Source organism: Blautia sp. TF10-30 (genome assembly GCF_003481245.1).
Classification (GTDB): domain Bacteria; phylum Bacillota; class Clostridia; order Lachnospirales; family Lachnospiraceae; genus Fusicatenibacter; species Fusicatenibacter saccharivorans.
Window position 1 is genome coordinate 1 of record NZ_QUKM01000017.1, and the last position, 51283, is coordinate 51283.

At 50.1% G+C, this 51283-nt stretch carries 45 protein-coding genes, 2 tRNA genes and 2 other annotated features; of the genes, 33 read left to right on the top strand and 14 right to left on the bottom strand.

Annotated features, from left to right (window positions below; all coding sequences use genetic code 11):
* Positions 1-59: 59 nt before the first annotated feature.
* The 5 genes from DXD02_RS13165 (at position 60) to DXD02_RS13185 (ending at position 5316) form a co-directional block, all read left to right on the top strand.
* Positions 60-130: transfer RNA gene (locus tag DXD02_RS13165), tRNA-Trp, on the top strand.
* 203 nt (positions 131-333) lie between these two features.
* Positions 334-933 (top strand): DUF4230 domain-containing protein, encoded by a 600-nt coding sequence (locus tag DXD02_RS13170; protein ID WP_118666963.1) that lies wholly within the window; start codon positions 334-336, stop codon positions 931-933.
* A gap of 390 nt (positions 934-1323) precedes the next feature.
* On the top strand, positions 1324-2085 hold the full coding sequence (locus DXD02_RS13175) for a threonine/serine exporter family protein (RefSeq protein ID WP_055221312.1): 762 nt from the start codon (positions 1324-1326) through the stop codon (positions 2083-2085).
* A 41-nt stretch (positions 2086-2126) separates the two neighbouring features.
* Entirely contained in the window at positions 2127-2573 is a 447-nt protein-coding gene (locus DXD02_RS13180; protein WP_022463061.1) for a threonine/serine exporter family protein, read from the top strand.
* A gap of 358 nt (positions 2574-2931) precedes the next feature.
* A complete protein-coding gene (locus DXD02_RS13185; protein ID WP_118666964.1) occupies positions 2932-5316 on the top strand; it encodes a L,D-transpeptidase family protein in 2385 nt (794 codons plus the stop codon).
* 86 nt (positions 5317-5402) lie between these two features.
* Here the strand turns inward: DXD02_RS13185 and DXD02_RS13190 are convergent, their stop codons facing one another.
* A complete protein-coding gene (locus DXD02_RS13190) occupies positions 5403-6035 on the bottom strand; it encodes an HAD family hydrolase (RefSeq protein ID WP_243108251.1) in 633 nt (210 codons plus the stop codon).
* Between the two features lie 148 nt (positions 6036-6183).
* On the opposite strand from DXD02_RS13190, the gene mutY reads away from it, so the two are divergent.
* From mutY to DXD02_RS13270, 14 genes are all read left to right on the top strand, one after another.
* On the top strand, positions 6184-7251 hold the full coding sequence (gene mutY, locus DXD02_RS13195; RefSeq protein ID WP_055227140.1) for an A/G-specific adenine glycosylase: 1068 nt from the start codon (positions 6184-6186) through the stop codon (positions 7249-7251).
* 37 nt (positions 7252-7288) lie between these two features.
* Entirely contained in the window at positions 7289-8305 is a 1017-nt protein-coding gene (locus DXD02_RS13200; RefSeq protein WP_055227139.1) for a glycosyltransferase family 2 protein, read from the top strand.
* Between the two features lie 26 nt (positions 8306-8331).
* Positions 8332-8880 (top strand): 2-C-methyl-D-erythritol 2,4-cyclodiphosphate synthase, encoded by a 549-nt coding sequence (gene ispF, locus DXD02_RS13205; RefSeq protein ID WP_022463066.1) that lies wholly within the window; start codon positions 8332-8334, stop codon positions 8878-8880.
* Positions 8881-9142: 262 nt separating this feature from the next.
* Positions 9143-11770, top strand: a complete 2628-nt coding sequence (locus DXD02_RS13210; RefSeq protein ID WP_118666980.1) for a cation-translocating P-type ATPase — start codon at positions 9143-9145, stop codon at positions 11768-11770.
* Between the two features lie 42 nt (positions 11771-11812).
* Positions 11813-12047, top strand: a binding site (T-box leader).
* A 100-nt stretch (positions 12048-12147) separates the two neighbouring features.
* Positions 12148-12831, top strand: a complete 684-nt coding sequence (gene epsC / locus DXD02_RS13220; RefSeq protein ID WP_055227154.1) for a serine O-acetyltransferase EpsC — start codon at positions 12148-12150, stop codon at positions 12829-12831.
* A gap of 107 nt (positions 12832-12938) precedes the next feature.
* A complete protein-coding gene (locus tag DXD02_RS13225; RefSeq protein WP_055221333.1) occupies positions 12939-13298 on the top strand; it encodes a Mini-ribonuclease 3 in 360 nt (119 codons plus the stop codon).
* 243 nt (positions 13299-13541) lie between these two features.
* The gene (rlmB, locus tag DXD02_RS13230) at positions 13542-14264 is read left to right on the top strand and encodes a 23S rRNA (guanosine(2251)-2'-O)-methyltransferase RlmB (protein ID WP_055221331.1); all 723 of its coding nucleotides are present in this window, start codon (positions 13542-13544) and stop codon (positions 14262-14264) included.
* 39 nt (positions 14265-14303) lie between these two features.
* Entirely contained in the window at positions 14304-14909 is a 606-nt protein-coding gene (sigH, locus tag DXD02_RS13235) for an RNA polymerase sporulation sigma factor SigH (protein ID WP_226906387.1), read from the top strand.
* 169 nt (positions 14910-15078) lie between these two features.
* Positions 15079-15151: transfer RNA gene (locus DXD02_RS13240), tRNA-Thr, on the top strand.
* A gap of 85 nt (positions 15152-15236) precedes the next feature.
* Positions 15237-15803 carry a chromate transporter gene (locus DXD02_RS13245; protein ID WP_118666965.1) on the top strand — a complete coding sequence of 189 codons (567 nt, stop codon included), beginning with the start codon at positions 15237-15239 and terminating at the stop codon, positions 15801-15803.
* A complete protein-coding gene (locus DXD02_RS13250) occupies positions 15800-16396 on the top strand; it encodes a chromate transporter (protein WP_118666966.1) in 597 nt (198 codons plus the stop codon). Before DXD02_RS13245 ends, DXD02_RS13250 begins: the two co-directional genes overlap by 4 nt.
* Positions 16375-16668: an AAA family ATPase gene (locus tag DXD02_RS13255; RefSeq protein ID WP_117804327.1), complete on the top strand. Its 294-nt coding sequence runs from the start codon at positions 16375-16377 to the stop codon at positions 16666-16668. The genes DXD02_RS13250 and DXD02_RS13255 overlap by 22 nt, the downstream gene beginning before the upstream one ends.
* A gap of 347 nt (positions 16669-17015) precedes the next feature.
* Positions 17016-18404: an MATE family efflux transporter gene (locus DXD02_RS13265; protein WP_118666967.1), complete on the top strand. Its 1389-nt coding sequence runs from the start codon at positions 17016-17018 to the stop codon at positions 18402-18404.
* Positions 18405-18751: 347 nt separating this feature from the next.
* Complete coding sequence (locus tag DXD02_RS13270) at positions 18752-19924, top strand: NAD(P)-dependent malic enzyme (RefSeq protein WP_055267479.1); 1173 nt, start codon at positions 18752-18754, stop codon at positions 19922-19924.
* A gap of 113 nt (positions 19925-20037) precedes the next feature.
* Here the strand turns inward: DXD02_RS13270 and DXD02_RS13275 are convergent, their stop codons facing one another.
* Positions 20038-21450 carry an aspartate ammonia-lyase gene (locus DXD02_RS13275; RefSeq protein ID WP_118659415.1) on the bottom strand — a complete coding sequence of 471 codons (1413 nt, stop codon included), beginning with the start codon at positions 21448-21450 and terminating at the stop codon, positions 20038-20040.
* A gap of 289 nt (positions 21451-21739) precedes the next feature.
* Between DXD02_RS13275 and DXD02_RS13280 the strand changes: the two genes are divergently transcribed.
* The 3 genes from DXD02_RS13280 (at position 21740) to pdxR (ending at position 25547) form a co-directional block, all read left to right on the top strand.
* On the top strand, positions 21740-22228 hold the full coding sequence (locus DXD02_RS13280; RefSeq protein WP_022463079.1) for an Lrp/AsnC family transcriptional regulator: 489 nt from the start codon (positions 21740-21742) through the stop codon (positions 22226-22228).
* Positions 22229-22379: 151 nt separating this feature from the next.
* Positions 22380-24053: a glutamine--tRNA ligase/YqeY domain fusion protein gene (locus DXD02_RS13285; protein WP_022463080.1), complete on the top strand. Its 1674-nt coding sequence runs from the start codon at positions 22380-22382 to the stop codon at positions 24051-24053.
* 87 nt (positions 24054-24140) lie between these two features.
* Positions 24141-25547, top strand: coding sequence for a MocR-like pyridoxine biosynthesis transcription factor PdxR (gene pdxR / locus DXD02_RS13290; RefSeq protein WP_055267548.1), 1407 nt, complete (start codon positions 24141-24143; stop codon positions 25545-25547).
* Positions 25548-25644: 97 nt separating this feature from the next.
* Here pdxR and pepF read toward each other — a convergent pair whose 3' ends face one another.
* The 3 genes from pepF to DXD02_RS13305 form a co-directional block, all read right to left on the bottom strand.
* Positions 25645-27447, bottom strand: coding sequence for an oligoendopeptidase F (gene pepF, locus DXD02_RS13295; protein ID WP_199607239.1), 1803 nt, complete (start codon positions 27445-27447; stop codon positions 25645-25647).
* A gap of 82 nt (positions 27448-27529) precedes the next feature.
* Entirely contained in the window at positions 27530-27901 is a 372-nt protein-coding gene (locus DXD02_RS13300; RefSeq protein ID WP_055267483.1) for a hypothetical protein, read from the bottom strand.
* A 143-nt stretch (positions 27902-28044) separates the two neighbouring features.
* Positions 28045-28866 carry a Cof-type HAD-IIB family hydrolase gene (locus DXD02_RS13305; RefSeq protein ID WP_055267485.1) on the bottom strand — a complete coding sequence of 274 codons (822 nt, stop codon included), beginning with the start codon at positions 28864-28866 and terminating at the stop codon, positions 28045-28047.
* 174 nt (positions 28867-29040) lie between these two features.
* Here DXD02_RS13305 and DXD02_RS13310 point away from each other — a divergent pair, with 174 nt between their 5' ends.
* Genes DXD02_RS13310 through DXD02_RS13320 form a run of 3 tightly spaced genes read left to right on the top strand, consistent with a single transcriptional unit; the run spans position 29041 to position 31415 of the window.
* Complete coding sequence (locus DXD02_RS13310; RefSeq protein ID WP_055221324.1) at positions 29041-29709, top strand: HAD family hydrolase; 669 nt, start codon at positions 29041-29043, stop codon at positions 29707-29709.
* A gap of 23 nt (positions 29710-29732) precedes the next feature.
* Positions 29733-29996 carry a hypothetical protein gene (locus DXD02_RS13315; protein WP_055221292.1) on the top strand — a complete coding sequence of 88 codons (264 nt, stop codon included), beginning with the start codon at positions 29733-29735 and terminating at the stop codon, positions 29994-29996.
* Positions 29997-30020: 24 nt separating this feature from the next.
* Positions 30021-31415, top strand: a complete 1395-nt coding sequence (locus DXD02_RS13320; protein WP_055267487.1) for an NAD(P)/FAD-dependent oxidoreductase — start codon at positions 30021-30023, stop codon at positions 31413-31415.
* Between the two features lie 79 nt (positions 31416-31494).
* Here DXD02_RS13320 and DXD02_RS13325 read toward each other — a convergent pair whose 3' ends face one another.
* Positions 31495-32316 carry an AraC family transcriptional regulator gene (locus DXD02_RS13325; protein WP_055267489.1) on the bottom strand — a complete coding sequence of 274 codons (822 nt, stop codon included), beginning with the start codon at positions 32314-32316 and terminating at the stop codon, positions 31495-31497.
* 161 nt (positions 32317-32477) lie between these two features.
* On the opposite strand from DXD02_RS13325, the gene DXD02_RS13330 reads away from it, so the two are divergent.
* On the top strand, positions 32478-34493 hold the full coding sequence (locus DXD02_RS13330) for a beta-galactosidase (RefSeq protein ID WP_118666968.1): 2016 nt from the start codon (positions 32478-32480) through the stop codon (positions 34491-34493).
* A 104-nt stretch (positions 34494-34597) separates the two neighbouring features.
* On the opposite strand, the gene DXD02_RS13335 is transcribed toward DXD02_RS13330, so the two are convergent.
* A complete protein-coding gene (locus DXD02_RS13335) occupies positions 34598-35719 on the bottom strand; it encodes a phosphotransferase enzyme family protein (protein ID WP_118666969.1) in 1122 nt (373 codons plus the stop codon).
* Positions 35720-35863: 144 nt separating this feature from the next.
* Positions 35864-36139 (top strand) — a binding site (T-box leader).
* 71 nt (positions 36140-36210) lie between these two features.
* On the opposite strand from DXD02_RS13335, the gene ilvB reads away from it, so the two are divergent.
* The 3 genes from ilvB to DXD02_RS15615 are packed head-to-tail and all read left to right on the top strand — an operon-like array spanning position 36211 to position 38673.
* A complete protein-coding gene (gene ilvB, locus DXD02_RS13340; protein WP_118666970.1) occupies positions 36211-37929 on the top strand; it encodes a biosynthetic-type acetolactate synthase large subunit in 1719 nt (572 codons plus the stop codon).
* A 12-nt stretch (positions 37930-37941) separates the two neighbouring features.
* Positions 37942-38451, top strand: a complete 510-nt coding sequence (ilvN, locus tag DXD02_RS13345) for an acetolactate synthase small subunit (protein ID WP_117509738.1) — start codon at positions 37942-37944, stop codon at positions 38449-38451.
* Positions 38452-38469: 18 nt separating this feature from the next.
* On the top strand, positions 38470-38673 hold the full coding sequence (locus tag DXD02_RS15615; RefSeq protein WP_055227113.1) for a hypothetical protein: 204 nt from the start codon (positions 38470-38472) through the stop codon (positions 38671-38673).
* Positions 38674-38798: 125 nt separating this feature from the next.
* On the opposite strand, the gene DXD02_RS13355 is transcribed toward DXD02_RS15615, so the two are convergent.
* From DXD02_RS13355 to htpG, 4 genes are all read right to left on the bottom strand, one after another.
* On the bottom strand, positions 38799-39491 hold the full coding sequence (locus DXD02_RS13355; RefSeq protein WP_117760554.1) for an LrgB family protein: 693 nt from the start codon (positions 39489-39491) through the stop codon (positions 38799-38801).
* Positions 39488-39859 carry a CidA/LrgA family protein gene (locus DXD02_RS13360; protein WP_055221279.1) on the bottom strand — a complete coding sequence of 124 codons (372 nt, stop codon included), beginning with the start codon at positions 39857-39859 and terminating at the stop codon, positions 39488-39490. Before DXD02_RS13360 ends, DXD02_RS13355 begins: the two co-directional genes overlap by 4 nt.
* A 223-nt stretch (positions 39860-40082) precedes the next feature.
* Positions 40083-41561, bottom strand: a complete 1479-nt coding sequence (locus DXD02_RS13365; RefSeq protein ID WP_330425908.1) for a Na+/H+ antiporter NhaC family protein — start codon at positions 41559-41561, stop codon at positions 40083-40085.
* A gap of 31 nt (positions 41562-41592) precedes the next feature.
* Positions 41593-43668 carry a molecular chaperone HtpG gene (htpG, locus tag DXD02_RS13370; RefSeq protein WP_118666971.1) on the bottom strand — a complete coding sequence of 692 codons (2076 nt, stop codon included), beginning with the start codon at positions 43666-43668 and terminating at the stop codon, positions 41593-41595.
* 343 nt (positions 43669-44011) lie between these two features.
* On the opposite strand from htpG, the gene DXD02_RS13375 reads away from it, so the two are divergent.
* Positions 44012-44578: a TetR-like C-terminal domain-containing protein gene (locus DXD02_RS13375; RefSeq protein ID WP_022461989.1), complete on the top strand. Its 567-nt coding sequence runs from the start codon at positions 44012-44014 to the stop codon at positions 44576-44578.
* Between the two features lie 219 nt (positions 44579-44797).
* Complete coding sequence (locus tag DXD02_RS13380) at positions 44798-46777, top strand: oleate hydratase (RefSeq protein ID WP_118666972.1); 1980 nt, start codon at positions 44798-44800, stop codon at positions 46775-46777.
* 88 nt (positions 46778-46865) lie between these two features.
* On the opposite strand, the gene DXD02_RS13385 is transcribed toward DXD02_RS13380, so the two are convergent.
* From DXD02_RS13385 to DXD02_RS13395, 3 genes are read right to left on the bottom strand one after another with little or no spacing between them, the layout of a single operon-like run.
* A complete protein-coding gene (locus DXD02_RS13385; RefSeq protein ID WP_118666973.1) occupies positions 46866-47933 on the bottom strand; it encodes an ethanolamine utilization protein EutH in 1068 nt (355 codons plus the stop codon).
* 34 nt (positions 47934-47967) lie between these two features.
* Complete coding sequence (locus DXD02_RS13390; RefSeq protein WP_055221274.1) at positions 47968-48474, bottom strand: DUF5721 family protein; 507 nt, start codon at positions 48472-48474, stop codon at positions 47968-47970.
* 6 nt (positions 48475-48480) lie between these two features.
* Positions 48481-49362 (bottom strand): magnesium transporter CorA family protein, encoded by an 882-nt coding sequence (locus DXD02_RS13395; RefSeq protein WP_022461993.1) that lies wholly within the window; start codon positions 49360-49362, stop codon positions 48481-48483.
* Positions 49363-49688: 326 nt separating this feature from the next.
* Between DXD02_RS13395 and DXD02_RS13400 the strand changes: the two genes are divergently transcribed.
* On the top strand, positions 49689-50528 hold the full coding sequence (locus DXD02_RS13400; RefSeq protein WP_118666981.1) for a DegV family protein: 840 nt from the start codon (positions 49689-49691) through the stop codon (positions 50526-50528).
* Positions 50529-50625: 97 nt separating this feature from the next.
* Complete coding sequence (locus DXD02_RS13405) at positions 50626-50997, top strand: hypothetical protein (protein WP_117509733.1); 372 nt, start codon at positions 50626-50628, stop codon at positions 50995-50997.
* Positions 50998-51283: the final 286 nt, after the last annotated feature.

The window sequence follows — 51283 nt, forward strand, 5'->3', positions numbered from 1 at the left end:
GTTCACAAGATGGAATGATAGATGTGTAGTGTATGCGGTTTTGAAGGTATATCTAGCGTAGGGGATTGGTCAAATGGTATGATAGGGGTCTCCAAAACCTTTGGTGGGAGTTCGATTCTCTCATCCCCTGTATTAGGAAAGAGTGAAGATACAAAATCTTCACTCTTTTTTCGTATTGTTTAAAAGAAAAGTCTAACAGAACAGGATTTACAGAATTTTAAGATATTTTTGTAAAGCAGGACTGTTTTTTATGGTGTAAATAAGGTACAATAGAGCCACAGAACATATTCAAAAATAATGAAAAATGAAACATGAGAAGGGAGTGGGTGTAACGTGAGCAGAGAAAAGAATGGAAGCCGCGGCACGGTAAAAGCTGTCATTTATCTTCTGATCGTAGTAATCCTTGCTGGAATGGTTGTTTATCTGACGCAGTCGCTGCGGCGGGACCGGGAGCCGGAGATTACGGGGACGTTTATTGACAGCAAGCTGGAGGCGGCGGGGGAGCTGACGTCGGCGAAGATGATTTATAACGGGCTGATTCATTACTCGGACGGGTCGATTCCGTTTCTGACGCAGAAGGCGTTTAATATGACATACCGTGCAGAGGTACGTGCGGGCGTGGATCTCGCGAAGGCGAATACGGAGGTGACGGATTCAGAAGTAACAGTTACACTTCCGGCAGTGGAGATTTTTGATATTTCCATCGACAATGATTCCATCCAGTATTACGATGAGAAGGCAGCGCTTCTGAACTGGGAGCGGAAGGAAGATGCGATGGATGCAATCGCGAGTGCGAAGGAGGATGTAGAGCAGCAGACGAAAGAAATGGATGACCTGGAAACGATGGCACAGGAACAGGCGAAAACACTGATTACCGGAATGCTGTCCGAGACGGTCGGGGACAAGACATTGGTTGTAAAATTTGAAGAATAGTACATAGACGGGATGTCGGCACTTCTTTTTGGGGGATAAAAAAAGGAGGGCCGGTATTTCTTCTGGCAGAAACACCGGCATTATGAAAAAGAAAAATCTATATAAATTGGAAAGAATATTAGGTTGGGACAACGGTTGAAAGATAGAGGAAGATGATTTGTTGTCCCTTTGTTTTGATACGTTTAGTATAGTTGTCATATGTGAGGAAAGTGTGAATGGAGTTTGAAGAAACTTTGAAAAGATTTGTGAATGGCGCGGGTGAACATCGGAACATCCCAACGCCCGGATATCGCCGAATTTGCATAGAATTAACTTGAAAGTGAACACTGCTTCATGGTACAATCGTTTGGCATGTGTGAAATATGAGTTACATTTGAGAGGACAAAAACTATGGACTATAAACTGCTGCTGGACACCGCGGTCATGGCGGGAGAAATCCTGCTGGAAAGCGGGGCGGAGACGTGGCGGGTGGAGGATACCATGCTGCGGATGCTGCGCATGTCCGGCCTGAAAACTGCGGATGTACTGGCGCTGACGACCGGCTTTGTGGTAACGCTCGACGACCCGGCGATGGATTCCATGACTGTTATGCGCAGCGTAGAGAGCCGTGCAACGGATCTGAACCGGATCCATGCGGTCAATCAGCTTTCCCGCGATTTCTGCGAAGGAAATATCGACCTGGATGCGCTGTTCCACCGGGTGCGGGATATCTATCGTGCTAAGTCGGAAATTAAAAAAAATCTGCTCGCGATGATGGCGACGACCGCAGGCTTTGCAATCATGTTCGGAGCCGGGTTCTACGAAGTGCTGGCATCTGCACTTGCAGGTTTTATATCAGGAATCGGTGTTTACGGAGGAAAAAAAGCCGGGATGCAGTCGTTTCTTGTGAACTGTATCGGGTCATTTTTGCTGGCGGTCACATCTATTCTCTGTGTTCATTACCTGCCGGGGACCATGGATCTGAACGTCATTATCATTGCATCGATCATGCCCCTCGTACCGGGTGTGGCGATCACGAATGCGGTGTATGATACCCTGCACGGCGACTACATTTCCGGTGCGGCACGGATGCTTGAGGCGTTTGTAACCGCTGCGGCCATCGCAATCGGCGTGGGACTTGGCATGCTGCTGCTCCGTCCACTGGTGCGGTAGAGAAAACCGATACAGAAAAAAGATGAGGTTAAAGCAAAAATATGAGAATAGCAGGTGAAATCATCCTGAAATCCCTTGGAGCCTGGGTTGCAATCTGGGGATTTTCAAGACTGTTGAACGCACCAAAAAAGCTGGAATGCTACACGGCCGGTGTCGGTATGATCGGCTGGGCGGTCTATCTGATCGTGGAAGTATTCAACGACGGCATTCTGATGAAGAACTTTCTTGCCGCCGTTGCCGTCGCCCTGGTTTCCCAGGCAATGGCGCGTCATTTCAAAGCGCCGGTGATCCTTTTCGTGATCCCGGGCATTCTTCCGATGGTGCCGGGAGCCGGTATGTACCGCATCGTCTACTCGATCGTTATGGGGCCGGAAAACATGGTTGGAACGTATCTTTTAGAGACAGCGACCGCGGCAGGCGCAATTGCCCTTGGAATTTTCCTCGGAGAAGCGCTGCAGAAGGTATTTTTTTACGAATTCCATAGGTGATTTACGAAAAAAGTGAGAAATTTGCCAAAACCAAATTTTTTGCTTTTTTTTGTCGAATTTTATGATATACTTAACAGTGTATGTGCCCTTGGACAAAAGAAGAAATCTATAGGGGCATTTTTAACATCAGTAGACAAGAAGTCCCCCGCTTCTAAAGTGGTGGGATGAATTGTTAAAAGAAACATAACGGTAGTGGCGGGCGGAGAGAAATCGGTATCCTCCACTGACATGAGGTAAGTCACAGTCGAACTATTTTCGACATGTCAGACTCCGTGAAAATACCGACTGTGAGTTGAAACAAGGAAAAAAGAAGAGAAGTAAGTAAAGTGCAGACACAGAACTATGAGGAGCAAAAAATATGAAGTTTGAAGATGATGATTTAAAGGACGGTAAACTTTGGGCTGCCCTGCAAAAAGAGATTGACCGTGACCTGGCGGAAAAGGAGAGCGGTGAAACATTCCAGGAAGAACTGGCAGACATCGAAGACTCCATTGAATTTGAAAGCAAAGAAACAAAAAGCGAAGATCACATCCCGGATGAGACTGCAAATTTAAGTAATCTGCGAAGTGTCCTTGAGGCAACTGAGCGTGCAAAAGACGAAGAAGCGAAGCAGAAAATGAAGCAGACCAAAGTGGAGCCTGTGACGCAGGACATCGAGATTCCGGAATTTACAGAAGAGGAAGAAGAAATCGAAGAGACGCCGGCTGAGACAAAAACAGAATCGGAACCGGAAGAAGTGATGGTGGATGATGATCTGATCATCAACGATCCATTCGCAGATGAGGATGATCTGCTGGGAGAAGAGAAGACAGAGACCAAGGGTTCGGAGAAAGAAGTGCTTGGTGATCAGGTGGAAGCCGCAATGGAGCGCCTCGTCAGCGACACGGTAGGCCATATCCCAATGCCGGAAATAGACGATGAGGATGATGACTACGACGATTATGAGGATGACGACGAAGAGTACATTCCGCATGGCGCAAAACCGCAGAAGAAAAAGGGAAAAGGCGGTGCGGTTATCGCCGTTGCAGCCGTTGCTGTTATTGCTGTGGGAGGCTTTTTCTATGGAAGCAAAATGTTCCATTACCAGAATTATTTTTTTAACGGAACAATCATCAACGGAGTAGACTGCTCGGATATGACGGCCAAAGAGGCAGAAACGAAAATCAAAGAGCAGGCTGCAAACTATACCTTAAATGTAAAATTCAAAGACAATGATACGAAGAGTGTCAGCGGAAAAGACATCGACTACACCTACGCCGGAGACGGCAGCGTGGAGAGCGTGTTAAAGAAACAGAACAGTTTCCTCTGGTTCCTGGGAAATGGCGGAAAAGAGAAAGATTCCCAGGTCACCATGCAGTACAGTCAGGAAAAACTGGATGCGGTGATTGATGGATTTGACGAATTCCAGTCCGCAGACGGTGAGAATGCACCGGCCAGCGCCTACATCACCTTCCAGAACAATGAGTTTGAGATTGTGGATGCTGTTATGGGTGAGGGAATGGATCTTACCCTTGCAAAACAGTGCATCGAAAACGCGCTGATCAATGCGGATACCGAAGTGGATCTTGAAAAAGCAGGCATTTACGACGGAACCTTGGTAACAGCAGATGACGAAACACTGAATGCACAGAAGGATCAGTTAAATGAACTGGTACGCGCAAGCATCACATACAGTATGCCGGATGGAACAACACAGGTTCTTGACGGAAATACCATGAAAGACTGGCTGGCAGTCGATGCGGATGGAAATTATTCCAAAGATGAAAACCAGTGGAATGAAAGAGTAAAAGAATATGTGGCAAATCTTGCGGCAGCGATTGATACCGATGGCAAGGATCACACCTTCCCGGCAACCGGTATCGAAGGCGGCGTGACCATCAGCCAGGAAGGCTACGGATGGAAAGTGGATCAGGAGCAGGAGATTGCAAAGATCGCAGAAGAAGTAGATGCTCACGCAGCAGATGCAAGAGAGCCGCAGTATGCGCAGAGAGAGTTTGCTGCTTCCACAGAGAACAACGGATTCGGCAAGACGTATGTTGAGGTTGATGCCAGCCGTCAGCATATCTGGCTCTACAAAGATGGAAATCTGGTTGTCGACGGTGACTGTGTAACCGGTCTGATGGAGCAGAGCAGCTACACGAAGCCGGGTATCTACACAACCGCAGCAAAAGAAAGCCAGAAAAAACTGCACGGAGAGCTTCAGGCAGACGGCAGCTATTCCTGGGAAAGAGATGTGGATTCCTGGATTCCGTTCAATGGAGAGATTGGTTTCTACGATGCTTCCTGGAGAAGTAGTTTCGGCGGAAACCTGTATCTGACTGCAGGATCGACGACAGGATCTGTTGCACTTCCGACTGCAGTGGCACAGGCATTATATGACAATGTCGATGACGGAACACCGGTTATCATTTATTATTCCGAAGCTTATGAGGTAAGTGAAGACACGCTTACTGTGACACAGGCACCGGAAGCAGATGACGAAAATGTCGATGATACGACGAATACCACGACAGTAACGCCGACGAGAACGCCATCCTACACGTACGATGATTACACGCCGTCAACTCCATCAACTCCATCGACCCCGTCTACGCCGGAACCGACCACAGCACCGACCGAGGTCCCGTCTACGCCGGAGCCGACCGTAGCACCGACCGAGACCCCGTCGACACCGGAACCGAGCGCACCGGATCAGGGAGACCATACGGGTGACGATGATTACCCAGGTAAGGGCGAGAGCTGAGAAAAGAAGAAATAGAACATAAAAAATACGCATTCCGTTATCAAAACAGGAATGCGTATTTTTTATGAGAAAGAAACTGTTAAAAATTAATTTTCCGGTACGAACAGTGTGACAAGATCCATCGGGGAAGTGATGGTGTAGTCCGGGTTTTTGGTCTGACCAAAACCGTATGCGGCATGGACAAACGGGATTCCGGCCTCGTGTGTCGCCTTGTAGTCGCCGTCGGTATCGCCGACATAGACCGCGTGCTGCAGATGGTTCTGTTCGATGATTGTACGGATGTTGTCTGCCTTTGCCTTTCCGGTATCGCCAGGACAGAGATGGCCTTTGAAATAGTGACCGAGGCCTGTGGCTTCCAGAAAAACTTCGATATAGCCCGCCTGGCAGTTGCTTACGATATAAAGCGGGTAATGTCTGGAAAGAATAGAAAGTGCATCGACAAGTCCCGGATAAACAGGAGCCGGTGTCGCAAGAAGTGCCTCATGCTCTTTGGCACAGCATGCCTCGATCAGTTCTAATTGGCGCTCCTTTGGATATTCGTGGAAAATGACGGCGGCGATATCCGGGAGCAGGCGGCCGAACAGGCCTTTTAACACGGCTCCGGTGAGGTTTGGTGTCATATCAGTTTCTTTTTCCATAATCTGATTCCATGCGTCGGCAACAACGTCTGTGGAGTCCCACAGGGTGCCGTCCACATCAAAAATAATACTGTCGATCAAGAGTTTTTCCTCCATATCTTAAGGGTTTTGGTTATTCTTTTAAAGTATTTATTAATTTTAATCAAAAACACGTGAGAGCGCAATGTTTATTTTGCATTTTGGAGGAAAATGTGGCAAAATAAGAATGATATATTAACAGGAGATTACTATGCAGGACACAATCACAAAGCCATTATTGAAATGGTATGGCGAAAATAAAAGAGTGCTGCCGTGGAGAGAAAAAAAGAACCCGTATGAAATCTGGGTTTCCGAGATTATGCTCCAGCAGACGAGGGTGGAGGCGGTCAAGCCGTTTTATGAGCGGTTTATGCGTGAACTGCCCAATGTCGCAGCACTTGCGGTCTGTCCCGAGGAAAAGCTTTTGAAGCTCTGGGAAGGCCTTGGTTACTATAACCGTGTGCGGAATATGCAGAAGGCCGCACAGAAAATTATGGAAGTGTATGACGGTGTATTTCCAGCAGATTACGAAGCCTTAAAAGGACTTCCGGGAATTGGAAATTACACAGCGGGAGCCGTTGCATCGATCGCGTTTTGCATTCCGGTGCCGGCGGTGGACGGAAATGTGCTTCGTGTGATGGCACGCCTCCGGGAGGACGGTGAGGACATTTTAAAGCAGTCCGTGAAAAACCGCGTGGAAGCGGAATTGACCGAAATCATGCCGGCAGAAGATCCAGGAGCCTTCAATCAGGCGATGATGGATCTCGGCGCAATGGTCTGTCTGCCGAACGGCGCACCAAAATGTGAAGTCTGTCCGCTTTTTGACCAGTGTCTGGCGGGACAGCATCAGACCTGGACGGAATATCCGTTTAAAAAGAGCGCAAAGCCGCGCAGAATCGAAGACAGAACCGTTCTGTTATTTCTGGACGGTGCGCACACAGCAGTGCGGAAACGGCCGAAAAAAGGACTTCTGGCGGGACTTTACGAGTTCCCGAACTTCGATGGCGTGCTCTCCGAACAGGAAGCACTTGAAGAGGCAGAAAAATTCGGCGTGACGCCGCTTCATATTCAGGCATTGCCGCCGTACAAGCACATTTTTTCCCATGTCGAGTGGCATATCACAGGATACGCCATTAAAATTGCAGGAAACGATGTGGAGCAGGAAGGGGAAGAAAAAGCCGGATTGATTTTTGCGGATGCGAAAACCGCGGCTGAAAGATATGCCATTCCGTCTGCGTTTGCGGAATACGCAAAATACACAGATCTGGAACGTGCCTGAAACGGCAAAAGAGCAAAAAAGAGCAGGGAGAAAAAAGATGAAGATTTTATCAATTGCAGTACCATGCTATAATTCAGAAGCATATATGGAGAAATGTATCGATTCGCTGCTGGTCGGCGGAGAAGAAGTAGAAATTCTGATCGTGGACGATGGTTCCAAGGACGGAACCACAGAGATTGCAGACCGCTATCAGGAAAAATATCCGACGATTGTAAAAGCGATTCATCAGGAAAACAAGGGCCACGGCGGAGCAGTCAACACGGGTGTGGAAAATGCGACGGGTCTGTACTTTAAGGTTGTGGACAGTGATGACTGGGTAAACCCAGAGGCATACCAGAAGATTTTAAATGTTCTGGCAGAAGTCGTACGCGGACCGAAAACACTCGACCTTCTGATCAGTAACTATGTGTATGAAAAAGAGGGCGCCAAGAGAAAACGTGTGATGCGCTATGCGAAATCGCTGCCGGAAGGCCGCTTTTTCGGATGGGATGAGGCGAAAGCTCTCGGCAAAACACATTATCTGCTGATGCATTCGCTGATTTACCGGACTTCTCTTTTAAGAGAGTGCGGCATGAAGCTGCCGGAGCACACCTTCTATGTGGATAATCTGGTTGCGTTTATTCCGCTTCCGTACGTCAAAACGATGTATTATCTCGATGTCAATTTCTACCGCTACTTTATCGGAAGAGCCGACCAGTCGGTTAACGAGAAAGTCATGATCGGCAGAATTGACCAGCAGATCCGTGTCAACAAGCTGATGATCGATTACCTTGGTGAACAGAAAGGGCTGTCGAAGTACCTGCGGAAATATATGATCAGCTATCTGACCATTATTATGACGGTTTCTTCCGTGATGATGATGCGCTCTGGAACGGAAGAAAATCTCGAGAAAAAGAACGATCTGTGGAGATACCTGAAGCAGGAGGATGCAGCCGATTACTTCCGCATCCGCCACGGCATTTTCGGAACTGTTATGAGCAGCAAATCAAAACCGGGACAGAAAATTGCAGTCTATGCCTACAAGGTAGCGCAGAAGCTGTATGGATTTAACTAGAAAGTAACGAAGCGGAGGAACGAACAATGCGAGTAGGAATGGGTTACGATGTGCATAAACTGGTGGAAAACCGGAAACTGATTCTGGGCGGTGTGGAAATCCCGTATGAATATGGCCTTCTGGGACATTCCGATGCAGATGTGCTGGTCCATGCCATTATGGATGCGCTTCTCGGCGCTGCAGCACTGCGGGACATCGGACGCCATTTTCCGGACAATGATCCGGCGTATGAGGGCGCAGACAGCATCGAACTGCTGAAAAAAGTGGGTGAGATGCTCGAGGAGCGGATGTATCTGATTGAAAATATCGATGCAACCGTTATTGCACAAAAGCCGAAGCTCCTGCCATACATCGACACGATGGTGAAAAATGTGGCGGAGGCGCTTCATCTCGAAGAGGATCAGGTCAATATCAAGGCAACGACCGAGGAAGGACTTGGCTTTACCGGAAAGAAAGAGGGAATTTCCGCACAGGCGATCTGCTGCATTTCCAAGGCACTCGACCTGATGCCGGACGACCGGATCGCAGGCGGATGCAGCGGCTGCCCAGGATGCGCAAAGAACGCAGAAGAATAAAAGAGAAATGCGATTGCACAAGGCCGGAAGATGTGGTAGACTGGAAGAAGAATAAGGGAGTAGTCGGCGGCATACGTGACGCTATAAGGCCAACAACCGAAGAAAAAGCATTTCTTCTGGCTTTGTATGAAATGACAAGACTTATCTGTATCAACAAATATGGTGCGGATAGGTCTTTTTCTATATAGAAAGAGACCAGTGTACCAGTGGGAACTTATCACAGGAACGCAAAAAGCGTTTTCAGAAGAAAGGACGGATGGAAATGAAAGAGTATCTGGAAAAAAGTTCGAAGATTCTTGATGAGTTACAGACAACGGAGCAGGGACTTTCCGAGGCGGAAGCTGCGCGGCGGCTTTCCGAACACGGACCTAACCGGCTGGCGGCGGGAAAAAAGAAGAGCAATCTGCAGCGGTTTTTCGAAGAGCTGAAAGACCCGATGATCCTGATCCTGCTCGCCGCAGCGCTGATTTCCGGCATCACATCGGCGTATGAAGGCGAATCGTACGCTGATGTGGTCATTATTCTCGCCGTTGTCATCATTAATGCGGTGCTCGGTGTTCTGCAGGAGAGCAAGGCAGAGAAAGCGATTGAAGCTCTGCAGGAGATCGCGGCAGCCACGTCGAAGGTGATGCGCGGCGGGAAAATGGAAGTGAAAAAGAGCGAGGAGCTCGTACCCGGTGATATTGTAATTCTCGAAGCGGGCGATGCTGTTCCGGCGGATGGCCGTATTTTAGAGAGTGCCAGCATGAAAATCGAGGAAGCAGCGCTGACCGGAGAATCTGTCCCGGTCAATAAAACAGCGGATGTTCTGAACGCCGGCGCAGCCAGCGAGGTTCCGCTCGGGGACCGGAAAAACATGGTCTATATGGGAAGCACCGTTGTCTATGGCCGCGGCCGCGCTGTTATCACCGGAACGGGTATGAAAACCGAGATGGGAAAAATCGCCCATGTTCTGACGCAGTCGGCGGATGAGAGCACACCGCTGCAGAAGCGGCTGAACCAGCTCAGCAAAATCTTAAGCGTGATGGTGCTCGCCATCTGTGCCATGATTTTCGTTGTCGGCATTTTAAAAGAGGGCGTGACGCCGCAGAACATCTTAAATACCTTTATGGTAGCCGTCAGCCTTGCCGTAGCGGCAATTCCGGAAGGACTTGCGGCAGTTGTCACAATCGTGCTTTCCATCGGTGTGACCAAAATGTCAAAGCGGAATGCGGTGATCCGGAAACTGACGGCTGTCGAGACGCTCGGCTGTACGCAGGTGATCTGCTCGGATAAGACAGGAACGCTGACACAGAATAAGATGACCGTGGTAAAACATGAGGGAAGCGATATAAAACGTCTCGTATCCGTCATGGCACTCTGCTCCGATGCGGAGCCGGACGAAAACGGCGAGGCAGTCGGAGAACCGACGGAATGTGCGTTGGTCAACGATGCGCAGAAAGAGGGATGCCCGAAGAAGAGCCTGTCCGTCCAGTATCCGCGTGTCGGGGAAGCGCCGTTTGATTCGATGCGGAAACGCATGACAACGATCCACCGCGCAAACGACGGAACGTATTTTTCCTGCACAAAAGGCGCACCGGATGAGATTCTGAAGCGGTGCACCTCCGTTTGGCGTGACGGCAGAAAACAGCCGATGACAGAAGCATTCCGGCAGGAAATCCTGTCGCAGAACAAGGCGATGGCAGACCAGGCACTCCGCGTGCTGGCGGCAGCAGGAAGAGCGTGGAACCAGATGCCGTCCTCCCAGGAGCCGGACTTTCTGGAGCAGGATCTCTGCTTTTTAGGACTTTGCGGTATGATTGATCCGGTGCGGCCGGAAGTAGTCGATGCGATCCGGGAATGCCGCGGGGCAGGCATCCGTCCGGTGATGATTACGGGTGACCACAAAGACACAGCGGTTGCTATTGCAAAAGAGCTGGGTATTCTGGAGGCGGGCTGGAAAGCGGTAACGGGAGCCGAGATTGACCAGTTAAGCGATGAGGAGCTTGACCGGAGAATCGAGGAATATGCTGTTTACGCACGCGTCCAGCCGGAGCATAAAGTGCGGATCGTCGATGCGTGGAAGCGGAAAGGCAGAATCACCGCGATGACAGGAGACGGAGTCAACGATGCGCCGTCGATCAAGCGTGCGGATATCGGCATCGGAATGGGCATCACGGGAACGGATGTGACGAAAAACGTGGCAGATATGGTGCTCGCGGACGACAACTTTGCGACGATCATCGCGGCGGTTGAGGAAGGAAGACGAATCTACGATAATATCCGCAAGGCAATTCAGTTCCTTCTGGCATCGAACCTTGCCGAGGTGCTGTCGATTTTCTGCGCGACGCTGATGGGCTTTACGATTTTAAATCCGGTGCATCTGCTCTGGATCAACCTGATTACGGACTGCTTCCCGGCGCTGGCGCTCGGTATGGAGGACGGTGAGGCAGACATCATGAAACGCCCGCCGAGAAATGCGGATGACGGTATTTTTGCGGACGGCCTCGGCTTTGATGTTGCGTTTCAGGGCATCGTGATTACGGTGCTGACGCTGGCGTCCTACTTCATCGGCCACTATCTGGAAGCCGGCCGCTGGGAAATCGTCAACAGCCCGGACGGCATGTCGATGGCGTTTCTGACACTCTCTATGGTGGAAATTTTCCATTCCTTCAATATGAGATCACGGAAAGGTTCTATTTTCCACATGAAGCATCAGAACAAGTATCTGTGGGGCGCGATGGCACTCTCATTTGTCCTCACATCCGCCGTCATTTACATCCCGGTACTGTCGAGTGCGTTCGGTTTTGAGCGGATCAGCGCGTTGGAATATGATGTGGCGATCGGCCTTGGACTGCTTGTCATTCCGGCGGTCGAAATCAGCAAGTGGATCCGGCGGAAATTTGCTTGACAAACGAGAAAAATTTGCATAAACTAGAACAAACGGAAACAGAAAAAGGCTTGGAACGGAAAAAGTAGAAAATCAGAATTGTTTCACAGAGAATGGCAGACAAATGGGGCTGGAAGCTGCCTGAAACGAGGGTTTTTGAAGTGCGTCCGGAAGCTGGCCGGGTGAAGCGGAAAAAGTGGGTAGTCCGGCACGGGTCCTGCACGTTATGCAGAAGAAAAGAAGAGGGCAGGTGTGCCCTTAAAGTAAAGTGGAACCACGGAGCTATTTCGTCTTTATCGGAGATGAAACAGCTCCGTTTTTGAATATTACTGTTATGCAGAATGATGGTAAGAAATAAAAATCCGGAAAAGTCCCAGCAGGAGGCAAGGAGAGGAAAGATGAGTTTTTTCGCGTATTTTAAAGAGGAATTTCAGGTGATTCAGGAGCGGGATCCGGCGATACATTCTCCCATGGAAGTCTTGCTGTATCCTTCATTTCGTGTTATGCTGAAGTACAGACGGGCGCACAAGCTATATCTGAAAGGCCATTACTTTCTGGCCAGATGGATTTCACAGCGGGCAGCGAGAAAAACCGGTATCGAAATCCATCCGGGTGCGACGATCGGAAAGGGATTGTTTATTGATCATGGTTCTGGTGTGATTATCGGAGAAACAGCCATTATCGGAGACAACGTGACGCTGTATCAGGGCGTGACGCTTGGCGGTAATGGTAAGGAGACCGGGAAACGTCATCCGACGCTGAAGGACAATGTTATGGTCAGCGCCGGTGCGAAGATCATCGGATCGTTTACGATCGGGGAAAACTCCAAAATCGGAGCCGGATCGGTTGTGATCGAGGAGGTTCCGCCGAACTGTACCGTCGTCGGCGTGCCGGGGCACATTGTGAAGCAGAATGATGTGCGGATTCCGAGAAAAAGCATGGATCACATTCATCTGCCGGACCCGATTTTCGAGGATATCAAAGTACTGCAGCAGGAGAATACGGAGCTTACGAACCGTGTGCTCGAGCTGGAGGGCGAGCTGCGTCAGATGAGGAAAAAAGAAAGGACAGAACAGAAGTGACGGAAGTGGGCAAAGAGACAGAAAACGAGGAGCTTTTTCCAGAGGCAGTTTTCGGGGAGAAGGATTATCTTTCGGAGGTATTCGGACTGGAACAGCATGACATCCGCATGTATTCGCCGCTTACGCTGGCCTACATCGGGGATGCTGCGTATGAGATCGTCATCCGCACGATTCTGGTGCGGAAAGCAAATATGCAGGTCAACAAGCTGCACCGCCATGCGGCAGGGCTTGTAAAGGCGGAGAAACAGTCGGCGATGATTGAAATTCTGGAGCCGCTGTTTACCGAAGAGGAAAAACAGATTTATAAAAGAGGCAGAAATGCGAAATCCTATACCAAGGCAAAAAATGCGTCCACGATCGACTACCGCCGGGCAACCGGGTTTGAGGCCGTGATGGGGTATCTGTACCTGAAAGGGGATTACAAGCGGATGATCGACCTGATCCGGGCAGGACTTGGCGAAGTGTGAGAGCAGATAAGATTCAGAAAATAAAAAAGAAGCGGCAGGGCAGTGGGGCTTTTGAAAAAGCAAAAGTTCCCACTGCTTTTGGGACCGCGGAACAGGAATGATATGAGAGAAAACAACAGAAACGACAAGAGAAACTTTGAGAGAAGAGACGGAAAAAAACGTGACTTTAAGGGGAAACGAGATTACCGTGACAGAGACAGAAAACAGGAAGTACAGCAGGCGGATGAGGAGTTTACAGGCGGCATGGTAGAGGGAAGAAATGCTGTCATCGAGGCGTTCCGCTCCGGCAAGACCGTGGACAAGCTGTTCGTCCTTGCAAGCAGCCAGGACGGCCCGATCCGCACGATCATCCGTGAGGCGAAAAAACACGATACCATCATCAATTATGTAGAAAAAGAACGTCTTGACGAGCTGTCCACCACCGGAAAGCATCAGGGTGTCATTGCACAGGTGGCTTCCTACAGTTATGCAACCGTTGAGGACATCCTCGCGCGCGCAGAGGAGAAAGGAGAGCCGCCATTTATCCTTCTGCTGGACGGCATTGAGGATCCGCATAACCTCGGTGCGATCATCCGTACCGCAAACCTGGCAGGCGCACATGGTGTCATCGTGCCGAAGCACCGCGCAGTCGGCCTGACAGCAACCGTTGCCAAAACGTCGGCAGGTGCATTAAATTACACACCGGTGGCAAAGGTGACGAATCTGGTGCAGACCATGGAAATGCTGAAGGAAAAGGGCATCTGGTTTGTCTGCGCGGACATGAACGGACAGAGAATGTATGATCTCGACCTCAAAGGACCGATCGGCCTTGTAATCGGAAATGAGGGAGAGGGTGTCAGCCGTCTGGTGAGAGAAAACTGCGACTTCACAGCCACAATTCCGATGAAAGGCGATATCGACTCTCTGAACGCTTCCGTGGCAGCCGGCGTGCTCGCTTATGAGATTGTAAGACAGAGAAGCTGCTAGAAATTGCGGAAAATCACATTACGCTCCGGCGGAAGAAAGATGAAGGATACAAGAGATATGATGGTGAAAGATTACGATACCTGTACGGATGAGGAGCTGATTGCGCGTCTGCGGGCAGGAGAACGCGAGATTACCGATTATCTGATCGACAAATACAAATCGCTGGTGCGGACCAGGGCGAGGGCGCTGTACCTGGTGGGCGGAGATCACGAGGATCTGATCCAGGAGGGCATGCTCGGACTTTTTAAGGCAGTGCGTGACTACAAACCGGGGAAGGAGGCATCGTTTGCCACCTTCGCCGGCCTGTGCATCGACCGTCAGATGTATTCGGCAGTGGCATCGTCCCAGCGCCAGAAGCATCAGCCGCTGAACAGCTTCGTCTCGTTAAGTGAACCGGTTTCCGAGCAGGAGCTGCGCCTGGTGGACGAGGAGACACCGGAGGAGATCATGATCAGCCGGGAAAACGTAATCGGCATGCATGAGCGGATCAAAGAACGGCTCAGCAAATTTGAGTACCAGGTGCTGGAATTGTATCTGAAAGGGTACGATTATACGCAGATTGCAGAAAAACTTGGAAAGCAGCCGAAGGCAATCGACAATGCACTGCAGAGAATCCGCAGTAAAGTGCGGGAGGTCTGTTCGTGAGATGGAAAAACGACCGAAAAAATTACGGTGAATTGTCAAAAGTGCAGGAAAATCTGTGAACAAATAAAAATTTTCAAATTTGTAGAAAAAACTGTTGACAATTCACTATAGTTTTGATAGAATACCAAATGTAGCAAGGAGCTAACAAAAAACAAAACAACTTGCGAATGCTGATGTGGCTCAGTCGGTAGAGCGTCGCCTTGGTAAGGCGGAGGTCACGGGTTCGATTCCCGTCATCAGCTTACTTAAGAAAGATCCCGGGAAACCGGGATTTTTTCATTATATAAAAACAACGGGAGACAGATCGGAAAAAACGAGGTGAAAAGAATGGAGTCAAAACGTAAGGTACTGCAGAAGCTGTTCCTTTCCACGCTGTATCTGAGCGCGTTTACGTTCGGAGGCGGGTATGTGATTGTGACGCTGATGAAGAAAAAGTTCGTGGATGAGTACCACTGGATTGAGGAAAATGAGATGCTGGACCTGGTAGCGATTGCACAGTCGTCGCCGGGGCCGATTGCGGTAAACGGAGCGATTGTCGTCGGGTATAAGCTGGCGGGGCTGATCGGTGTGCTGGTTTCCATTATTGGAACGATTATTCCGCCGTTTCTGGTTATCTCTGTGATTTCGGTCTGCTACCAGGCGTTTCGGGATAATTTTTTTGTGAGTCAGATGCTGGAAGGGATGCAGGCAGGTGTCGGAGCAGTGATTGCATCTGTGACGTATGAGATGGGAGCCGGGGTTGTGAAAGAAAAAGATCCACTGTCGCTGGTGATTCTTGTCTGTGCGTTTGCAGCAGCCTGTTTTTTCAAGGTCAACGTGATTTATATTGTACTGGTCTGCGGTGCCATCGGTGCGGTGCGGACGATTCTGGCGAAACGGAGGGGTGCGAAATGATCTATCTTCAGTTATTTTTAAGCTTTTTCCAGATCGGCCTGTTCAGCTTCGGCGGAGGCTATGCCGCCATGCCGTTGATTCAGGGGCAGGTGGTGCAGGGACACGGCTGGCTGTCGATGTCGGAGTTTACGGATCTGATTACCATCTCCCAGATGACGCCGGGGCCGATCGCAGTCAATTCGGCTACGTTCGTCGGAATTAAAATCGCTGGTGTTCCGGGCGCACTTGCGGCAACGTTTGGCTGTATTCTGCCGTCGTGTATTCTTGTCACATTGCTTGCGAAACTCTATTTAAAATACCGTGAAATGGCAATGCTCCAGGGCATCCTCCGCTCCCTCCGCCCGGCGGTTGTGGCGATGATCGGTTCCGCAGGGATTTCAATTCTGGTCACGGCGTTTTGGAGCAGTGAAGGAGATACCGTGATCCGGCTGGCGCAGACGAACTGGAGTCTTGTCGTGATCTTTATCATCAGCCTCATCCTGCTGCAGAAAGGCAAAAAGAACCCAATCTTTGTGATGGTACTGGCCGGGGTGATGAAGGTGGCAGTGGCGCTGGTGGAAAAATTTGCGGCATGCTGTGGGACGATTTTTTAAATTCAAAGGTGAATGCTTTTCAGGACGTATTAAACTCAAAAATATATATCGATAAAACAGGATTGCTGGAATACACCAACAGTGTGATTGACACAACATCGAAGTTTATCTGCAACAGCCGCCCCAGAAGATTTGGAAAATCGATCACAGCGGATATGATGACTGCGTACTACAGCAGAGGTCTGGATACAGAAGAAATGTTTGAAAAGCTTAATATTGGTCAGGCGGCAAATCAGAAAATACAGGATGAATATCAAACAGCAGATTCTTAATAGGGAAGGTAAACATAGTGTTATACATTATTTTTGATTTTATAATGGCAGTAATTATGTTTATGTCACTTCCTTTTATTATTGGAATAATGGTAGATATCCGCTATCAGGGAATTGGGTGCTTTGCGGCATGGGTAATATGGGGAGTTATGTTTATCTTATTGTTGAGGCTGTTTAATGCTCTGAAATTAAGATGTCAAAAAAAGCCAGAAAAAAGATAAAAAGGATCTTTCTTTCTAAACATGAATCGTGTATAATAAACATTACTGTTCGGGGCCTGCCTGGAGAAATCCAGAAAGGCTCCGATTTATGTCATTTATTTTATACAGCAAGAAAAGGGGGAAACCATGCAGAAACACAGAAAATTTATTGGGAACAAACGGTTTTACCTGATGGTGCTTGGCGTTGCGATGCCGATTATGATTCAGAACGGTATCACCAACTTTGTCAGCCTTCTCGACAACATCATGGTAGGACAGGTCGGCACCGAGCAGATGTCCGGTGTTGCGATCGTCAATCAGCTTCTTTTTATCTATAACCTCTGTATCTTTGGAGGCGTGTCTGGCGCAGGAATCTTCACTGCGCAGTATTTCGGACAGGGCAACGACGAGGGTGTGCGAAACACCTTCCGCTTCAAGCTCTGGATCGGCGTGATCCTGACGGCAGCGGCAATCACTATTTTCCTTGGTGCGCACGAGCCTCTGATTCGTCTCTACCTGACAGGCGATCAGGGAAGCCAGGACATGAATGCGACATTAGCCTATGGCATTTCTTATATGAAGGTCATGCTGGTAGGACTCCCGCCGTTCCTGTTTGTGCAGCTTTATGCCAGCACGCTGCGCGAATGCGGCGAGACAATGCTTCCGATGAAGGCCGGTATTACCGCTGTCTTCGTTAATCTGGTTTTTAACTACATTTTAATCTACGGAAAATTCGGTGCACCGCAGCTCGGCGTTGTCGGCGCGGCAGCCGCAACGGTGCTGTCCCGTTACGTGGAGATGGCGATTGTGCTGATCCGCACGCATGGAAACAAAGAAAAATATCGTTTTACGAAGCATCTGTACCGCACGATCCGTGTTCCGGCGGCTTTGACGAAACAGATCCTTATCAAAGGAACACCGCTGATGCTGAACGAAACGTTCTGGGCAGGCGGCGTTGCGATCCTGATGCAGTGTTACTCCGTGCGTGGACTGAATGTCGTAGCCGCGATGAATATCTCCAACACGATCTCGAACCTGTTCAACGTCGTTTTCATCGCACTCGGCGATTCCGTTGCCATCATCGTCGGACAGCTCCTCGGAGCCGGAAGGATGGAAGAGGCAAAGGATACCGATACGAAGCTGATCACGTTTTCCGTATTACTCTGCATTGTGATCGGCGCGCTGATGGCGCTCGTGGCTCCAATCTTCCCACGCCTCTACAACACGACGGACGAAGTACGCCACATGGCGGCAATCTTCATCGTGGAAGTGGCCATGTTCATGCCGGTCAATGCATTCCTGCATGCAAGCTACTTTACCCTGCGCTCCGGTGGAAAAACGATCATCACGTTCCTGTTCGACAGCGTCTTCATCTGGGTTGTCAGTGTGCCGGTGGCTTTCTGCCTGAGCCGTTTTACCGGACTTTCGATCTACGCAATCTACTTTATGGTTATGTCGGTTGACCTGATCAAGTGCGTGATTGGATTTGTCCTTGTCAAGAAAGGAGTCTGGCTGCAGAATATTGTGGCGGAGTAAAGAAAAAAATCTGTCTGTTTTCCAGTCTGAAAAGGATGGGAGGCGGGCAGATTTTTTGCTTTATAAAAAACTTTGTTGAATTTTACTGTAAAGCAAAAAAAGCCCTCCGGGCAGGATCGGACTGCGGCTGAGAGAAAGAAAAAGAGTATTTTTGATAAAATTTCGCAAATGAAGCAGCTGTTTTTGGTGGAAAAGTGGAAATTTTTTCATTAATCAAAACACCGGTTGAAATTTAGAGAACGCTTGTTATAATAGGGGTGCAGCGAACAGACATCCCGTGTGACGCGTGAATCTCTCTTCCTATTATTAATGAGACGCAGTCACACATGAAATGGAGGAAAAAAGCGATGGATTACGCAAAAGAATCATTAAAGATGCACTATGAATTACGCGGAAAGCTTGAGGTCACTTCCCGGGCGGCCGTAGATACAAAAGATGCCTTGAGTCTTGCCTATACACCGGGTGTGGCGGCGCCGTGCCTGGAAATTCAGAAAGATGTCAACAAGAGCTACGAGCTGACCAGAAGATGGAACACGGTAGCTGTTGTTACAGATGGAACCGCAGTTCTCGGACTTGGAGATATCGGCCCGGAGGCCGGCATGCCGGTCATGGAAGGAAAATGCGTGCTGTTTAAAGAATTCGGTGGTGTCGATGCAATCCCGCTCTGCGTGCGCAGCAAGGATGTGGATGATATTGTCAATACCGTGCGTCTTCTCGCAGGAAGCTTCGGCGGTGTCAACCTGGAGGACATCTCCGCACCGAGATGTTTTGAGATCGAGAAGAAATTAAAGGAATGCTGTGATATTCCGATTTTCCACGATGATCAGCATGGAACAGCCGTGATCACACTGGCCGGTGTCATCAATGCGCTGAAACTGGTTGGAAAGAAACTGGATGAAGTCAAAATTGTTACCTCAGGAGCCGGTGCAGCCGGAATCGCCATTATCCGCCTGCTGATTTCGATGGGTCTCAAAAACGTCATCATGACAGACCGCAAAGGTGCGATTTACGAGGGACGCGACGGCCTCAACCCGATCAAAGAGGAGATGGCGAAGATCACAAACTACAACCATGAGAAGGGCACGCTTGCAGAGGTAATCAAAGGAGCCGATATTTTTATTGGCGTTTCTGCGCCGGGTACGCTCACTCCCGATATGGTACGTACGATGGCAAAAGATCCGATCATCTTTGCCTGCGCAAATCCGACGCCGGAGATTTTCCCGGACGAGGCGAAAGCAGCAGGAGCAGCCGTTGTCAGCACAGGAAGAAGCGATTACCCGAACCAGGTCAACAACGTACTCTGCTTCCCGGGCATCTTCCGCGGAGCGCTCGATGTGAGAGCATCTGATATCAACGATGAAATGAAGGTCGCAGCAGCTTACGCAATCGCAGGCCTGGTAAGCGATGAAGAGCTGAACGCAGACTACATCCTCCCGGCAGCCTTTGATCCGCGTGTCAAAGATGCGGTGGCAGCAGCCGTTGCAGAGGCAGCAAGAAAGAGCGGCGTAGCGAGAATCTAAACAGAGTTTGATACAAAAGAAAACGACAGAAAAAGGCTTCCCGGACAGCAAGGAAATCCGGGAAGCCTTTTTGCGTATCGTTAAGAAATTATGAAAGAAAGCAGCAGTTACATTCAGCCAGCCAGATCGTCTTCGGCCGGCAGTTCCGGTCCGGTCAGAGCGTACGGATCGAGAATGTCGTCGAGCTGTTTCTGTGTCAGCAGTTCGTCTTTCAGAACCAGAGAAGTAACACTCTCGCCCGTCTTCAGCGATTTCTTTGCAATCGAGGCCGCTTTCTGGTATCCGATATACGGGCAGAGCGCCGTTGTGATGCCGACACTCTTCGAAACGAGATCCTCGCACCGTTTCTCATTTGCGGTAATGCCGAGAATACAGTTCTTCACAAGCGTATTCACAGCGCCTGTCATCGAGGTGATGGAAGAGAACAGGGAGTAGAAGACAACCGGTTCAAACGCGTTCAACTCCATCTGGCCAGCCTCAGCCGCCATCGTGATTGTGGTGTCGTTTCCGATGACATGGAAGGCAACCTGTGTCACAACCTCCGGGATAACCGGGTTGATCTTGCCCGGCATAATCGAGGATCCGTTCTGCATCGGCGGCAGGTTGATCTCGCCGAATCCGGTCCGCGGTCCGCTGGACAGCAGGCGCAGGTCGTTGCACATCTTGGAGAGGTTGACGGCGCAGGTCTTTAACGTGTTGGAGATCGTCACAAATCCGTCGAGGTTCTCCGTCGCGTCAAACAGATCGTCCGCCTGCATCAGCGGATAGCCTGTCACAGCAGCGAGGGTCGGCACGATGTGGTGGAGATAGTAATCGGAAGCATTGATCGTCGTACCGATGGCTGTTCCGCCGAGGTTCAGGGTGAACAGCTCTTTTCTGGCGCGTTCGATCCGGCGGATATCACGCTCGATCATCGTTGCGTAAGCGTGGAAGCTCTGGCCGAGACGCATCGGAACGGCGTCCTCAAGCTGGGTTCTTCCCATCTTTAAAATGTGGTCAAATTCCTGGGACTTATCGAGCAGTGCTGCGTGAAGTGACTCGAGCGCATGCAGAAGATCCGGGAGCAGATCGAGTACGGTCAGTTTTCCTGCACTTGGGATAACGTCGTTTGTGGACTGTGCCATGTTGACGTGGTCATTCGGGTGGACAATGGTATAATCACCCTTGGTGCCGCCCAGGATTTCGATGGCGCGGTTTGCGATGACTTCGTTTGCGTTCATATTAGCACTCGTTCCGGCGCCGCCCTGGATGCCGTCAACGATGAACTGGTCTTTTAATTTGCCGGCAATGATTTCATCACAGGCATAGATAATGGCAGCCGCTTTTTCCTCCGGCAGTCTCTGTGCTTCGCGGTTGGAGATGGCAGCTGCCTTTTTAATTTTCGCCAGATTCTGGATCATGACCGGGTGGATCGACGTTCCCGTGATGGGAAAATTCCGTTTTGCCCGCAGGGACTGTACCCCGTAGTAGGCGTCGGATGGGACTTCAAGGGAACCAATGGAATCTGCTTCAATTCTTGTCTTCATAATAATCTCCTTCTTTCTGCACGCATTGAGTTGTGTATATTGTCTGAAACAATTCTTGCTTTGCCTTTCGATACCGGAAGAATAACACCAGGGCAGAAATTTGTAAATACCGCCGCCGAAGAACTGTGGAATCTTATTTATTTTTGTATTTGATTTTAAATACCAAGGGAAAGAGGCACTTTTACTTATTTTTCGAAAGCAGTTTCCGCGAGGACACGTTTTCGTAGACAAAAAACGGCGAACGTGATATGCTGAACAGTATAAAAGTGAAAAAACAGGAGAGCAGCGTATGAAACATGAAAAAAGCAAGAACGATGCGATGCGCCATGAGCTCGATCACATCGATGCAAAAATCTTGAATCTCCTTCGGGAAAATGCCAGGATGCCGCTGAAAGAAATCGCGGAACACGTATTTTTATCCTCCCCGGCAGTTTCTGCCAGAATTGAGCGGCTGGAGAAGGAAGGCTACATTACAGGATATCAGGTCAAATTAAATCCGGCGCTTTTGGGATATCCGATCAAAGCGTTCATCAACCTTGAGGTTGAGCCGGTTCAGAAAAAAGAATTTTATCCCTATATTGAAAAGGTCCACAATGTCGTGGAATGTAATTGCGTTACCGGTGATTACTCCATGCTCATTGAGGGCCTTTTTGTTAGTACCATTGAGCTCGACCAGTTTATCGGCGAGCTGCAGCATTTTGGACGGACGCGGACGCAGATCGTGTTCTCGACCTCCGTGGAGCACCGCCAGGTGACCGCACACGAGGCAGAAGAATAGGCACCGGTCCGCTCCGGCGGCTTTGTGTACCGAAAAAAATGCTTTGCAGGAGAATGCTTTTGTGTTATAGTGATAGAATACACAGAGCATTTTGCGCCCTTTTCGGGGCAGTGCTCCAAACGAAAAGATTCGAGGGAGGCCTGACCTTATTATGGAAGAAAAAGAAGTTGTTTCCAAAAATTTTATCGAGCTTGCGATTGACAAAGATCTGGCAGAGGGCGTTTACGACCATGTATGCACACGATTCCCGCCGGAGCCAAACGGCTATCTTCATATCGGACATGCAAAATCCATCCTGTTAAACTACGGTTTATCACAGGAGTACAACGGAGAGTTCCACATGCGTTTCGATGATACAAACCCGACGAAAGAGAAAACCGAGTTTGTTGATTCCATCAAAGCCGATATCCAGTGGCTTGGTGCAGACTGGAAAGATCATCTGTACTACGCATCCGATTATTTCCCACAGATGTATGAGGCAGCCGTAAAACTGATCAAAAAAGGAAAAGCATTCGTCTGCGATCTGTCCGCAGAGGAGATCCGTGAGTACCGCGGAACCTTAACCGAGCCTGGAAAAGAGAGCCCGTACCGCAATCGTTCCGTAGAGGAAAACCTGGACCTGTTCGAGCGCATGAAAAACGGCGAATTCGAGGACGGAAGCAAAGTACTCCGTGCGAAAATCGATATGGCATCACCGAACATCAACATGAGAGACCCGGTTATCTACCGTGTAGCCCATATGCATCACCACAGAACCGGCGATACCTGGTGCATCTACCCGATGTACGACTTCGCGCATCCGATCGAGGACGCCATCGAAGGCATTACCCATTCTATCTGTACGCTGGAGTTTGAGGACCACCGTCCGCTGTACGACTGGGTTGTACGCGAGCTGGAATATCCGATGCCGCCGCGCCAGATTGAGTTTGCAAAGCTGTATCTGACTAACGTGGTTACCGGAAAACGTTACATCAAAAAGCTGGTAGAGGACGGCGTGGTAGACGGCTGGGATGACCCGCGTCTCGTATCCATCGCAGCACTCCGCCGCAGAGGCTTTACACCGGAGTCCATCAAGAAATTCGTAGATCTGTGCGGTGTATCAAAAGCAAACAGCTCCGTTGACTATGCGATGCTGGAGTACTGCATCCGCGAGGATCTGAAGCTGAAAAAAGCCCGTACCATGGCAGTCTTAAATCCGGTGAAACTTGTCATCGACAACTATCCGGAAGACCAGATTGAGATGCTGGAAGTACAGAATAACCTCGAGAATCCGGAGCTTGGCAGCCGTCAGGTACCGTTCGGAAGAGAACTGTACATCGAGCGCGAAGACTTCATGGAGGAGCCGGTCCGCAAATACTTCCGTATGTTCCCGGGCAATGAAGTCCGCCTGATGAACGCATACTTCGTCACCTGCACCGGATGCGAGAAAGACGAGAACGGAAATATTACCGTAATCCATGGAACGTACGATCCGGAGTCCAAGGGAGGAAATTCCCCGGACGGAAGAAAAGTAAAAGGAACAATCCACTGGGTAGCAGCAAAGACCGCCGTCAAAGCAGAGTGCCGTCTGTACGAAAACCTGATCGACGAGGAGAAGGGCGTTTACAACGAGGATGGTTCCATGAACCTGAATCCGAATTCCCTGACCGTATTAAAAGAGTGCTATCTGGAGCCGTCTTTAAAAGATGCGAAAGCATATGACAGCTTCCAGTTTGTCAGAAACGGATTCTTCTGTGTAGACGCAAAAGATTCCAAAGAGGATGCGCTGGTGTTCAACCGTATCGTATCCCTGAAGAGCTCTTTCAAGCTACCGGCAGCGAAATAAATAAGAATTTTGAAATGGAACAGAGCAGCCGCCTGGATGAAACCGACATCCCAAGCGGCTGTTCTTTTTGTCAGGGGAGATGGGAAGATGAATGAATTGACGATTTCGCTGGATCCGCATCGGAAGACACCGCTCTACGAGCAGATCTACGGTTTTATCCGCGAGGAAATCCGCGGCGGGCGGATCCGTGCAGGGGAGCGGCTGCCGTCGGCGCGGGCGCTTTCGGGCTATCTGTCGGTGAGCCGGAGTACCGTGGATCTGGCGTATGAGCAGCTGGTGTCCGAAGGATATCTGGAGAGTGTGCCGTGCAAAGGCTACTTTGTCTGTGAGATTGAGGGGCTGTACCGCCTCGATGAAAAGAAAGAGGAGACAAAAGAGGATGATGCCGCGGAACAGATGCCGTTCCGCTACGATTTTGCCGTGACCGGTACGGCGCCGGGCGGATTTCCGCAGAACAGCTGGAAGAAGATCTCGAAAGAAGTCCTGCTGGACGCAGATGACAGCCTGTTCCAGCTCGGGGATGCGAAGGGCGAGCACGGTCTTCGGGAGGCAATCCGCGACTATCTGCACCACGCACGCGGCGTGAACTGCCGCACGGAGCAGATCATCGTCGGAGCGGGAAATGATTATCTGCTGATGCTGCTTTCGGTGATCTTAGGGCGTGGCCATAAAGTGGCGATGGAAAATCCGACCTACATCAGTGCCTACCGCTGTTTTGCGAAGCTCGGCTATGCGATGTGTACGATTTCGATGGACGAAGCGGGCATGCGGCCGGCGGAGCTGGAAAAAAGCGGGGCGGATCTGGCGTACATCATGCCGTCGCACCAGTTCCCGATGGGCATGGTCATGCCGATGAAGCGGCGGATGCAGCTCCTTGCGTGGGCATCGAGGGAAAATGGGCGGTATCTGATTGAGGATGATTACGACAGTGAATTCCGCTACAAGGGGCGCCCGATCCCGGCACTGCAGGGCAATGACACAGAGGGAAAAGTGATCTATCTTGGAACGTTTTCGCGGGCGATTGCGCCGTCCATCCGCATCAGCTACATGGTGCTGCCGGAGACGCTGCTGCCTGCCTACGAGGAGAACGGAAGATGCTTTTCCGCGACAGTTTCGAAGACGGACCAGAAGATTCTGGAAGAGTTTATGCGGAGCGGCGCGTTCGAGCGCCATCTGAACCGGATGCGTGCACAGTATAAAGGGAAACACGACCTGCTGATCCGGCTTCTGAAGGAGTTTGGGCGGGAGTACACGGTGTCCGGCGAGAATGCGGGCGTCCATGTGCTGGTCCACCTGCCGAGAGGACTCTCCGAAGCGGAGGCGGTGCAGCGGGCAAAAGAGGATGGCGTGCGCGTGTACGGGCTGGAACGGTACTGCATCGGCGCTGCCGCAGATCCCGCACAGGGCGGCACAGTGCTGCTTGGGTACGCCGGGCTTTCTGAGGAGGAGATTGCAGAGGCAGCTGCGATTCTGAAAAAGTGCTGGAATGCGTGAAAAAAGATATGAAAAAAACGGATTGCTTCGCCAGTAACAAAAGCTGACGGAACAATCCGTTTTTACTGTTTGATAGAGAGTTACAATGCGGACAGGATCAGCAGCCCAGCTCTTCGGTCAGCTCGCAGATCTCATCGATGATCGATCCAATCGTCTCGATCGTATCGAGAAGCGGTGCATCCGTCGAGATATCAACGCCGGCCATTTTTGCCAGCTCTTCCGGTGTCTTCGTGCTTCCGGCGGTCAGTACCTTTTTCCAGTCATCGACAGCGGTCTGGCCTTCGGTTTCGATGCGCCTGCAGACCTGTGTGGCAACGGTCAGTCCGGCGCTGTAGGTGTAGGAGTAAAGTCCCATATAGTAATGCGGCTGGCGCATCCAGGTGAGCGCTGCGTCATCGGAAATTTCCACATCATCGCCCCAGAACTTCTGCAGGGTCTCTTTCATAATGCTGCTTAACGTCTCAGCCTGTACGCTGTCGCCGGCATCGATGAGCTTGTAAACCTCGCGCTGGTAAGCAGCCTCCATCAGATGGGTGACGAAGTTATGATAATATGTGTTGCTGATCATACAGCTTAAAACCCAGCGGCGGAACCGTTTGTCCGGGGTCGTTTTCAGCAGATAATGAGCCATAAGAAGCTCGTTCATGGTAGACGGCGCCTCGACAAAATAAGAGGAAACCTCGGTATCGAGAATCGCCTGTGCGCCGTTGCAGAGACGGAAATGGCCGGCGTGGCCGAGTTCATGCGCCAGCGTGAAAACATCTGCCATGCGGTTATTCCAGCTTAAGAGAATAAAGGAACCTTTTCCGTACGGGCTGGCACAGAAGCCGCCGGTGGATTTTCCCTGGTTCTGTGCAAAGTCAACCCAGCGTTTTTTGTAGGCCTCCTGAATCATGGAAACGTAATCATCACCGAGAATGGCAAGGCCTTTTTCGATGTACTGTTTTGATTCCTCGATCGTGACAGACGGATCGTACTCCGGGTCGACGGCGATTTTCAGATCGGCGAAGGTCATGCGGTCAAGGTTGTGAACCTTTTTCAGCAGGCGGGCATATTTGCGCATATGCGGAGCCAGGCGGGTGGTGATGAGATCGATCTGGCGGTTGTACAGCTCACGGCTGACCTGCTGCGGGAACAGCAGAGAATCGATGACGGAATTGAAGCCGCGCAGCGTGGCCATGGTCTTTTCTGTCTGCAGCTGGGCATTGTAAGCAGCTGCCGTTACATTTTCGTACTGTCTGATTTTTGCAGAAAAGGCGGAGAATGCACTGCGGCGGATATCGGTGTCTTTTTCGTATTCGTAATTATCTTCAAACAGGGAGTAGCCGAGCGGATATTCTTTTCCGTTTACGGTGAAAGAATCAAATTTCATATCGGCAAGCTTTGCCATGTTGTAGATCTGGTACGGAGCCGAGAAGGTCTGGGACAGAGCGGAAATGGCACGCTCGGTTTCCGGGCTCAGGCGGTGTGCCTTGTTGCGGAGAATCTCGGCGAGATAGCAGCGGTTCGTATCTGACTGCTGCATGGCCTCGTTCAAAACATCCTCGGACTGTTCGGAAAGCTCGCTCTCGATAAAGGTGAGACGGCTGAAAATCTCAGAGATCAGGCTGTTGATGCGGTCGTTGCGCGTCTGGTTTGCACTGTTGTAATAGTCGACAGAGACGGCGAGATCGCAGTAGTTGGCGGTCAGTGTGATCAGACGGTAGACCTCCTGGTAATCGTCGAGGCAGTGGTTGATCGTGGCTGCATCGGTGAGGTTTCCTTTGTAGGATGCTTCCATAGAAAGACTTAATTCTTTCATTTTCTGCGCATCAGCCAGCATGGCCTCCTCGGTTGGATAAATTAAAGACAGGTCCCAGGTAAGTTCTACAGGAACGTCATCGCGTTTTGCAAGTTCCATAACAATCTCCTTTCCATAAAAAAGGGGAGGTTTCCCTCCCCAGGAATTACTTCCTTATGTTTCTATATTCTGTTTTTGGGTTTTATTCTGTGGTTACTTCGCTTTCTTCCTGTGGAGAAACTTCACGATCCGCACAGCTTTCTTTTTCAGCGTCTTCTTCTTCGGACTCTGCGGTTTCGCTTTCAGCTTCTGTATCAGCTGTTTCGGAACCTTTATTGCAAGCTGCAGATTCCGGATCCGGTGCAGCATCCTCCGCACCTTTCGTTTTCGGAAGGGTCGTATAAGTACGTTCAGCAGGAGCAGGCTCTTCCTCTTCAAATTCGTCTTTAAAATCGTCAAAATCTGTTTCAAGATCTGCTTTTCCTTTCCGGATAAAATAGACTGCCGCACCGCAGGCTGCGCCGACAGCGGCAGAAGCCAGAGTAAGCAGAATACGTTTTGATTTTCGTGACATCTCGATTCAAGTCTCCTTTCAAATGCCGTCCTTTGAAACTATTGTAATACAGTTTCAACAAAAAAGAAAGTAAAATCTTACAGAATTCGGAAAAAGTGCCAAAGAAAACAAGAAAAAGAAGGTTTCCTGACACAGAAACAGAATCAGGCAAGGATAAACTTACGAAGAATCTCCGCCACGCCGCTGTGATTGCAGTCGTTTTCCGTGATATAATCGGCACTCGCCTTTACGGCATCGGTCGCATTTTTCATGGCGGCACCGACGGCAGCGGCCTCGATCATCGAAATATCATTTTCCTGATCTCCGGCAGCCACGGTGTTGGCAAGCGGAATCTGAAGAAGCTCGCAGAGTTTTTTCACGGCATGGCCCTTGGAAACGTGTTCCGGGACATGCTCGAGGTAATGCGGGCTGGAGTAGAACATCGAAATTTTTCCTTTTGCCCACGGCTCCATGGCAGCGCGGTAAGCGTCCATTTTTGCACGGTCGTGGAGATCAATCACGATCATCTTGCATGGTTCCTCGGCGAGGTGCTCCGGCAGAAGCGGATCTTCCACGACGGGAATGTGGATTGCCTGTGTGTAAACGCGCGTTTCCTCGCCTGCATGGCGGCAGAGAAGGGAGGTGTCGGAGTAGGTGTGGCAGTAGAGGCCTGCCTCCTGCGTTTTTTCAAAGATCACGCGTGCATATTCGAGCGGAATCGTGCGGCGGTACAGCGTTTTCTTTGCAGCACAGTCGTAAATCAGTCCGCCGTTGAAAGCGATGGCATAGCAGCCTTCGCGGTCAAGTCCGAGCTCTTTTAAGATCGGCAGAAAGCCGGAGAGCGGGCGGCCGGTGTTGAACACAATTTTGTGGCCGGCAGCAAGTGCCTCTGAAATGGCATCCATGTTTTCTTTTGTCACCTGCTTTTCGGAATTCAGCAGGGTATCATCCATATCGGTAAAAAATATTTTCACAGTCTGATTCATATTCTCTTTTTTTCCTTTCCAAGAATCTGAAAAACAGTTTCATTTTAGCATAAAGTGCCGGAAAAGAAAATATGGTTGCGCAGGGAAAAAATACAGGATATAATGATTGCGGACAAGAAGAGAGAGAAGAAAGAAAATCGAAGAACAAAAGAGACAAAGAAGGGAAGTCAGAATATGATAAAAGCTTGTATCTTTGACCTGGACGGTACCATCGCAGACACTGTAGAGTCGATTGCGCACGCAGTCAACCGCGTTCTGGAACATTTTGGACTTGTGCCGCGCCCGGTAGAAGCCTTCAACTTTTACGCCGGAGACGGTTTCGATCTGGCAGTGGAGCGCGCTTTAAAAGACGCCGGAGATGCAGAGCTCAACTATCTGCAGGAGGGCATCCGCCTTGGCCGCGCGTGGTTCAACGAGGACCCGCTGTATCACGTAAAACCGTATCCTAATATGCGGGAAACCCTGACCGCGCTGCGGGAAGAAGTTCCGATTGCCGTATGTTCCAACAAGCCGCACGAGGCGGCCATCCACGTCGTGGAGAGCGTGTACGGACCGGGCTTTTTCAACCGGATTCAGGGGCAGACCGCAGAAATCCCGAGAAAGCCGTCTCCGATCGGTGCGCTCGCGATTGCAGACGCACTCGGCGCCAGACCGGAAGAGTGCCTGTACTTTGGCGATACCAATACGGATATGCAGACCGGAAACGCCGCAGGCATGTTTACCGTTGGTGTGACGTGGGGATTCCGCCCGCGCCAGGAGCTGATCGACAACCATGCGATGGAGCTGCTCGACCGGCCGGAGGAAATCTTAACGCTTTTTCACAGAAAGAATCAGGAAAAATAAAACGAACAGAGGAGAAAACCAGAATGGGAGAATATACTGAAGAATGCATCAACACATTTTTAATGAATCAGGGCCAGTTATTCGACGAGCCGGTGGCTGAAAATTACGATGAGGCAGAGGCCTTTCTGGAGGACTGCCTTGCAGTCGTTGCCGACAATCTGGACGACGTGCGCGCCTACATGGAAGAAGAGGGCATGGACGTGGAAGAAATGTCGGATGCAGAATTAGAAGAGCAGAGCGAAGTCTTTGCCCTGCCGGACGGACAGTATCTGATCGTGATGGGATAAAAAACGAGAGGAAATTAAAAAAGAATGAAATATGATGTCATTATTATCGGCGCAGGCCCGTCAGGTATTTTCTGTGCCTATGAACTGCTGAAAGAAAAACCGGATCTGAAGGTGCTGATGATCGAAAAAGGACGTTCGATCGAGAGCCGTCAGTGTCCAAAGAGAAAAACGAAAAAATGCGTGAACTGCAAACCGTGCTCGATCACAACGGGATTTGCCGGAGCAGGCGCATTTTCCGACGGAAAGCTTTCTCTTTCCCCGGATGTCGGTGGAAATCTGCCGGAGATTTTAGGATATGAAAAGACGGTTGAGCTGATCCATGAGTCCGACCAGATCTATCTGGATTTCGGCGCAGACAAGAATGTTTACGGTGTCGATAAAGAAAAAGAGATCCGTGAGATCCGCCGCAGAGCGATCAACGCCAACCTGAAGCTGATCGAATGTCCAATCCGCCATCTCGGAACTGAGGAGGGCTACAAGATTTACAGCCGCCTCGAGGATCACTTAAAAGAGATCGGCGTGGAAATGAAATTCAACACGATGGTCAATGATATTACGATCAAGGACGGCCGTGCGACAGCTGTAACACTTGAGGACGGAACGGTTTACGAGGCAGATGAGATTGTCTCCGCAGTAGGTCGCGAGGGAGCCGACTGGTTCTCACATATCTGCAACGGCCACGGCATCGAGACCGAGGTCGGAACCGTCGATATCGGTGTCCGCGTGGAAGTCCGCGACGAGGTCATGGAGTTCCTGAACAAGAACCTGTACGAGGCAAAACTCGTTTACTATACCCCGACTTTTGACGACAAAGTGCGTACCTTCTGTACGAACCCGTCCGGTGAGGTGGCAACTGAGTATTATGAAAACGGTCTGGCAGTTGTAAACGGTCACGCCTACAAATCCCAGGAGTTCAAGACAAACAACACGAACTTTGCCCTCCTGGTATCCAAGAACTTTACGAAACCATTTAAAACCCCGATCGAGTACGGCAAACAGATCGCACAGCTTTCCAACATGCTCTGCGACGGCAAGATCCTCGTTCAGACGTACGGCGATTTCAAACGCGGAAGAAGAACGACAGAAGAGCGTCTCTGCCGCAATAACCTGATCCCGACCTTAAAAGATGCCGTTCCGGGCGACCTTTCCCTGGTATTCCCGCACCGTATCATGGTCGACATTGCCGAGATGATCGAAGCCCTCGACAAAGTAACACCGGGTATCGCCAGCGATGAGACACTGCTGTACGGCGTAGAAGTCAAATTCTATTCCAACAAAGTTGTCGTAGACAAAGACTTCTGCACCAGCGTTAAAGGCCTCCGCGCCATCGGCGACGGCGCATCCGTAACCCGCGGCCTCCAGCAGGCAAGCGCAAACGGACTGTCGGTTGCGAGAAGCATTCTGAAAAGCATGAAATAAGAGAGAACGAAAAAAGATCCTTCGTCTGTGAAATGAGACGGAGGATCTTTTTTTGTGCCGGAAAGAGGGGTGTTTCAGATTATATGCCGTACAGCTTCCGGAACTGCTTCGGCGTTGTCCCGGTCTGCTGGCGGAAAACCGAGATAAAGTAGCTGACATCGCGGTAGCCGCAGAGGGCTGCGATGCCGTCGAGCGTAGTGTAGGGACGGCTGATGAGAAGCTCCTTGGCGCGGCTGATGCGCAGAACGCTGATGTACGAGCGGACAGAGCTGCCGACAAAACGCTGGAACAGGCGTGTCAGATACTGCGGCGTGATATGGAGCTGTTCCGCGAGATCATCCACATTGAGCGGGTCGGAAAGATGACTTTCGATTTCCTGCATTGCCGGGCGGACATACTGGAGATACAGCGGATGCTCCGTCCGGGAAAGGCCGGTGCGGAGCTGGGAAAGGCGTGTCAGGAACTCAAAGCATCCGACGGAGAGCGCAGCATCGTCGATGTCATTTTTCAGAAAATGTGAGTCGATTATGCGGTCAATCCATTCCTGAAACCACGCGCCCTCTGAGGCCGGAACGAAAAGATACGGCGAGACGGCACAGATTTTATAGAGATCATCGGAGAGCTTTCCGTCAAAGGTCAGAAAGGATGTAAACCACATCCCGCTGCCGTCGTTTTCGCGGTATTCATGCGGCACATGCGGAGCAATCAGAACACCGTCACCTGGTTTCAGCAAAAGTTTCTGGCCTTCGAGGGTCAGCAGCCCTTCGCCGCGTTCCGTCTGGATCCAGTGATATAAGGGGAATCCGTTCGGGCGCACAACGGGCTCCTGCAGCCAGCGGTTGCCGATGCTGTCAGCGGAGAGGGAAAAATCGGAGGCGGATGGTTTAAAGAAAATAGGCATAACAGTCAGTTCCTTTCTGAAAGAAAAGTCTAAAATAAGATTCCGGAATGAGTTTCGAAAATTCATACTTTTTAGACAAGCATATCATACTTTTCTCACAAAGACCAGTATATAATAGAGCCATCAAAACGAGATATCCAAACACAGGAGGAATCAAAAAAATGCAGCCAAAATTCAAAAAAATGTTATACGGAGGAGACTACAACCCAAACCAGTGGCCAAAAGAGATCTGGGATGAGGATATGAAACTTTTCCATCAGGCCGGCATCAACAGCACCACGATCAACGTATTTTCCTGGGCAAAAATCCAGCCGTCCGAGAATGAGTACGACTTTACAGAGCTCGATGAGATCGTAGACACCCTGACAAAAGAGGACGTCCAGATCGTCATGGCAACATCCACCGGCGCACTCCCGGCATGGATGGTACACCGTTATCCGGAAGTGGCAAGAACCGATTTCGAAGGACGCCATCACAAATTCGGTCATCGCCACAATGCCTGCCCGAACAGCCCGGTTTTCCAGAAATATGCAAAGCGCCTGGCAGAAAAACTGGCAGAGCGTTACGGCGACAACAAAAACATCGTCTGCTGGCACATCAGCAATGAGTACGGCGGCGAGTGCTACTGCGAGAACTGTGCAAAAGCGTTCCGCGTATGGCTGAAAGACAAATACAAAACACTCGATGAAGTCAACAAGGCATGGAACATGGAGTTCTGGGGCCACACCATCTACGACTGGGACGAGATTGTACCGCCGAACGATCTGGGAGACGGAATGCCATGGGGAAGCGGCACTGCATTTGCAGGAATGTCCCTCGACTACATGCGTTTCAACTCCGACGGCATGCTGAACAACTACAAAATGGAGCGTGACGCGATCCGCAAATACGACAAAGAAACACCGATCACCACAAACCTGATGGGAACGTACAAAGGTCTCGACTACTTCAAGTGGGCAAAAGAAATGGATATCGTATCCTGGGACAACTACCCGAGCTACAATACACCATGGAGCCACGTAGCTATGACCCACGACCTGATGCGCGGCCTCAAAGACGCACCGTTCATGCTGATGGAGCAGACTCCGAGCCAGCAGAACTGGCAGCCGTACAACTCCTTAAAGAAACCGGGCCAGATGCGCGCACAGAGCTATCAGACCGTTGCACACGGCGCAGACACGATTCAGTTCTTCCAGCTGAGAAGAAGCGTCGGCGGATGCGAGAAATTCCATGGTGCTGTTATCGCACACGCAGGAACCGCAGATACCCGTGTCTTCCGTGAGGTAACCCAGCTCGGAAAAGAACTGGAGAAAATCGGAAGCCGTGTGATGGGCTCCGAGAACCACGCAAAAGTCGGCATCATCTTCGACTGGGAAAACTACTGGGCACTGGAGTACACCAGCGGACCGAACCGCGATTTACGTTACGTAGACCAGATCGAGCAGATGTACAATTACTTCTATAACAAGAACATCGCTGTCGATATGATCCCGATCGACGCGGACTTCTCCAAATATGACCTCGTTGCAGCACCGGTTCTCTACATGGTAAAAGACGGTGTGGCAGAGAGCCTGGAGGCTTATGTACAGGCAGGCGGAACCCTCATCACCACCTACATGAGCGGTATTGTCGGACAGTCGGACAACGTTCATCTCGGCGGATACCCGGGACCGCTCAGAAAAATGGCAGGCGTATGGGTAGAAGAGATCGACGCTCTTGCACCGAAGCAGAGAAACAAGATCCGTTTCGCAGACGGAACCGAGGAAGAGTGCCGTCTCGTATGCGACCTGATGCACCTCGAAGGAGCTGAAGAAATCGCACAGTATGAGAGCGATTTCTATGCAGGCATGACTGCTGTTGCAAAAAATCAGTTCGGAAAAGGAACCGTATATTATGTCGGAACCGAACTTTCTGAGAGCGGCCTTGCAAAAGTTCTTGCTATGGCAGCAGACGGCGCAGCCATCCAGCCGGTGATTGGAGAAGCAACAGCACTCGAGATCACAAAACGCCAGGCAGACGGCGAGGATCTGTACTTTATCATCAACTTCAAAGATGAGGAGATTCCGCTTCCGGCAGTCTTCGACGGAAAAGAAGATATCCTGACCGGCGAGAAAGTACAGGGCGGCGAGATGCTGAAGAAATACGATCTGCGGATTGTCAGCGTTCCGAGAGCATAATATAAAACATATTGTATAGTAGAAAGATAACAAAAAAGACACAGCAGGAGGCAGAAAGATACTTCCAGCTGTGTCTTTTTGATGCTGTGAATTTATGCGGGTGCTTAGTGGGAAAACGAAGCCCGTGCGACGATGTTCTCCATCTCGCCCCATTTCTCCTCCATATCCGCTACAAGCGCGATCTGTGTCCGCGCCCGTACGAGGTTGTGCTCCGGGTAAGCAGTTTTGAAGTAGGTATCGCCCATCAGGTAATCGGCGAGAAAACGGATGCCGCATTCGAGGGTCATTAATTTTGCACCCATCGGCAGCATTTCGACTTCCGCGCAGGTCAAAGAGCCTGCGCAGCCTGCGAGAAAGCCCTTTGTATAGCTCTCAAAGAGAGGAAGGGAAAGAGACACCTTCGAGACATCCTGTTCGTCCTCAGCAGCCGTATTCGCGCCGAAGCGGATGGAATCGCCGAAGTCAAAGATCGACAGTCCCGGCATAATGGTGTCCAGGTCGATGACGCAGATGCCCTCGCCGGTTTTGTCATCAATCATAATGTTGTTCAGCTTCGTATCGTTGTGCGTTACGCGGAGCGGCAGCTCGCCCGAGGCCTTCATGCGCTCGGCTACGCCGTAATCGTCTGCGTGGTCGAGGAAAAACGCCATCTCATCCGAAACGTTTTTCAGCCGTCCTTTCGGATCCGCCTGCGCCGCCTGTAAAAGCGCCTGGTAGCGGAGCGGTGTGTTGTGGAAATCCGGGATCGTCTCGAAAAGAGAGGCGGACGGAAAATCGGAGAGCATCTGCTGGAAGCGGCCGAAAGCATTACCGGTCTCGTAAAACAGCTTTGGATCTGTCACGGCATCATAGCAGGACGCATCGGAAATAAAGAGAAATGCGCGCCAGAATTCGCCGCGCTCATCGACGAAAAACCAGGCATCGTCTGTCGTTGGAATCAGGTTCAGCGTCTCGCGGAATGGATCTCCTCCTGCGGCTGTGATTTTTTTCCGCAGAAATGATGTTACCTGTGCAATATTCTGCATCAGCTCCGTTGGATTGTGGAAAACGGTGCGGTTCATGCGCTGCAGAATCGATTTGCGGAGGACGCCGTTTTCGGTGGAGCGCACCAGAAACGTATCGTTGATATGGCCGTTCCCGTGCGGCGTCCAGTCTGTAATCGTTCCCGGGAAAGCAAATGCGTGGACAATGGAAGAGAGTTCTTCCTGTGTGTATGTAATCATCATGGGTATAAACTCCTTATTTTAATTAGACAAACCTGATTAAGTAAAGCACACGCAGGGCGAAAAGTCAAGAAAAGGGCGCGAAACGATTGACAACGAGCGGCATTTCTGACTATAATAGACAGTAATTTAAGAAAAAACAAAACCTAAAATGCAGTGACAGGGAGGAGTACCTGGCGGCGCAAAGCAAAGAGAGGAGATGGCTGGTGAGAATCTCCGTGAGCGTGCCTGCGGAAGTAGCCCTCGAGCAGTGGACTGAACAGAAAAAGCGGACAGCAATGTTTTCCAAGTAGGCTCCAACGTAGTTCCCACGTTACCGGGATGCCGTATCGGATGAAAAAAGTTAAATCCTGTACGGAATGAGCAGAAGTGTATTCTTCTGGAATTCAGGTGGTACCGTGGATGGAAACATTCTCCCTGAACGTAAGGCACAGAAAAGGTGTTTTATGTTCGGGGATTTTTTATGCAGCAAATTTAGAACAGGAGGTTTTCATATGAAACAGATTACAGGAAACAAACTTCTGGTAAAGGCTCTGAAAGAGGAGGGTGTCGAGTATCTCTTCGGTTATCCGGGAGCCTGCACCATCGATATCAGTGATGAACTTTACAAACAGGATGAAATCAAAATCGTTCTGCCGCGCCACGAGCAGGCGCTGGTGCATGAGGCGGATGCCTATGCGAGAACGACAGGAAAAGTCGGCGTATGCCTCGTTACCAGCGGCCCTGGTGCAACCAACCTGGTCACCGGTCTTGCAACGGCAAACTACGACAGCGTTCCGCTTGTCTGCTTCACCGGACAGGTACCCCGCCACCTCATCGGAAACGATGCATTCCAGGAGGTTGATATCGTCGGCATCACCCGCAGCATCACGAAATACGGCGTGACGGTAAGAAACCGTGAAGATCTCGGACGCATCATCAAAGAGGCATTCTACATCGCACGCACCGGAAAACCGGGCCCGGTTCTCATTGACCTTCCAAAAGATGTCATGGCAGAGTTCGGCAGCGCAGAGTATCCGAAAAACGTCAATATCCGCGGCTACAAACCGAACACCAGCGTTCACATCGGCCAGTTAAAACGTGCGTTAAAGATGCTTTCGAAAGCAAAACGCCCGCTGTTCCTTGCCGGCGGCGGCGTCAACATCGCACATGCGCAGGAAGTGTTCCGCGAAGTGGTCGAGAAAACACAGGTGCCGGTTGTCACAACCGTTATGGGACGCGGCGCGATCTCTACGAAACATCCGCTGTTCATCGGAAATCTTGGCATGCACGGCGCGTATGCGGCGAATATGGCAGTCAGCGAGTGCGATCTGCTGTTCTCGATCGGAACACGTTTCAATGACCGTATCACCGGAAAGCTGCATGAATTTGCCCCGCACGCGCAGATCGTCCACATCGACATAGACACCGCTTCGATCTCTCGAAACATCCATGTCGATATCCCGATCGTAGCCGATGCAAAAGAGGCGATCACGAAGATGGCAGAGTACGTAGAGCCATGCTCCACATCGAAATGGCTTGCCCAGATCGATGCCTGGAAGAACGAGCATCCGCTGACGATGCGCCCGAACGGCGTGATGGGACCGCTCGATATTTTCAACGCGATCAACGAGCAGTTTGACGATGCGATTATCGTCACCGACGTCGGACAGCACCAGATGCTGACAAGTCAGTACGTCGACATTACCGAAAACCGCCAGATCATCATGTCCGGCGGCCTTGGAACGATGGGATACGGCCTTCCGGGCGCGATCGGAGCAAAAATCGGCAACCCGGACAAACCGGTCATCGCGATTTCCGGTGACGGCGGTATGCAGATGAATATTCAGGAGCTGGCAACTGCCGTTCTCGAGGAGCTGACGGTCATCCTGTGTATCTTCAATAATGAATACCTCGGCATGGTACGCCAGTGGCAGAAGCTGTTTTACGGCAAACGGTACAGCATGACAAACCTGCGCGCCGGTGCACTTTCCCGCAGAACAGACGGAGAAGAGTACCCGGAATACACGCCGAATTTTATCAAATTGGCTGAGAGTTACGGCGCAAAAGGCATCCGCGTCATGAAGAAAGAGGATATCGCCGCAGCGTTTGAAGAGGCGAAGAAAAACACCAAGACTCCGACAATCATCGAATTTATCATCGATCCGGAGGAGATGGTTTACCCGATGATCAAGCCGGGCGGAACGCTCGAAGATATGATTATGGACTGTTAGGAGGAGAGCGCGATGAATAAGGGAATGAAAAAAAGATGGATTTCACTGTACGTAGAAAACCAGGTTGGTGTCCTTTCCAAGATTTCCGGGCTTTTTTCCGCAAAAAGCTATAACCTGGACAGCCTGACCGTCGGAACGACCGAGGACCCGACCGTATCGCGTATGACGATCGCCACGGTCAGTGACGATGAGACGTTTGAGCAGATCAAAAAACAGCTGAACCGCATGGTCGAGGTCATCAAAGTCATCGACTTCACCGACGTGTTTGTGCGCATGAAAGAGATTCTGTATATCAAGGTATTCAACTGCAGCGCAGCTGACAAAGTCGAGCTGTTCCAGATCGCTGAGACGTTCAAGGCGAAGGTCATCGACTACGGAAAAGACAGCCTGCTGCTCGAGTTTGTCCAGACGGCGACGAAAAACGATGCAGTTGTGAAGCTGATGAAAGAGGAATTCAGCAAGATCGAAGTCGTGCGCGGCGGAAGCGTCGGTATCGAGTCAATCAATGTGATGGAGCGGTAAAAGAGAGGACGTTTTTGCGTGAACGAAAAGAGTATTACCACAATTACGTTAAAAAAGATTAATAAGAAAAGTGTGTATCAGTACATCTATGAGCACCGCCAGACGGCGAAGCAGCAGATTGTGCAGGATCTGACGATGGGGCTTTCGATGCACAGCGGAACGCTCGAGCATATCTGCATCGACCCGGAAGGGCCGGAGTGCTACTGCGCTTCTTTTTATTGAAGAGTTTCTGCAGTCGGAATTTTAATTTTTAGTTATAGAATTTCAGGGATAGAAAATCCGGGAACGGAAAGTTTTACATTGCTTTCCATTCCCGGATTTTTTCTGCTTTTTATCAGTGTTCGTTTTTAGATAAACATCGCATAAATCGACGCTCCGACCACAGTCAGAATACCTGCAACTGCAATCGAAAGGCTGCTCATCGCGCCCTCGACATCGCCCATCTCCATGGCCTTCGCCGTACCGATCGCATGGGAGGCCGATCCGATACTGATGCCCTTTGCAATCGGCTCCTCAATGTGAAACAGCTTGCAGAGCGTCTCCGCCAGCATATTTCCCAGCACACCCGTGATGATGATAACGGCAACCGTGATCGTCACCGCACCGCCGAGCTCTTCCGAAACACCCATGCCGATGGCCGTTGTGATGGATTTCGGCAGCAGTGTTACATACATTTTATGATTCAGATTGAAGATCAGCGCCAGCGCGAGAACCACGGTAAGGCTCGTCAGCACGCCGGAGAGAATACCGGCGAGGATGGCTTTGATATTCTTTTTCAATGCCTCCATCTGCTCATACAGCGGAATCGCAAGGCAGACCGTTGCAGGAGTCAGCAGATAGCTCAAGTATTTTGCACCGTCATTATAATTCTGATAATCGATATCGAAAACAGCAAGGAATACAATGACGACTGCAATGGAAATCAGCAGCGGATTGAAAATCGGAAGCCCAAATTTTTTCTTTAACAGCATGCCGAGCTCATACGCCAGAAGGCTGATGACAACGCCGAAAAATGCAGATTCACAGAACATATTTGTCATTTTGCGTCCCCTCCTTTGTGTTTCTTTTCCAGCCGGATGACCGCCTGTGTCACGCGTCCGGACACAACCATAACGACGATGGTGCTGACGAGCGTAATCACGAGAACCGGAACGAGAACGGCTTTTAATTCACCCCAGGATTCCATCAGGCCGACGCCCGCCGGAATGAACATGACCGGCATGATCTCAATCATAAACTTGCCTGCGTCCTCGACGGCATCAAGTTTTAATGCCCCCGTCATCAGAAGCGCCAGCATCAGCACAAGGCCGTAGATACTTGCCGGAATCGGAAGCGGCAGCACGGCGTGCAGGATTTCTCCGACGAACGAAACCGCCATAATTACAAGGAACTGTCTTAATAATTTCACTTTTTCTGTTGTCCTTTCTCCCCATAACCCACATAACATCACTCCTTCTCAATGTCACGACCCCGATTATACTACCCGCATAAAAGAATTTCAACCGTAAATGTTACTGCAATTTTGGCGATTTTTGCCAAAAAAAGCAAAAAAATGCCCGCCAATCAAACGAAAAAGTGAAATCGGTGGGCATTTTAACATGATTTTTTGAGTTGATCCGATACGGAACTTTTTAAGCATTGCTTTCGGCATTTTTCCGATCCGGCAGAACGAAGATAAAGATCAGCGAACTGACAAGCAGCATGCCCGGATAGAAGAGGTTTGCCATGATTTCAAAGGCGGAGAGCTCATATTCCAGTTCATGCACCGCGGAAATCGCCACGAGCATCTGCGCGCCGTACGGCAGGATGCCCTGTGAGATGCAGGAGAAGGTATCGAGGAGCGATGCCGTTTTCCGTGGGGTGATGCCGTAGTCCTCGGACATCTGCTTTGCGATCGGGTTTGCCATGACGATCGCGACGGTGTTGTTTGCGGTCGCAATGTCGAGCAGCGCGACGAGAATGCCGACACCGAGCTGGCCGCCCTTTTTTCCGCGGAAGATTTTGTGAATGGCACGAAGCAGGACAGTAAAGCCGCCGTTTTCCCGGATCAGCGCGCACATCGCAGCGACAAGAATCGCAACCATACATGTCTCAAACATACCCGAAGTGCCGCTTCCCATGCTGGAGAGCATATCCAAGAGCGTCGTCTGTCCCGTACCGAGCATGATAACGGCACCGGAAGCAATACCGATAAGGAGTACGACAAACACCTGAATGCCCGCGATGCCGCCGATCAGCACGAGCAGGTACGGAACCATCTGCAGCAGATGGTATTCGTGGACGATCGGTGTGCCCGGCGCCTGTCGGAAGGAGATTACAAGGATCAGCGCCAGCGTGGCAAGAGCAGCCGGGAGAGCGATCCAGAAGTTTTCGCGGAACTTGTCTTTCATCTCGCAGCCCTGTCCGTTGCAGGCGGCGATTGTCGTGTCGGAGATGAAGGAGAGGTTGTCGCCGAACATGGATCCGCCCATGACGGAGGCGACGCAGAGCGCCAGCGAAAAGCCGGAGGTCTCGGCAACAGCAGCGGCGATCGGCACGAGAAGCGTGATCGTTCCGACGGAGGTTCCCATGGCCGTGGAGACGAAGCAGGCAACGACAAAGAGCACAGCGACGGCATATTTTGCCGGAATCCAGGAGAGCATGAAATAGGCAACGCTCTCTGCACTGCTCCTTCCGACAACGCCGACAAACGTGCCTGCGGCGAGGAAGATCAGCAGCATTGTGATGATGTTTTTGTCCCCGATGCCCTGTCCCATGAGGGCGAGCTTTTCTTCAAACGGGACACTGCGGTTCTGCAGACAGGCGACGAGGATCGCTGTCAGAAACGAGACGACGATGGGGATGTTGTAGAAGCCCATCGGAATTTTTAAAATATACTCGGAATAAATGCCGAACCCCAGATAAAACACCAGAAAAACGGCGATCGGGAGCAGGGCGGATGGCTTTCCTTTTTTCATAGAAATAAATACCAGACCTTTCGTGTGATTTTCCTTATTTTTTAATAGGGCGAATAGAATTATTCTATCATCTGGATCAGAAATCGTAAAGTAAAAAAGCAGGAAAAAACACGCCGGACATCTGGTAAATTCCAGAAATCCGGCGTTTTTTATAAGAGGTGCGTTTTGCTGTGCCTGTGCTTTATTATTTTGCGAGGAGCATCATAATCTGATTACTTCTGCTTACGAATTTTGTCATCTCGTCCGGAGAGAGCGGTTTGTGGCTGATCATTGCCAGATCATACAGCTGCTCGCAGAACAGGGATGTGTTGCCGTTCTCGCCATTCTCCAGAATGTACTGAACAAGCGGATGTTTTGCATTCAGGATCAGGGTTTCCTGTCCGCCGAACATGGACGGATCCATGCCGGTCATGCCGTACATCTTCATCATATCCTGCATCCGGCGGCTCTCCTCGGAAAGCGTTACCATGGAGGATACATTTTCGTCTTTCAGGTTCTCAACTTTGACGTTCAGATCTTTCTTGTCGAGGACTTTGCGGAAGAGATCGGTCAGAGTATTTGTAGCGTCGGTCAGATCCTCACCGGACTCGTCTTTCATATCGTTGGTCAGATCTGCATCGATGCGCTGGAAAGTTACATGCTCGTTGTAACGCTCTGCATGGGTGATGAAAGCGGAGTCGATGTTGTGTTTCAGGATGACAGCATCCATGCCCTGACTGCGGAACATGTTGATATACTGGCTCTGCTGAACTTCGTCGGTGACGTAGTAAACAGTCGTTTTTTCCGGCTCTTTCTTCTCGTCAGCGTTTTCCGTATTTTCGGTATTCTCCATAGTTTCAGCCTTCTCTTCGGTGTTCTCTGCAGGAGCTTCTTCTTTCTTATTCTCGTTGATGCAGTCCTCAAGAGTCAGATATTTTCCGTCGATGTTCTTGAACAGAATATAGTCCATCATCTTCTTGGAGAATTTCTCGTCCTTGATGCATCCGTATTTGATGAATGGGTTGATATCATCCCAGTATTTCTCGTAATTCTCACGGTCGGTTTTGCACATGCCGGAGAGCTTGTCAGCGAATTTCTTGGAGATGTACTCGGAGATCTTCTTGACAAATCCGTCGTTCTGCAGTGCGCTTCGGGATACGTTCAGCGGCAGATCCGGGCAGTCGATGACGCCTTTTAAGAGCATCAGGTATTCCGGAATGACTTCTTTGATGTTGTCGGCAATAAATACCTGGTTGTTGTACAGCTTGATGGTTCCCTCGATGGAATCGTACTCGGTGTTGATACGCGGGAAGTAGAGGATACCTTTGAGGTTGAACGGATAGTCCATGTTCAGGTGGATCCAGAACAGCGGCTCGCGGTAGTCGTTGAAGACTTTGCGGTAGAATTCTTTATAATCCTCATCGCTGCACTCGTTTGGATGTTTGGTCCACAGCGGGTGGATATCACTGATGGAAACCGGGCGTTTGTTGATTTTTACTTTCTCTTTTGCCGGAGAAACCTCAACCTGCTCTTTGGTTCCGTCTTCTTTTTCTTTCTCTTCGTATTTTGCATCTTCATGGATATGCTCAACAACAACATCGTCCTCTTTTAATTCGCCTTCCTCGATGGTCTCGTATTCCTGCGGTGCGTTTGCTTTGGACAGGAAAATTTCAACCGGCATGAAGGAGCAGTATTTTTCCAGAACTTCGCGGACACGGTATTCGTTTGCGAATTCCAGGCAGTCCTCGTTCAGGAACAGAGTGATTTCGGTACCAACAGTTGTCTTGCTGCCCTCGGACATATCGTACTCGGTGCTTCCGTCACAGGTCCAGTGTACCGGGGTGGATCCTTCTTTATAGGAAAGAGAATCGATGTGAACTTCATCTGCTACCATGAAAGCAGAGTAGAAACCAAGACCGAAGTGGCCGATCATCTGATCTGAATTCGTTTTGTCTTTGTATTTCTCCAGGAATTCGGTAGCGCCGGAGAAGGCGATCTGGGTAATATATTCTTCGACTTCGTCTGCGGTCATACCGATACCGTTATCGATGAATTTTAAGGTTTTCTCATCCGGGTTTACAATCACCTGAATGGCTGCTTTGTAGTCATCCGGAAGTGCATATTCACCCATGCCGTCCAGTTTTTTCAGTTTGGTGATGGCATCGCAGCCGTTGGAAACGAGCTCGCGGACGAAGATATCGTGGTCGGAATACATCCATTTTTTGATAATCGGGAAAATATTGTCGCTGTTGATTGAAAGATTTCCATGTTTCGCACTCATGAGAAACACACTCCTTTTCTTATAAAAATATTTTGATCCAGCAAAGCGGGAATATCATGCTTTTTTAGATGTCTGCAGCTTTTTTACTGCTCTGATAGTTATAGTAATACTGGCACAGGGAAAAGTCAAGGGGAAATTAGCACTCGAGAAAAAAGAGTGCTAACAGAACGACGGAAAGTATTGAATTTACTGGTATTACGGTACTTTCTAAACTTTTTGTAAAGTCTGATCAGAAGGGCTGCGCAGTTGTTTCTGGAGAATGGATATGCTACAATGAAAAAGCATAGAAGCGTTTCGAACAGAAAGATTCCGAGGGTACATAAAAGAAAAATGGAGGAAATACATGACAAATGCGACAAAGGCGGCGCTGGAAGCGTCGTTAAAAAAGCTGCTTTTGAAAAAGCCGCTGGACAAAATTACGATCAACGATCTGACGACAGACTGCGGCATCAGCCGGATGGCGTTTTATTATCATTTTAAGGATATCTACGATCTTGTCGAATGGTCGTGCCTGGAGGATGCGACGCAGGCGCTGCAGGGGAAGAAAACGTATGAGACATGGCAGGAAGGCCTGCAGCAGATTTTTGAGGCAGTGCTCGAGAATAAACCATTTATTATGAATGTCTATCACTCTGTAAGCCGTGAGCAGATCGAAACATATCTCTTTCATCTGACGCACGATCTGCTGTACGGTGTCGTACAGGAAAAAGCAAAGGGAACCGGCATCTCCGAGGCGGATCAGAGTTTTATCGCAGATTTCTATAAGTATAGCTTTACCGGTGTCATGCTCGACTGGATCAAAGACGGAATGAAAGTGGATTACCATATGATTGCGGAAAAAATGCACCGCACGATGGAAGGAAATGTCGTCAATTCCATCCGAAATTTTGAAAAAAGAAATAAAATATAGTTACACTTTACAAAACAGGGCGGATGATAAAAATTTAATCATCCGCCCTGTTTTGTAAATGGAAAAGCGGGGAAAAATGAGGTAAGATTCAAATTGTCAACAGACAATGGCAACACAAATAGAAACTTGTAAAACAAAGAAAGCAGCATAACCTATACGAACCGGAAATTCGAAAAAACATTCCGGCAGTCGTATTTAGAAAAGAAAGGATGAACGTCTATGTCAAAAAAAGGATTAAAATTCGGAATCGCATCAGCAGCAGTCATCGGAGCTGGAGCAGCAGTGCTGCAGGCAAAAAACAAGAGTGAAGCAAAAAAAGCAGCGGAGACAACCACTGTAACATCAGAACCAAAGAATGATTACCGCAACACCGAGCGCGGAAAAGATAAGAAAAACAGCAAAGGCATTTATTACACCAACGGAAACTACGAAGCCTTCGCAAGACCGGAAAAACCGGAAGGCGTCGATGAGAAGAGCGCATACCTCGTAGGAAGCGGCCTCGCAGCCCTCGCAGCAGCGTGCTTCCTTGTAAGAGACGGCCAGATGAAAGGCGATCACATCCACATTCTGGAAGCCATGGACATCGCCGGCGGTGCCTGCGACGGTATCTACGATCCGACCCGCGGCTACATCATGAGAGGCGGCCGTGAGATGGAAAACCACTTCGAGTGCCTGTGGGATCTGTTCCACAGCATCCCGTCAATTGAGACACCTGGTGTATCCGTTCTTGATGAGTATTACTGGCTGAACAAAAAAGACCCGAACTACTCCCTGTGCCGTGCAACGAAGAACCGCGGCGAGGATGCCCATACCGACGGCAAGTTCAACCTGAGCCAGAAAGGCTGCATGGAGATCATGAAACTCTTCATGACAAGAGACGAGGATCTGTACGACAAGACGATCGAGGATGTTTTCGATGATGAAGTCTTCAATTCCACCTTCTGGCTGTACTGGAGAACGATGTTCGCATTCGAAAACTGGCACAGTGCACTGGAGATGAAGCTGTACTTCCAGCGGTTTATTCACCACATCGGCGGACTGCCGGACTTCTCCGCACTGAAATTCACGAAGTACAACCAGTATGAATCCCTGATTCTTCCGATGAAGAAATACCTCGAGGATGCCGGCGTAGACTTCCAGTTCAATACCGAAGTAACCAACGTTATCTTTGAAATCAACGATGGAAAGAAAGTAGCAAAAGCCATCGAGTGCAAAGTAAACGGCGTCGAGAAAGGCATCGTTCTCACCGAGAATGACCTCGTCTTCGTTACCAACGGAAGCTGCACCGAAGGCACGATCTACGGCGATCAGAACCATGCACCGAACGGTGATGCAGAGGTCCGCACGAGCGGCTGCTGGAGCCTGTGGAAAAACATTGCAAAACAGGATCCGTCCTTTGGACATCCGGAGAAATTCTGTTCCGATATTGCAAAGACAAACTGGGAATCCGCAACAATTACCACTCTCGACAATAAGATCATTCCGTATATCACCAATATCTGCAAACGTGATCCGAGAACCGGAAAGGTTGTTACCGGCGGTATCGTAAGCTGCCAGGATTCCAAGTGGCTTTTAAGCTGGACCATCAACCGTCAGGGACAGTTCAAAGAGCAGGATAAAGATAAGGTATGCGTATGGGTTTACAGCCTGTTCACCGACGTACCTGGTGACTATGTGAAGAAACCGATGAAAGAGTGCACTGGTAAAGAGATCACCGAAGAGTGGCTGTACCACCTCGGCGTGCCGGTTGACCAGATTCCGGAGCTGGCAGAGAACAGCGCTGTCTGCGTACCGACCATGATGCCGTACATCACCGCATTCTTTATGCCAAGAAGAAAGGGCGACCGCCCGGATGTCATCCCGGATGGCTGCGTCAACTTCGCATTCCTCGGACAGTTCGCTGAGACACCAAGAGATACCATCTTCACGACAGAGTATTCCGTTCGTACCGCAATGGAAGCTGTTTACGGACTCCTCGGCGTAGACCGCGGCGTGCCGGAAGTATGGGGCAGCGTTTACGATATCCGCGACCTGCTGGACAGCTCCGTGAAACTGATGGATGGAAAATCCCCGCTGGAAATCGAGCTTCCTGGACCGCTCAACCTGCTGAAAAAACCTCTGCTGAAACTGGTAGATGGAAATGTAGTTGGAGATCTCTTAAAAGAGCATGGAATTATCAAAGAGAATATGGTGAAATAAGAAATAGAAAATAAGTAAGAAATGCAATAAGACCTGCGCTTTCAAACGGCGCAGGTCTTATTGCGTTGCTATGTATGATCTCAAACAATTAAGCAGATTTCTTCGTGAAAAACAGTGCGGCACAGACGGCGGCGATGCCTCCAGCGAGCTTTGCAACGAGAAGCGGCACGACAAAATCAGGATCGGTGCCGAACGTAAATCCCATATGTGCGGCGATGGTCGATGCGGCGGAGACGAGGAAAGCTGCGTTTACAATCTTTCCGCGCTCGTCCATTTTTTCCATCATTGTGATCGCCGGAACAGGGCTGACAATGCCCATCAGAAGACCGGCGGCACTGCTGTCGTTCATGCCGGTTTTTCTTCCAATAAAAGAGAGCGGCTTTTTGAGCACCCGCTGTAAAAGCTCCGCCGTCGGAAGGCTGCCGAGCAGTACAATGCCGATGGACGAGACGACCGCCATCGCGTCCTCCAGCGGCGCAAGGTCCGGGAGCAGCGAAAAGCCGGTCATATAGCAGAACGCGCCCGCGATGAGGCCGATCGTCGTCAGAAGCCGGATCACATCTGCAAATACCGTGAACGCGCGCACGGTCTGCTCCGGAAAACGCCAGATGCCGAACATCAGCAGAAAGCAGAAGAGGAGCACCGGGAGCGACTGAAGTACGATCTGCAGAAAAGAGAGCCCTGAGAGCAGTCCGCCGACGATCATCGTGACGGGAAGCGTGCCCGTGCCGATCAGCATGCCGCGGGAGAAAAAGAGGCGGTCGCCGCTTTTCAGCATTCCCATGCCGACCGGAATCGTAAAGGTGATGGTACAGCCAAGCGTCGCCGCAATCACAAGTCCTGCGTAGCGCACCATCTCCTGCGATGCCGAAAGCTCTCCGGCGAGCTGGTAGCCGCCCATGTCAATGGCGAGAATGCCGGCGAGAAGTCCCGCATCCAGCCCCAAAAAGTTCCAGATGGGAACGAGGGCGAAACGGAGAAAGCGGGAGAGCAGCGGGGTGAGGCAGATGATGCCCGACATGGAAAGTGCCGTCGGTCCAAGCAGCGTAAAGCCCTCCTCAAACCGTTTTCCAAGTCCGAAGCGATTGCCAGCGATCCGGTCGACACCGCCGAGTACCGCGCCGACTGCCATGATCCACATAATAATCTGATTCATAAAAAGAGAACCTTTCTAAATAAGTATTTTGTCTTTATATCTGTTCTTCAAATGCAATTTCATTTTTCAGCAGAAACTGGCGGACTTCCTCATCGAAGACGCGGTCGAGCGACTTGTCCATCGTAAAGATTTTGAGGGAAGTTCCGGTGGTAAGTAAGAGTTTTCCGTCCTTATACTGAAAATTCAGAAAGCATCCAAACACGTTCTCTATTTCCAGCGGCAGCGCATGGTCCGCGATCATTTTTTCGCACGCCGCCTGCGGAAGCTGAAACACAAATTTGAACTGCAGGGGTGTCCGTTTTCCTTTGATGACGGAATAGCAGAACGATTTCACATCTTTCCAGAGAAGCCGCGTCCGCCCTTTTTCTTTTAAGAGCTGCGCATCATCGGGATCGAAAAAGTCCGTGTGAAGACTGCCGTCGATGGAGAACGTCGTAAACGTTGTGATCGACGCCTCGGAGACGGGAAAGCGGTCAAATGTCTCGAGACGGAGCAGGGTGTTCATAAAATTTTTTAACTGTGTAATCTGCAGGATAATCATCCGTAGTTAAAACCAGCCTTTCTTTTTAAAATACCAAATTTCAACAGCAACAATGAGAATACAGACGCCGATCAGGATGAAGTACGCATACGGGGCAGAAAGCTCAGGCATATGCGTAAAATTCATGCCGTACCAGCCGGCGATCAGGGAAAGCGGGAAAAAGATCGTCGAGACGACCGTCAGAATCCGCATCGTATCGTTCTGACGCAGGTCGATCTGCGCCTGCTGCATCTCGCGGATCTGCAGGGCGTACTCCCGCAGCATCTGGGTGTGGTCGTACAAACGGTCCACGCGGTTTCCAAGGCGCGAAAACTGACGGGCGCATTCCGGGGGAAGAAAGTGATTTTCGTCCTCGGAGAGTATTTCGCACATGTCGAGAAGCTGCTGGTAATAGGCATGGAACACGAGCAGCTCCCGACGGATCGTGATCAGGGTCCGCTGCAGCTCTTTTGGCAGAGTGTCGAGAAGAGACTCCTCGATTGTCGCGAGGCGCTTCTCAAAATTCTGCAGATAGAGCATATCCTCCTGGATCAGCGATTCCAGAAACGAGAAAAACAGGTGGAAGACATCGGAAGTATCGAGCGGTTCTTCCGGGAAGAGGAGGCTCTGCAAAGCCGGAAGTGTCTGTTCGTCGGCTGCCAGAATAAGCTGCCCCCGGTCGAGATAAAACGCAAGCGAGAATGCAAGGTGAAGCGGATGCGTCTTGTCCGGGACGGCAAGCGATCCGACCAGGCAGTCAGGCAGCAGCTCTGCGCGGCAGTATTCGATGCGCTCCGGCTGCAGACTGCGCCGGAAAAGAGAAAATCCGGGCAGCGCCGCGCAGGCTTTGGAAGCTTCCGAAAACGAAAGCAGGGAAAGCCGGACCGAATCCGAAAAAGTCCATTCCATACGTACCACCTCCTGAAAATAAGCAATGGAAAAATATCCATAAACAAAAAAGCCGTATGACCGTAGTATACCGCAAAAAGGGGAGTGCGACAAGAAAAGGAAAAAACTTTTAACGGAAAAACTTTTATTGGGAAAAAACTTTTTGCAATGGAGCACTAAGTGTGTTATGATAAAATGTAGTTATCAAAACTACATGACAAAATATCAAAAAATTCACTGTGTCGAATTCGTCCCTAGTTCAGGAAGGTTTGAAAAAGAGCGGTGATTGGAAATACGAAACGTCCGCAGTGAGAAAAAGCGGAATCAAGTTTGGAGGGATAAAATATATGAGTTTTCACATTGTTGCAGACAGCTGCTGTGAACTGACAGCAGATATGAAAAAAAGAGGAAATATTGAAATTGCACCGCTGACCCTGGAAGTCGGCGGAGAATCCATTCTGGATGACGAGACATTTGACCAGAAATATTTTTTAAAGAGAGTAGCGGAATGCCCGGAGTGCCCGAAATCCGCCTGCCCGTCGCCGGATTATTTCCGGAAATCTTTTCTGAACGGAGCAGAACGGTGCTACGCGGTCACACTTTCCGCACAGCTCAGCGGTTCCTATAACAGCGCAGTGCTCGGTGCAAACCTGGCGCAGGAGGAGAACGAGGATCTGAAGATTCACGTATTCAATTCCAGAAGCGCATCGATAGGAGAGACCCTGATCGTGAAAAAAATCGTGGAGTGCGAGGAAGCCGGCATGAGCTTTGAGCGCGTCGTAGAGACAGTAGAACTCTATATCAGCACACAGCACACCTATTTCGTGCTGGAAAATCTCGAAACTCTGCGGAAAAACGGCCGCCTTTCCAAAACAAAAGCACTTGTTGCATCCGCGCTTAAGATCAAACCGGTTATGGGAGCCACATCGGAGGGCGATATCGTACAGCTCGATCAGGCGCGCGGCATCAACAAAGCACTGATGAAAATGGTCGATGCCATTGTAAATGACGCACAGCATGTAGAAAACAAAACGCTTGCCATCTCTCATTGCAACTGCCCGGAGCGCGCCGAGATGGTAAAAGAAGCCCTTCTGGAGCGCCTTGCGGTACAGGATGTCTTCGTACTCGATACCCAGGGCGTCAGCAGTATGTATGCAAATGACGGCGGAATTATCATTGCATTATAACTTTTCTCTTCCCTTTTTGTTGAAAATGTAGTATAATTTTCAACATGTTTGAAAGTGCCGCCGAGCACTTTTTAGAAATCAAAGGAGAAGTAGAACCATGAGTCAGGAAAAAGTTGACCGCTATAAAAAGGAAAAAGCGAACCGTGAGAAAATCATGAGACGTGAAAGATGGATCACGAGACTGGAAGTTACCGCTTTCGTCGTTGTTCTGGCTACCCTGATCGGCTGGTTCTCCGTTGCTGTTTACCAGAACTCGGTAGCAGAGAAAAAGGCGAACCGCACGACAGAAACCACAACGATGAACGTGACGGATATTCAGAATTATCTGAGCGAGACCAACACATCCAGCGACAGCAGTGCAGATGACACCAGCGACAGCTCTGATGCTTCCGATACATCTTCGGACAGCACAGCAGATACGGCAAGTGACAGCACAGCAGATTCCATCAGCGAAAGTACAGCGGAATAAGCAGAATTGTTAAAGAAAGTAAAAGCGCTTACCACAGACGGGAAAATCCCGGAGTGATAAGCGCTTTTGTTATAGAGATTTATAGCAATCCCCGAAAATAATGCAAAAAATTCAGCACCGCAGAGCGTGAATTACTGCGTCACAGATTTTCGTCGTACCCCGGTACGCCTTCAAATCTGTTCCTTGCAATTCGCGCTCTGCAGCACTGCCTTTTTTGCATTATTTTCGGGTCTTGCTATAGAAAAAACTATGAGAAACACGCTCCGCGAGTTTCTCAAGTTATCGC

What these genes read in the sequence shown, in the direction of transcription:
- DXD02_RS13175 (WP_055221312.1), top strand. Translation starts at nt 1,324, where the DNA reads ATGGACTATAAACTGCTGCTGGACACCGCGGTCATGGCGGGAGAAATC.
- DXD02_RS13180 (WP_022463061.1), top strand. Translation starts at nt 2,127, where the DNA reads ATGAGAATAGCAGGTGAAATCATCCTGAAATCCCTTGGAGCCTGGGTT.
- DXD02_RS13185 (WP_118666964.1), top strand. Translation starts at nt 2,932, where the DNA reads ATGAAGTTTGAAGATGATGATTTAAAGGACGGTAAACTTTGGGCTGCC.
- mutY (WP_055227140.1), top strand. Translation starts at nt 6,184, where the DNA reads ATGCAGGACACAATCACAAAGCCATTATTGAAATGGTATGGCGAAAAT.
- DXD02_RS13200 (WP_055227139.1), top strand. Translation starts at nt 7,289, where the DNA reads ATGAAGATTTTATCAATTGCAGTACCATGCTATAATTCAGAAGCATAT.
- ispF (WP_022463066.1), top strand. Translation starts at nt 8,332, where the DNA reads ATGCGAGTAGGAATGGGTTACGATGTGCATAAACTGGTGGAAAACCGG.
- DXD02_RS13210 (WP_118666980.1), top strand. Translation starts at nt 9,143, where the DNA reads ATGAAAGAGTATCTGGAAAAAAGTTCGAAGATTCTTGATGAGTTACAG.
- epsC (WP_055227154.1), top strand. Translation starts at nt 12,148, where the DNA reads ATGAGTTTTTTCGCGTATTTTAAAGAGGAATTTCAGGTGATTCAGGAG.
- DXD02_RS13225 (WP_055221333.1), top strand. Translation starts at nt 12,939, where the DNA reads ATGTATTCGCCGCTTACGCTGGCCTACATCGGGGATGCTGCGTATGAG.
- rlmB (WP_055221331.1), top strand. Translation starts at nt 13,542, where the DNA reads ATGGTAGAGGGAAGAAATGCTGTCATCGAGGCGTTCCGCTCCGGCAAG.
- sigH (WP_226906387.1), top strand. Translation starts at nt 14,304, where the DNA reads ATGAAGGATACAAGAGATATGATGGTGAAAGATTACGATACCTGTACG.
- DXD02_RS13245 (WP_118666965.1), top strand. Translation starts at nt 15,237, where the DNA reads ATGGAGTCAAAACGTAAGGTACTGCAGAAGCTGTTCCTTTCCACGCTG.
- DXD02_RS13250 (WP_118666966.1), top strand. Translation starts at nt 15,800, where the DNA reads ATGATCTATCTTCAGTTATTTTTAAGCTTTTTCCAGATCGGCCTGTTC.
- DXD02_RS13255 (WP_117804327.1), top strand. Translation starts at nt 16,375, where the DNA reads ATGCTGTGGGACGATTTTTTAAATTCAAAGGTGAATGCTTTTCAGGAC.
- DXD02_RS13265 (WP_118666967.1), top strand. Translation starts at nt 17,016, where the DNA reads ATGCAGAAACACAGAAAATTTATTGGGAACAAACGGTTTTACCTGATG.
- DXD02_RS13270 (WP_055267479.1), top strand. Translation starts at nt 18,752, where the DNA reads ATGGATTACGCAAAAGAATCATTAAAGATGCACTATGAATTACGCGGA.
- DXD02_RS13275 (WP_118659415.1), bottom strand. Translation starts at nt 21,450, where the DNA reads ATGAAGACAAGAATTGAAGCAGATTCCATTGGTTCCCTTGAAGTCCCA.
- DXD02_RS13280 (WP_022463079.1), top strand. Translation starts at nt 21,740, where the DNA reads ATGAAACATGAAAAAAGCAAGAACGATGCGATGCGCCATGAGCTCGAT.
- DXD02_RS13285 (WP_022463080.1), top strand. Translation starts at nt 22,380, where the DNA reads ATGGAAGAAAAAGAAGTTGTTTCCAAAAATTTTATCGAGCTTGCGATT.
- pdxR (WP_055267548.1), top strand. Translation starts at nt 24,141, where the DNA reads ATGAATGAATTGACGATTTCGCTGGATCCGCATCGGAAGACACCGCTC.
- pepF (WP_199607239.1), bottom strand. Translation starts at nt 27,447, where the DNA reads ATGGAACTTGCAAAACGCGATGACGTTCCTGTAGAACTTACCTGGGAC.
- DXD02_RS13300 (WP_055267483.1), bottom strand. Translation starts at nt 27,901, where the DNA reads ATGTCACGAAAATCAAAACGTATTCTGCTTACTCTGGCTTCTGCCGCT.
- DXD02_RS13305 (WP_055267485.1), bottom strand. Translation starts at nt 28,866, where the DNA reads ATGAATCAGACTGTGAAAATATTTTTTACCGATATGGATGATACCCTG.
- DXD02_RS13310 (WP_055221324.1), top strand. Translation starts at nt 29,041, where the DNA reads ATGATAAAAGCTTGTATCTTTGACCTGGACGGTACCATCGCAGACACT.
- DXD02_RS13315 (WP_055221292.1), top strand. Translation starts at nt 29,733, where the DNA reads ATGGGAGAATATACTGAAGAATGCATCAACACATTTTTAATGAATCAG.
- DXD02_RS13320 (WP_055267487.1), top strand. Translation starts at nt 30,021, where the DNA reads ATGAAATATGATGTCATTATTATCGGCGCAGGCCCGTCAGGTATTTTC.
- DXD02_RS13325 (WP_055267489.1), bottom strand. Translation starts at nt 32,316, where the DNA reads ATGCCTATTTTCTTTAAACCATCCGCCTCCGATTTTTCCCTCTCCGCT.
- DXD02_RS13330 (WP_118666968.1), top strand. Translation starts at nt 32,478, where the DNA reads ATGCAGCCAAAATTCAAAAAAATGTTATACGGAGGAGACTACAACCCA.
- DXD02_RS13335 (WP_118666969.1), bottom strand. Translation starts at nt 35,719, where the DNA reads ATGATGATTACATACACACAGGAAGAACTCTCTTCCATTGTCCACGCA.
- ilvB (WP_118666970.1), top strand. Translation starts at nt 36,211, where the DNA reads ATGAAACAGATTACAGGAAACAAACTTCTGGTAAAGGCTCTGAAAGAG.
- ilvN (WP_117509738.1), top strand. Translation starts at nt 37,942, where the DNA reads ATGAATAAGGGAATGAAAAAAAGATGGATTTCACTGTACGTAGAAAAC.
- DXD02_RS13355 (WP_117760554.1), bottom strand. Translation starts at nt 39,491, where the DNA reads ATGACAAATATGTTCTGTGAATCTGCATTTTTCGGCGTTGTCATCAGC.
- htpG (WP_118666971.1), bottom strand. Translation starts at nt 43,668, where the DNA reads ATGAGTGCGAAACATGGAAATCTTTCAATCAACAGCGACAATATTTTC.
- DXD02_RS13375 (WP_022461989.1), top strand. Translation starts at nt 44,012, where the DNA reads ATGACAAATGCGACAAAGGCGGCGCTGGAAGCGTCGTTAAAAAAGCTG.
- DXD02_RS13380 (WP_118666972.1), top strand. Translation starts at nt 44,798, where the DNA reads ATGTCAAAAAAAGGATTAAAATTCGGAATCGCATCAGCAGCAGTCATC.
- DXD02_RS13385 (WP_118666973.1), bottom strand. Translation starts at nt 47,933, where the DNA reads ATGAATCAGATTATTATGTGGATCATGGCAGTCGGCGCGGTACTCGGC.
- DXD02_RS13390 (WP_055221274.1), bottom strand. Translation starts at nt 48,474, where the DNA reads ATGATTATCCTGCAGATTACACAGTTAAAAAATTTTATGAACACCCTG.
- DXD02_RS13395 (WP_022461993.1), bottom strand. Translation starts at nt 49,362, where the DNA reads ATGGAATGGACTTTTTCGGATTCGGTCCGGCTTTCCCTGCTTTCGTTT.
- DXD02_RS13400 (WP_118666981.1), top strand. Translation starts at nt 49,689, where the DNA reads ATGAGTTTTCACATTGTTGCAGACAGCTGCTGTGAACTGACAGCAGAT.
- DXD02_RS13405 (WP_117509733.1), top strand. Translation starts at nt 50,626, where the DNA reads ATGAGTCAGGAAAAAGTTGACCGCTATAAAAAGGAAAAAGCGAACCGT.